General features: G+C 64.7%; 48 protein-coding genes, 2 pseudogenes, 1 CRISPR repeat array and 1 riboswitch (2 of these 52 cut by a window edge). Of the genes and pseudogenes, 33 read left to right on the top strand and 17 right to left on the bottom strand.

Going from position 1 to position 57,671, the window contains the following annotated elements:
• Window positions 1–875 carry the 3' portion of an EAL domain-containing protein gene (locus QM748_RS17505; RefSeq protein ID WP_415248276.1) on the top strand. It extends 7 nt beyond the left edge of the window, so 875 of the gene's 882 nt are visible here — the last part of the coding sequence; the start codon falls outside the window, past its left edge; the stop codon is at window positions 873–875.
• Window positions 876–1,026: 151 nt separating this feature from the next.
• On the opposite strand, the gene QM748_RS17500 is transcribed toward QM748_RS17505, so the two are convergent.
• From QM748_RS17500 to QM748_RS17485, 4 genes are all read right to left on the bottom strand, one after another.
• Entirely contained in the window at window positions 1,027–1,872 is an 846-nt protein-coding gene (locus QM748_RS17500; protein ID WP_415248275.1) for an EAL domain-containing protein, read from the bottom strand.
• A 235-nt stretch (window positions 1,873–2,107) separates the two neighbouring features.
• Window positions 2,108–2,686, bottom strand: coding sequence for a YceI family protein (locus tag QM748_RS17495; RefSeq protein ID WP_415248274.1), 579 nt, complete (start codon window positions 2,684–2,686; stop codon window positions 2,108–2,110).
• A gap of 43 nt (window positions 2,687–2,729) precedes the next feature.
• Window positions 2,730–3,287, bottom strand: a complete 558-nt coding sequence (locus QM748_RS17490) for a YceI family protein (RefSeq protein ID WP_415248273.1) — start codon at window positions 3,285–3,287, stop codon at window positions 2,730–2,732.
• 31 nt (window positions 3,288–3,318) lie between these two features.
• On the bottom strand, window positions 3,319–3,867 hold the full coding sequence (locus tag QM748_RS17485; RefSeq protein ID WP_415248272.1) for a cytochrome b: 549 nt from the start codon (window positions 3,865–3,867) through the stop codon (window positions 3,319–3,321).
• A 337-nt stretch (window positions 3,868–4,204) separates the two neighbouring features.
• On the opposite strand from QM748_RS17485, the gene QM748_RS17480 reads away from it, so the two are divergent.
• Genes QM748_RS17480 through QM748_RS17465 form a run of 4 tightly spaced genes read left to right on the top strand, consistent with a single transcriptional unit; the run spans window position 4,205 to window position 8,104 of the window.
• A complete protein-coding gene (locus QM748_RS17480) occupies window positions 4,205–5,161 on the top strand; it encodes a sulfonate ABC transporter substrate-binding protein (RefSeq protein WP_415248271.1) in 957 nt (318 codons plus the stop codon).
• A 28-nt stretch (window positions 5,162–5,189) separates the two neighbouring features.
• Window positions 5,190–6,365 (top strand): FMNH2-dependent alkanesulfonate monooxygenase, encoded by a 1,176-nt coding sequence (gene ssuD, locus QM748_RS17475; protein ID WP_415248270.1) that lies wholly within the window; start codon window positions 5,190–5,192, stop codon window positions 6,363–6,365.
• Between the two features lie 13 nt (window positions 6,366–6,378).
• Entirely contained in the window at window positions 6,379–7,170 is a 792-nt protein-coding gene (gene ssuC, locus QM748_RS17470; RefSeq protein ID WP_415248269.1) for an aliphatic sulfonate ABC transporter permease SsuC, read from the top strand.
• A gap of 37 nt (window positions 7,171–7,207) precedes the next feature.
• Entirely contained in the window at window positions 7,208–8,104 is an 897-nt protein-coding gene (locus tag QM748_RS17465) for an ATP-binding cassette domain-containing protein (RefSeq protein WP_415248268.1), read from the top strand.
• 142 nt (window positions 8,105–8,246) lie between these two features.
• Here the strand turns inward: QM748_RS17465 and QM748_RS17460 are convergent, their stop codons facing one another.
• Window positions 8,247–9,893 carry a fatty acid--CoA ligase gene (locus QM748_RS17460; protein ID WP_415248267.1) on the bottom strand — a complete coding sequence of 549 codons (1,647 nt, stop codon included), beginning with the start codon at window positions 9,891–9,893 and terminating at the stop codon, window positions 8,247–8,249.
• 193 nt (window positions 9,894–10,086) lie between these two features.
• Between QM748_RS17460 and QM748_RS17455 the strand changes: the two genes are divergently transcribed.
• On the top strand, window positions 10,087–11,106 hold the full coding sequence (locus tag QM748_RS17455; protein WP_415248266.1) for a sulfate ABC transporter substrate-binding protein: 1,020 nt from the start codon (window positions 10,087–10,089) through the stop codon (window positions 11,104–11,106).
• Window positions 11,107–11,214: 108 nt separating this feature from the next.
• Here QM748_RS17455 and QM748_RS17450 read toward each other — a convergent pair whose 3' ends face one another.
• The gene (locus QM748_RS17450; protein WP_415248265.1) at window positions 11,215–12,540 is read right to left on the bottom strand and encodes a tryptophan--tRNA ligase; all 1,326 of its coding nucleotides are present in this window, start codon (window positions 12,538–12,540) and stop codon (window positions 11,215–11,217) included.
• 173 nt (window positions 12,541–12,713) lie between these two features.
• On the opposite strand from QM748_RS17450, the gene QM748_RS17445 reads away from it, so the two are divergent.
• The 4 genes from QM748_RS17445 (at window position 12,714) to nudC (ending at window position 16,500) form a co-directional block, all read left to right on the top strand.
• Window positions 12,714–13,556, top strand: coding sequence for a mechanosensitive ion channel family protein (locus QM748_RS17445; RefSeq protein WP_415248264.1), 843 nt, complete (start codon window positions 12,714–12,716; stop codon window positions 13,554–13,556).
• Between the two features lie 100 nt (window positions 13,557–13,656).
• Window positions 13,657–14,289 (top strand): DOMON-like domain-containing protein, encoded by a 633-nt coding sequence (locus tag QM748_RS17440; protein ID WP_415248263.1) that lies wholly within the window; start codon window positions 13,657–13,659, stop codon window positions 14,287–14,289.
• The gene (locus QM748_RS17435) at window positions 14,289–15,512 is read left to right on the top strand and encodes an exo-beta-N-acetylmuramidase NamZ domain-containing protein (RefSeq protein ID WP_415248262.1); all 1,224 of its coding nucleotides are present in this window, start codon (window positions 14,289–14,291) and stop codon (window positions 15,510–15,512) included. Before QM748_RS17440 ends, QM748_RS17435 begins: the two co-directional genes overlap by 1 nt.
• Before the next feature lie 16 nt (window positions 15,513–15,528).
• A complete protein-coding gene (gene nudC, locus QM748_RS17430) occupies window positions 15,529–16,500 on the top strand; it encodes an NAD(+) diphosphatase (RefSeq protein WP_415248261.1) in 972 nt (323 codons plus the stop codon).
• Between the two features lie 11 nt (window positions 16,501–16,511).
• Here nudC and QM748_RS17425 read toward each other — a convergent pair whose 3' ends face one another.
• Both QM748_RS17425 and QM748_RS17420 read right to left on the bottom strand, forming a co-directional pair.
• Window positions 16,512–17,030, bottom strand: a complete 519-nt coding sequence (locus tag QM748_RS17425) for a C13 family peptidase (protein ID WP_415248686.1) — start codon at window positions 17,028–17,030, stop codon at window positions 16,512–16,514.
• 484 nt (window positions 17,031–17,514) lie between these two features.
• Window positions 17,515–18,072, bottom strand: a complete 558-nt coding sequence (locus QM748_RS17420) for an MORN repeat-containing protein (RefSeq protein WP_415248685.1) — start codon at window positions 18,070–18,072, stop codon at window positions 17,515–17,517.
• A 313-nt stretch (window positions 18,073–18,385) separates the two neighbouring features.
• Between QM748_RS17420 and QM748_RS17415 the strand changes: the two genes are divergently transcribed.
• From QM748_RS17415 to QM748_RS17400, 4 genes and pseudogenes are all read left to right on the top strand, one after another.
• Window positions 18,386–19,330: a ribose-phosphate diphosphokinase gene (locus QM748_RS17415; protein WP_415248260.1), complete on the top strand. Its 945-nt coding sequence runs from the start codon at window positions 18,386–18,388 to the stop codon at window positions 19,328–19,330.
• Window positions 19,331–19,471: 141 nt separating this feature from the next.
• Window positions 19,472–21,110: pseudogene (locus tag QM748_RS17410) on the top strand (methyl-accepting chemotaxis protein).
• Between the two features lie 215 nt (window positions 21,111–21,325).
• Window positions 21,326–23,383, top strand: coding sequence for a carbon starvation CstA family protein (locus QM748_RS17405; protein WP_415248259.1), 2,058 nt, complete (start codon window positions 21,326–21,328; stop codon window positions 23,381–23,383).
• Entirely contained in the window at window positions 23,376–23,771 is a 396-nt protein-coding gene (locus QM748_RS17400; RefSeq protein WP_415248258.1) for a CstA-like transporter-associated (seleno)protein, read from the top strand. Before QM748_RS17405 ends, QM748_RS17400 begins: the two co-directional genes overlap by 8 nt.
• Window positions 23,772–23,863: 92 nt before the next feature.
• Here the strand turns inward: QM748_RS17400 and trxA are convergent, their stop codons facing one another.
• The 5 genes and pseudogenes from trxA to QM748_RS17375 form a co-directional block, all read right to left on the bottom strand.
• Window positions 23,864–24,238 carry a thioredoxin gene (trxA, locus tag QM748_RS17395; RefSeq protein WP_415248257.1) on the bottom strand — a complete coding sequence of 125 codons (375 nt, stop codon included), beginning with the start codon at window positions 24,236–24,238 and terminating at the stop codon, window positions 23,864–23,866.
• Window positions 24,239–24,333: 95 nt separating this feature from the next.
• Complete coding sequence (locus QM748_RS17390) at window positions 24,334–26,151, bottom strand: ATP-binding protein (RefSeq protein WP_415248684.1); 1,818 nt, start codon at window positions 26,149–26,151, stop codon at window positions 24,334–24,336.
• A gap of 91 nt (window positions 26,152–26,242) precedes the next feature.
• Window positions 26,243–29,966: pseudogene (gene metH, locus QM748_RS17385) on the bottom strand (methionine synthase).
• 77 nt (window positions 29,967–30,043) lie between these two features.
• A riboswitch (S-adenosyl-L-homocysteine riboswitch) is annotated at window positions 30,044–30,120 on the bottom strand.
• A gap of 55 nt (window positions 30,121–30,175) precedes the next feature.
• On the bottom strand, window positions 30,176–30,790 hold the full coding sequence (locus QM748_RS17380) for a hypothetical protein (RefSeq protein WP_415248256.1): 615 nt from the start codon (window positions 30,788–30,790) through the stop codon (window positions 30,176–30,178).
• Between the two features lie 12 nt (window positions 30,791–30,802).
• Window positions 30,803–31,294 (bottom strand): hypothetical protein, encoded by a 492-nt coding sequence (locus QM748_RS17375; protein WP_415248255.1) that lies wholly within the window; start codon window positions 31,292–31,294, stop codon window positions 30,803–30,805.
• Window positions 31,295–31,424: 130 nt separating this feature from the next.
• Here QM748_RS17375 and QM748_RS17370 point away from each other — a divergent pair, with 130 nt between their 5' ends.
• The 14 genes from QM748_RS17370 to QM748_RS17305 all read left to right on the top strand — a co-directional run bounded on the left by QM748_RS17370 (window position 31,425) and on the right by QM748_RS17305 (window position 51,469).
• Window positions 31,425–32,537: a branched-chain amino acid ABC transporter substrate-binding protein gene (locus QM748_RS17370; protein WP_415248254.1), complete on the top strand. Its 1,113-nt coding sequence runs from the start codon at window positions 31,425–31,427 to the stop codon at window positions 32,535–32,537.
• Between the two features lie 190 nt (window positions 32,538–32,727).
• The gene (locus QM748_RS17365) at window positions 32,728–33,150 is read left to right on the top strand and encodes a cyclic nucleotide-binding/CBS domain-containing protein (RefSeq protein WP_415248253.1); all 423 of its coding nucleotides are present in this window, start codon (window positions 32,728–32,730) and stop codon (window positions 33,148–33,150) included.
• A gap of 168 nt (window positions 33,151–33,318) precedes the next feature.
• Entirely contained in the window at window positions 33,319–34,275 is a 957-nt protein-coding gene (cas1f, locus tag QM748_RS17360; protein WP_415248252.1) for a type I-F CRISPR-associated endonuclease Cas1f, read from the top strand.
• Entirely contained in the window at window positions 34,272–37,691 is a 3,420-nt protein-coding gene (gene cas3f / locus QM748_RS17355) for a type I-F CRISPR-associated helicase Cas3f (RefSeq protein ID WP_415248251.1), read from the top strand. Before cas1f ends, cas3f begins: the two co-directional genes overlap by 4 nt.
• Window positions 37,692–37,712: 21 nt before the next feature.
• Complete coding sequence (gene csy1 / locus QM748_RS17350) at window positions 37,713–39,080, top strand: type I-F CRISPR-associated protein Csy1 (RefSeq protein ID WP_415248250.1); 1,368 nt, start codon at window positions 37,713–37,715, stop codon at window positions 39,078–39,080.
• A complete protein-coding gene (gene csy2 / locus QM748_RS17345) occupies window positions 39,073–40,044 on the top strand; it encodes a type I-F CRISPR-associated protein Csy2 (protein ID WP_415248249.1) in 972 nt (323 codons plus the stop codon). Before csy1 ends, csy2 begins: the two co-directional genes overlap by 8 nt.
• 21 nt (window positions 40,045–40,065) lie before the next feature.
• Complete coding sequence (csy3, locus tag QM748_RS17340) at window positions 40,066–41,112, top strand: type I-F CRISPR-associated protein Csy3 (RefSeq protein ID WP_415248248.1); 1,047 nt, start codon at window positions 40,066–40,068, stop codon at window positions 41,110–41,112.
• A gap of 4 nt (window positions 41,113–41,116) precedes the next feature.
• Window positions 41,117–41,680: a type I-F CRISPR-associated endoribonuclease Cas6/Csy4 gene (gene cas6f, locus QM748_RS17335; RefSeq protein WP_415248247.1), complete on the top strand. Its 564-nt coding sequence runs from the start codon at window positions 41,117–41,119 to the stop codon at window positions 41,678–41,680.
• 129 nt (window positions 41,681–41,809) lie between these two features.
• Window positions 41,810–45,738: direct repeats of the CRISPR family, unit length 28 nt; unit sequence CTTCACTGCCGTATAGGCAGCTGAGAAA.
• 516 nt (window positions 45,739–46,254) lie between these two features.
• Entirely contained in the window at window positions 46,255–47,370 is a 1,116-nt protein-coding gene (locus QM748_RS17330; RefSeq protein ID WP_415248246.1) for a branched-chain amino acid ABC transporter substrate-binding protein, read from the top strand.
• Window positions 47,371–47,443: 73 nt separating this feature from the next.
• The gene (locus tag QM748_RS17325) at window positions 47,444–48,376 is read left to right on the top strand and encodes a branched-chain amino acid ABC transporter permease (RefSeq protein ID WP_415248245.1); all 933 of its coding nucleotides are present in this window, start codon (window positions 47,444–47,446) and stop codon (window positions 48,374–48,376) included.
• Between the two features lie 15 nt (window positions 48,377–48,391).
• Window positions 48,392–49,489 (top strand): ABC transporter permease subunit, encoded by a 1,098-nt coding sequence (locus QM748_RS17320; protein WP_415248244.1) that lies wholly within the window; start codon window positions 48,392–48,394, stop codon window positions 49,487–49,489.
• A complete protein-coding gene (locus QM748_RS17315) occupies window positions 49,486–50,259 on the top strand; it encodes an ABC transporter ATP-binding protein (RefSeq protein ID WP_415248243.1) in 774 nt (257 codons plus the stop codon). Before QM748_RS17320 ends, QM748_RS17315 begins: the two co-directional genes overlap by 4 nt.
• Complete coding sequence (locus tag QM748_RS17310; RefSeq protein WP_415248242.1) at window positions 50,249–50,983, top strand: ABC transporter ATP-binding protein; 735 nt, start codon at window positions 50,249–50,251, stop codon at window positions 50,981–50,983. The genes QM748_RS17315 and QM748_RS17310 overlap by 11 nt, the downstream gene beginning before the upstream one ends.
• A 93-nt stretch (window positions 50,984–51,076) precedes the next feature.
• The gene (locus QM748_RS17305) at window positions 51,077–51,469 is read left to right on the top strand and encodes a rhodanese-like domain-containing protein (RefSeq protein WP_415248241.1); all 393 of its coding nucleotides are present in this window, start codon (window positions 51,077–51,079) and stop codon (window positions 51,467–51,469) included.
• Between the two features lie 19 nt (window positions 51,470–51,488).
• On the opposite strand, the gene QM748_RS17300 is transcribed toward QM748_RS17305, so the two are convergent.
• Window positions 51,489–52,988, bottom strand: coding sequence for a YifB family Mg chelatase-like AAA ATPase (locus tag QM748_RS17300; protein WP_415248240.1), 1,500 nt, complete (start codon window positions 52,986–52,988; stop codon window positions 51,489–51,491).
• A gap of 101 nt (window positions 52,989–53,089) precedes the next feature.
• Window positions 53,090–53,347 carry an accessory factor UbiK family protein gene (locus QM748_RS17295; protein ID WP_415248239.1) on the bottom strand — a complete coding sequence of 86 codons (258 nt, stop codon included), beginning with the start codon at window positions 53,345–53,347 and terminating at the stop codon, window positions 53,090–53,092.
• 269 nt (window positions 53,348–53,616) lie between these two features.
• Here QM748_RS17295 and QM748_RS17290 point away from each other — a divergent pair, with 269 nt between their 5' ends.
• From QM748_RS17290 to QM748_RS17270, 5 genes are all read left to right on the top strand, one after another.
• Window positions 53,617–54,351 (top strand): TorF family putative porin, encoded by a 735-nt coding sequence (locus tag QM748_RS17290; RefSeq protein WP_415248238.1) that lies wholly within the window; start codon window positions 53,617–53,619, stop codon window positions 54,349–54,351.
• Between the two features lie 30 nt (window positions 54,352–54,381).
• Window positions 54,382–54,720 carry a P-II family nitrogen regulator gene (gene glnK, locus QM748_RS17285; RefSeq protein WP_415248237.1) on the top strand — a complete coding sequence of 113 codons (339 nt, stop codon included), beginning with the start codon at window positions 54,382–54,384 and terminating at the stop codon, window positions 54,718–54,720.
• A gap of 14 nt (window positions 54,721–54,734) precedes the next feature.
• The gene (locus QM748_RS17280; protein WP_415248236.1) at window positions 54,735–56,033 is read left to right on the top strand and encodes an ammonium transporter; all 1,299 of its coding nucleotides are present in this window, start codon (window positions 54,735–54,737) and stop codon (window positions 56,031–56,033) included.
• Between the two features lie 191 nt (window positions 56,034–56,224).
• Complete coding sequence (locus QM748_RS17275) at window positions 56,225–56,476, top strand: ribbon-helix-helix domain-containing protein (RefSeq protein ID WP_415248235.1); 252 nt, start codon at window positions 56,225–56,227, stop codon at window positions 56,474–56,476.
• Window positions 56,473–56,685 (top strand): hypothetical protein, encoded by a 213-nt coding sequence (locus tag QM748_RS17270; RefSeq protein WP_415248234.1) that lies wholly within the window; start codon window positions 56,473–56,475, stop codon window positions 56,683–56,685. Before QM748_RS17275 ends, QM748_RS17270 begins: the two co-directional genes overlap by 4 nt.
• A gap of 133 nt (window positions 56,686–56,818) precedes the next feature.
• On the opposite strand, the gene QM748_RS17265 is transcribed toward QM748_RS17270, so the two are convergent.
• A complete protein-coding gene (locus tag QM748_RS17265; protein ID WP_415248233.1) occupies window positions 56,819–57,022 on the bottom strand; it encodes a hypothetical protein in 204 nt (67 codons plus the stop codon).
• 75 nt (window positions 57,023–57,097) lie between these two features.
• Window positions 57,098–57,671, bottom strand: partial view of a formyltetrahydrofolate deformylase gene (gene purU / locus QM748_RS17260; protein WP_415248232.1) — the 3' portion only. Its footprint extends 302 nt past the window's final position; 574 of the gene's 876 nt are visible here — the last part of the coding sequence; its start codon lies beyond the right edge, outside the window; it ends in the stop codon at window positions 57,098–57,100.

Below are 57,671 nucleotides of genomic sequence, written 5' to 3'. Positions count from 1 at the left end.
TTACCGAACTGGTGCACTACTTCAACAAGCACAGCCCTTTCGCAATTGCCGACAGCAATGCCGACTGCCTCGAATTCGACGGCAAGCGTACCCGCGCCAATTTTGCCGGCTACCGCCTCGACAGCCTGTTCCAACCCTTGGTGGACAGCACCGGCAGCCGCGTGATCGGCCATGAAGCCCATCTGCGGATTTGCCCGGACAACGGGCCGGCAATCCCCGTGCAGGCAGCCTTCCTCGATGCGCGCACCGACGCGGACCTGGTGCGCCTCGACCGCCTGGCCCGCACCCTGCATGCGCTGAACTTCCTGCTGCAGCGCGACCAGGCGGGCGGCACGCTGTGGCTCAACGTCCATCCCCGCCTGATCCGCGCCGTGCCCGAACAGCATGGCCAGGTATTCGAGAGCGTACTGTCGCGCTGCGGTCTGACGCCCGACCGGGTCGTGCTCGAACTCACCGACGATGGCCTCACCGATCCGGCGCCGCTGGCCGCCGCCATCGCCGGATACAAGGCAAGAGGCTACCGCATCGCCATCGACAACTTCGGCCGCCATTCGAACGATCTCGACCGCCTGGCCGCACTCGGCCCCGACATCGTCAAGCTCGACCGCTGCCTGTCCGGCCGAGTCGAGTCTTCATCGCAAGTCGCACGCAGCACGGCACAGCTCATTGCCGAACTGCACCGCCACGGCATCCGGGTGGCCGCCCAGCACGTCGAAACCGCCGAGCACGCGCAGCAGGCGAAGGAGCTCGGCGTGGACTGGCTGCAGGGCTTCCTGTTCGGAGTGCAGGCACCGGATTGCAGGCCCATCGTCAGGCGAAAACAAGTGAACACGTCGAGCCACACGGAACCTGATCGCATTCCGGTCGCGGCATGACTGGCTTCGACCAAGACACCATAGCTGCCCTAACCAAGCATGCCGCAACTTGGTCTTACGGGACGGCAGAGTGTCAGCGGGACGTGACTTGCGGCGTTCAACCCGGCGCTCGAGCCGACGCGCTACGGCAGCCATTCACACAAGAGTCCTTTCAGCGCGCAAACCCTTCCAGCACGTAACGCTCGGCGTGCGTGATCGCAGCACGCCGCACCGGCAGCCCGTACGCATAGCCCTGCAGCAGCAGGCCATCGGGCAAATCACTTTCGAGCTTGCGTTCGAGCCGGGTAGCGATGATCGTGGCACCTTCACGCAGCCCTGCCACCCAGCCCAGGCGACTGCGCCAGTCGTCGGCAAACAGCAGCCTGTCACCGTCGATCTTGACGAACTGCGCCGGCACCCGGCTTACGAGCGACTGCCACTGCGCCGGCGAATCGACGTTGATCGCGACCTGGAAGCCGTTGTTGCGGTAGTTGCGCAGCACGAAACCCAGCAGTTCGGGCTGGCTGCTGGCTTCGAGCGGGGTTTCGATGACGACGCGCTCGGGCGGCAGGCCGAGGGCGTCGAGCACCTTGCGGAAGGCCGCGCCGTGATCGCCGGCGACCGCCGCCAGCAAGCGGCCATGGACGTTGAGGAACAGCAGGCTGTCGTCTTCGACCGAGGACAGGAAGTTCAGTGCATGGACGGTGCGCGCCAGGCGGTCGAGCGCGACCAGGCGGCCGTCATCGGCGTTGGCGGAGAACAGCGTCCATGGCGACAGCGCGCGCTCGCCGCTGCCCAGGATGCGCAGGAAGGCTTCGAAGCCGACGATGCCGCCGGGCTGCGGCGATACGATCGGCTGGAACACGCTGGACAGTTCGCAGCCGAACCAATCCCCCACCACGCCGCCTTCGGCCAGGCGGCGCAGCTGTTTGCCGCCCTCGCGTTCGAGCGGCAGGCGGTCGAGAAATGCGCGCGCCCGCTCGGCGAGCGGGCGCTGCGAGAGTGTCTGCCGGGACATGTGTCTTCCTCCGTTCTCTGCCGGTCCGGTCGAATGGAACCGAGTGTCGGATGCTCATGCATCCGGAGCAGAAAACGAACGAAGAAAAACTGCTTAGGAATCCATCGCCTGCGATTAGGGCGGGATGTGCGGACTGGAATCAGCCGGTCTTGCGCCATGGATGCCGGCATGGCCGACGGCCGTAGCGCCATCACGATACGGACGCCTCGTCGAAGAGGCGCCCGCGACACGGAACTCAGTTCTGGATGGCTTCGAGGGTGATGCTGATCGTCACTTCGTCGCCGACATTGGGAGCGTACTTGCCGGCGTTGAATTCGCTGCGCTTGACCACCGTGGTGGCGTTGGCGCCGATCGCGTCCTTCTTCATCATCGGATGCGGCATGTTGGCGAAGTGCGTCACTTTCAGCGTCACCGGCTTGGTCACGCCCTTGATCGTCAGGTCGCCTTCGATGCTCACCGGCTTGTCGCCTTCGAAGTTGACCTTGGTCGACTTGAAGGTGGCGGTCGGATGGTTGGCGGTATCGAAGAAATCCGTGTCCTGGATGTGCTCGTTGAAGGTCTCGTAGCCGGTATTCACCGACTTCATGTCAATGGTGATATCGACCGCGCCGGTCCTGGCTGCCTTGTCCAGCGTGACGGTGCCGGTGGTCTTGTCGAACTTCGAGAGCTGGGTCGACATGCCGAAGTGGCTGTACGAGAAGCTCGGGAACGTATGGGTGCTGTCGATGGTATAGGTCTGCGGTGCGGCCAGCACCGGGGTGGCGGCAGCGGCGGAAACGGCCAGGACGGCGGCGAGCTTGGCGATTTGCTTCATGGGTGGGTTCTCCTCGGTTGGAAAGTACAGGAACTCATGCAACTCATTGTGCGGCAGCAGCGATGCGGAAGTTGATGCTGACATCATTGGCAACGATATCGAAGGCTTTCCAGGCTCCCTCGCCCACCGAGAAGTCGCCGCGCTTGATCGTCAGCGTACCGTCGAACAAGCCGGTGCCGCCCTGCTCGGCGAAGGTCGCGGGGACGACGACGTCGCGGGTCGTGCCCTTGATCGTCAGCTTGCCCGCCACTTCGTAGCTGTTGCCGCCGAGCGCCTTGACGCCGGTGGATTCGAAGCGCGCCTTGGGGAAGGCCGCGGTATTGAACCAAGTCTTGGCTGCGACTTCCTCGTCGCCTTCGTCGCTGCCGGTGTCGATGCTGGCGAGCTCGACCTCGACGACGGCCGAGGCCGCTTCCGGCGCGGCGGGGTCGAAGCGGAGCTGGCCGTCGAACTGCTTGAAGCTGCCGTCCATCGACACGCCCATCTGCTGGTAGCCGAAGCCGATCCGGCTCTGCTCGGGCAGTACCTTGCCGTATTCGGCCGCATGGGCGGCGGCGGTGAAGGCGAGGGTCGAGAACAGCGCGACTGCGAAACGTTTCATGATGGACAATCCTCTGGAGTCGGGGTGGGAATCACGAACGACTGCGCGGCAGCATGCGCGTCAGCACGTCGTCCTTGTTGATGAAATGATGCTTCAGCGCGGCACCGATGTGGCCGAGCAGTACAGCGATCAGGATCAGGTTCAGGCTCAGATGCACGGTCTGCAGCAGGTCGCCCAGCGCCTTGTCCTTGTCCAGCAGGTCGGGCAGCGGCAGCACGCCGAACCATACCGTCTGGATGCCCTTGGCAGAACTCATCAGCCAGCCGGACAGCGGAATCGCGAGCATCAGCACGTACAGCAGATAGTGGCCTGCATGCGCGGCAAAACGTTCGAGCGTGCCCATGTGCTGCGGCAGCGCCGGCGGACGATGGCCGATACGCCAGGCCAGGCGGAACAGCACGAGCAGGAAAATGCTCACGCCTGCCCACTTGTGCCACGAATAGATCTGCAGCTTGTCCGGCGACAGCGGCAGCCCGGTCATGTAGAAGCCGAGACCGAGCATGCCGAAGATCAGTACGGCGATGCCCCAATGCAGGGCCTTGGCAGTGGCGGTGTAATGCGTGTTCGTCGGTGTGGTCATGACTCGATTCCTGTGGCGGCTTGCCCTGTCCCATAACCGGGCGGCAGCGGAAACCCGACTTTATTCATGTCTTCTCTGGTGAAAAAGGGGGTCATGAAAGACTCATCGTTGCTGAAAATGGAACAATCAGTCAGCGAGCACTCTTCAAGCAGCCCCAGTCCCCCGGCATCTCCAAAGCTCGAATTCCACTAAGCAATCCAGTTCCCGCCGAATAAACAGCGCGGATTTTCTTCGTTCTTGATCGGACGGCGATGTGGCCTCATTGCGCCATCAGCCGGCGGCGAATGCCGGCTTTTCTGTCCCCTCCCCTTCTGATTCCATTCCGAGGCATCCGACCATGATCGTCACTCGTCGTTCCGCACTGAAGGGCCTGCTCGCCGCAGCGGCCCTCCCCCTGTCCCTGTCGTCCCCGCTCGCCCACGCCGATTCGCCCGCGATCCGCATCGGCTGGCAGAAAGGCTCCACGCTGTCCATCGTGAAGGCGCGCGGCAATCTCGAAGCACGCCTGAAGGCCGAAGGCGTCAAGGTGACGTGGACCGAATTCCCGGCCGGGCCGCAGATGCTCGAAGGCCTGAACGTCGGCAGCATCGACATCGGCGTGGTCGGCGAGACGCCGCCGGTATTCGCGCAGGCGGCCGGTGCCGACCTGGTGTATTTCGGCAACGAGCCGCCGGCGCCGCGGGCCGAAAAGATCCTGGTGCCGAAGGATTCGCCGATCAGGACGCTGGCCGACCTTAAGGGCAAGCGCGTGGTGCTGAACCGCGGCTCCAACGTGCATTACCTCTTGGTCAGAGCATTGGAATCCGCCAACCTGAAATACGGTGATGTCGAAGTTGCCTACCTGCCGCCGGCCGACGCCCGCGCCGCCTTCGAGCGCGGCTCGCTCGACGCCTGGGCGATCTGGGACCCGTTCGGCGCCGCGGCCGAGGCGCAGATCGGCGCGCGCATCCTGGCCGACGGCACCGGCATCGCCAACAACTACAACTTCTACATCGCTTCGCGGCCCTTCGCGCAGAAGTATCCGCAGGTGCTCGCTTCGGCGCTCGAAGCCATCAACGAGACCGGCGAATGGGTCGGCCGGAACCAGAAGGAAGCCGCCGCCATCGTCGCGCCGCAGATCGGCCTGCCGGTCGAGATCGCCGAAGTCTCGGTGTCGCGCTACGGCTACGGCGTGAAGCCGCTCAGCGACGAAGTGATCCGCCACCAGCAGCAGATGGCCGACACGCTGGCCGAACTGAAGCTGATCCCGAAGAAGCTCGACGTGGCTTCGGTCGTATGGCGCCCGGCGCACTGAACGCGGCACGACATCGGAAAAGCCCATCATGAGCACACGTAAACCGCTCGACATCTTCTGGTTCCTCCCCACCCACGGCGACGGGCGCTATCTCGGCTCCTCGCTGGGTGCGCGCGCGGTGGATCACGACTACCTGAAGCAGATCGCGCAGGCCGCCGACAGCCTCGGCTACGGCGGCGTGCTGATTCCCACCGGCCGCGCCTGCGAGGACGCCTGGGTGGTGGCGTCCAGCCTGATTCCCGTCACCCGCAAGCTGAAGTTCCTCGTCGCCCTGCGCCCGGCGACGACCTCGCCGACGGTCGCTGCGCGCCAGACCGCGACCTTCGACCGCCTGTCGGACGGCCGCCTGCTGATCAACCTGGTGGCCGGCGGCGACACCTCTGACCTCGAAGCCGACGGCATCTTCCTCGGCCATGACGAGCGCTACGAGCACGCCGACGAGTTTCTCGAAGTCTGGAAGCGGCTGCTGGCCGGCGAGCAAGTCGATTACGAAGGCGAGCACGTCAAGGTCAAGGACGCGCGCCTGCTCTTCCCGGCGGTGCAGCAGCCGTATCCACCGCTGTACTTCGGCGGTTCGTCGAACCGCGCGCACGACACCGCGGCCAGACACGTCGAGCTTTACCTGTCCTGGGGCGAGCCGCCGTCGGAAGTGGCGCGCAAGTTCGCCGACGTGCGCCGGCGCGCCGAGAAGGAGGGCCGCCAGGTGCGCTTCGGCATGCGCCTGCACGTGATCCCGCGCGAAACCGAGGCCGCGGCCTGGCAGGCGGCGGACGAACTGATCAGCCAGCTCGACGACGAAACCATCGCCAGCGCGCAGCAGTCGCTCGGCAAGATGGATTCGGAAGGCCAGCGCCGCATGCGCGAACTGCACGGCGGCGACCGCAGCAAGCTCGAAGTCGCACCCAACCTGTGGGCCGGCGTCGGCCTGGTACGCGGCGGCGCCGGCACCGCGCTGGTGGGCGACGGCAAGATCATCGCCGAGCGCATCGAGGAATACGCCGCGCTGGGCGCCGACACCTTCGTGCTGTCGGGCTATCCGCATCTGGAAGAGGCGTACCGCTTCGCCGAACTGGTGTTCCCGCACCTGAACGTGGCCGGCCGCGACGCCCCCGCCAACGACGCGCACCAGGCGACCCGCCGCCGCGTCGCGCCGATCGGCGAGATCATCGGCTACGCCCAGGCCCCCAAGGCAGCGCAGAGCTGAAGGGGGCGCATCCATGGCACATTCGAACGACACCCCGCGCACCGGCTGGCCGGGCCGCATCGGCCCCTGGCTGGTGCCGGCCGCGATCCTCGCCGGTTGGCAGATCGCCGCCCAGACCGGCTGGCTGTCGACACGCATCCTGCCGGCCCCTTCCGCAGTGCTGGCCGCGCTGTGGGCGCTGGCGGGCTCGGGCGAACTGCTGACCCATCTGCAGGCCAGCTTCGCCCGCGCCGCGATCGGCTTCGCCATCGGCGGCGGCATCGGCTTCTTCTTCGGCCTGATCAACGGCTGCTGGCGGGTGGCGGAAAACCTGTTCGACACCACGCTGCAGATGGTGCGCAACGTGCCGCACCTGGCGCTGATCCCGCTGGTGATCCTGTGGTTCGGCATCGACGAAGGCGGCAAGCTCTTCCTCGTCGCGCTCGGCGTGTTCTTCCCGGTGTATCTGAACACCTTCCACGGCATCCGCTCGGTCGATGCCGCGCTGGTGGAGATGGGCCGCTCCTACGGCCTGTCGGGCTGGGCGCTGTTCCGCCACGTGATCCTGCCCGGCGCGCTGCCCAACATCCTGGTCGGCGTGCGCTATTCGCTGGGCTTCATGTGGCTGACGCTGATCGTCGCCGAGACCATCGCCGCCAGTTCGGGCATCGGCTACATGGCGATGAACGCGCGCGAATTCCTGCAGACCGACGTCGTCGTGCTGGCGATCCTGCTATACGCGGTGCTCGGCAAGCTGGCCGACGTCGCTGCCCGGCTGCTCGAACGCCGCCTGCTGCGCTGGAACAACGCCTATGCCGGCGCCTAGGCAGCGCTTCACATCCTCACGATCCGGAGAACAGCCGATGGGCTTCATCAATCTGAAGGAACTTGCCGAGCTCGACGAACGCGTCGCACTCGCGCCCGCTACGTCGGTACGGCCAGTACCGAAATCGAACCACTCGCCTGGCAAGGGCGTACCCATCACGCTGCGCGGACTGGGCAAGCAATATGGCGAACGCACGGTGCTGTCGTCGATCGACCTGGACGTCGCCGCCGGTGAATTCGTCGCCATCGTCGGCCGCAGCGGCTGCGGCAAGAGCACGCTGCTGCGCCTGCTGGCCGGGCTGGAGGCGCCGAGCGAAGGCAGCATCGCACTGGACGGCCAGGCGCTGCGCGAGACCCACGGCGAACTGCGCCTGATGTTCCAGGACGCACGCCTGCTGCCGTGGAAGAGCGTGGCTGACAACGTCGCCCTCGGCCTGCCCGGCTCGGCGCGGGAGCGGCGCGAAGCGGCACTGGCCGCGCTGGCCGACGTCGGCCTCGCCGACCGCGCCGACGAATGGCCGGCACGCCTGTCCGGCGGCCAGCGCCAGCGCGTCGCCCTGGCCCGCGCACTGGTGCACAAGCCCCGCCTGCTGCTGCTCGACGAGCCGCTGGGCGCGCTCGACGCCCTGACCCGCATCGAGATGCATGCGCTGATCGAACGCCTGTGGCGCGAACAGGGCTTCACCGCATTGCTGGTCACGCACGACGTCTCGGAGGCCATCGCGCTGGCCGACCGCGTACTGCTGATCGAGGACGGCTGCACCGCGCTCGACCTGCGGATCGCGCTCGAACGCCCGCGCGACCGGACCAGCGCCGGCTTCACCGCACTGGAAGACCGGCTGCTGCGGCGGGTATTGCAGCATCCGCCGCTGGAAGAGGTGCCGCCGGCAGCCCCTGCCACTGTCCCCTTCCCCCAATGGCGCTGGGCGGCCTGAGCCGGCCCCGGCTCACCGGCGCCATACCGGAAAGCACCGGGGTCGATCGGCGGCCGCACGCGTCTGCAAGCCGTCACCGGGCAAGGCGGCTTGCGTCACGTGCAGCCCGTTGGCGCGATGGGCTCCCGGTTTGCGGCAGTCCTCAGGAAGCCAGCTTCTGGCGAATGGCTTTCTTGTTGATCTCGCCGACGCTGGTGCGGTCCAGCGCATCGACGAAACGGATCTGGTCGGGCACGGCGTAGCGCGAAATGTGGCCGGCGTCGGCGACCTTCATGACGGTCGCCTTGATGTCTTCGGCGCCGGCCGTCTGGCCCGGCTTGAGAACGACCATCGCCAGCGGCCGTTCGCCCCACTTGTCGTCCGGCACCCCGACCACGGCGACTTCGGCGACCGCCGGATGCTGGGAGATGATGTTCTCGAGTTCGAGCGAGGACACCCACTCGCCGCCGGTCTTGATCACGTCCTTCAGCCGGTCGGTGACCTGCAGGCAGCCCCGCGGGTCGATGACGCCGATGTCTCCGGTGTGGAGATAGCCGCCGGCCCACAGCTCGGCCGAGGCGGACGGGTTGTGCAGGTAGCCCATGGTCAGCCACGGCGCGCGGGCGACGATCTCGCCGGAGCTCTTGCCGTCGCGGGGCACGTCGAGCATGTCGCCGTCGACGGTGCGGAGGTCCACCAGCGGCACCGGATAGCCGGTGCGGATGCGCTGGCCGGCCTGGCCATCGACATCGTCGGCCGCGATGTCGCCGGGCCCCTGACCGAAGGTCAGGATCGGGCAGGTCTCCGACATGCCGTAGCCGGTGAAGACGTCGATGCCGCGCGCCAGCGCCGCGGCGGCGAGCGCCTTGGTCATCGCCGCGCCGCCGATGATCACCTTCCAGCCCTTGAGATCGACGGAGCCGGCCTCCTCGTTGCTCAGCAGCATCTGCAGGATGGTCGGCACGCAGTGCGAGAAGGTCACCTTCTCGTCGCGGATGAGGTGGGCCAGGGTCTCAGGCACATAGCGGCCGGGATAGACCTGCTTCACGCCGAGCAGGGTCGCGATGTAGGGCAGGCCCCAGGCATGGACGTGGAACATCGGCGTGATCGGCATGTACACATCGCCGCGGTGCAGCCGGCTGTGCTCCGGCGCGGTGGCGAGATGCAGGGCAACTGCCAGCGTGTGCAGCACCAGTTGCCTGTGGCTGAAATAGACCCCCTTCGGCAGGCCTGTCGTACCGGTGGTGTAGAAGGTCGTCGCCCGCGTGTTCTCGTCGAGATCGGGGAAGTCATACTCGCTGGATGCCTGCGCCAGCAGCGCCTCGTACTCGCCGGTGAACTCGATCCCGTGGGAATCCACGTCGCTGCCGGCGTCGGAGATCAGCACGAACTTCTTCGCCGAAACCAGATGCTCCCTGATCGACGCCAGCACCGGCAGGAACTCGGCGTTCACCAGCACGATGTCGGCATTGGCGTGGTTCAGCGTGTACAGGATCTGGTCCGGCGAGAGGCGGACATTCACCGTCTGCAGCACCGCACCCATCATCGGCACGGCGAAGAAACATTCGAGATAGCGATGGCTGTCCCAATCCATCACCGCGACGGTGTTGCCACCGCTGATGCCGGCGGCCTGCAGCGCATTGGCCAGGCGGCCGATGCGGGCGGCGAGATCACGATAGGTCTGGCGATGGAGCTCGCGGTAGACGATTTCCTGATCGGCGGCGGTCGCCAGCGGCGTATGCAGCAACTGCTTGATCAGCAGCGGATAGGCATAGGCCGACGGCGTGAGCTTGATGGATTCGGCGGGCATCGGCGAGGTCTCCGGAAAGTCGTTTTTGTATGTATTGCGCGGATGATTCTATGGACGATGTCTCCCGCTGCCAATCGCCGCTTTCGCCGGCCGATAGCAGAAAAACGAATAAGCAACGCTGGTTTCATTATTTCCGCTGCAAGTGCGCCATCCCTAGACTCGCCGGCATCCCATCAGCCTACCGGAGCCCGCAGTGAGCACTTCTTCCCGCCAACCGAAAGCCGTCCGCCGCCTCCTGGCGACCCTCGCCCTGTCGCTGTCGGCATCCGCCGTACTCGCCGACATCACGCTGCTGAACGTTTCCTACGACGTCTCGCGCGAGCTGTACAAGGACATCAATCCTGCGTTTTCCGCGCATTGGAAGACCCGGGGCGGCGAGCCCGTCACAGTCAACCAGTCGCACGGCGGTTCGAGCAAGCAGGCGCTGTCGGTGGCGGCCGGCCTCGATGCCGACGTGGTGACGATGAACCAGTCGCCGGACATCGACATCCTGGTCGAACGCGGCGGCCTGGTCGCGGCGGACTGGCGCCAGCGCTTTCCGCACGAAGCCACGCCCTACACCACCACGTCGGTCTTCCTGGTGCGCAAGGGCAATCCGAAGAACATCAAGGACTGGGACGACCTCGCCCGCGCCGGCCTGCAGGTGATCGTGCCCAACCCCAAGACCTCGGGCAACGGCCGCTACACCTACCTGGCGGCCTGGGGCTACGCGCTCGACAAGAGCGGCAGCGACGCCGGCGCGCGCGAGTTCGTCGGCAAGCTGTTCGCCAACGTGCCGGTGCTGGACGGCGGCGGCCGCGGCGCCACCACCACCTTCACCCAGCGCGACGTCGGCGACGTGCTGGTGACCTTCGAGAACGAGGCCATCCTGATCGCCCGCGAGCTCGGCGACAGCAAGTTCGACGTGGTCTATCCCTCGCTGTCGATCGACGCCTCGGCGCCAGTGGCGGTGGTGAAGTCGGTGACGGAGAAGCGCGGCACGGTGAAGGCGGCCGAGGCCTACCTCGAGTTCCTGTTCTCGCCCGAAGGCCAGGCGATCATCGCCAGACACAATTTCCGCCCGCGCGACGCCGCGGTGCTGGCGCAGAACGCCGACAAGTTCCCGCCGATCCGCACCTTCACCGTCGATGAGAAGCTCGGCGGCTGGCCGGCGGTGCAGAAGACGCACTTCGCCGACGGCGGTGTCTACGATCAGATCATCGAGAAGCGCTGAACGCTGCGGCAGCAACAATGCCGGGCCAAGGCCCGGCCGCCGCGCCGACGGCCTCTTGGTTGTTTGCCTTACCCCGATCGATACATGGCATCGACGGGGGGCGAGGCATCACTCTCCAAACGCATCCAGCGCCGCGCGTAGCGCAGCCTCATCCACGCCTTCAGCCAATACGGCGACCTTCGCGCCGTCCAGCCACAGCACATCGCCCTTCAGTTCGAAGGCGGCCCCCTGCTTCAGCGCCGACACCACCGTGCCGGCGTCGCGCGGCGAGGCGAAGCCTTCGCCCTGCAGCAGCAGGTCGCCGCCGGCATCGACCAGCTTGAAGTGGAAGCGGCCGTCGGCCTCGCGGTATTGCTTGAACTGCGGCAGCGCGGCCTTGGCCTTTTCCGCCGCAGCCGCCGGGCGGGCGATGTCGGACAGGTTGCGCAGGCCGACGGCGTGGCGCAGTTCGGTGATGAAGGGCGTGGCGATCGCGCGCGCCTTGGCCGCGCCTTCGAGCAGCAGCTTCTCGATCTGCGACGGGTCGGCGACCAGGGCCTCGTATTTCTCGCGCATCGGCGCCACGCTGGCCTCGATCTTTTCGAACAAGGCCTGCTTGGCTTCGCCCCAGGCGATGCCTTCCTCGAACGCGGTGCGCATCGCGCGCGTTTCCTCGGCGCTGGAGAAGGCCTGGTAGAGCTCGAACAGCGCGGAACCGTCGGCGTCCTTGGGCTCGCCGGGGGCCTTCGAGTCAGTGACGATGGCGTAGATCACCTTCTTCAGTTCCGCCGGGCTGCAGAACAGCGGAATCGTATTGTCGTAGCTCTTGCTCATCTTGCGCCCGTCCAGCCCCGGCAGCGTGGCGACCGAGGCGTCGATGGCCGCCTCGGGCAGCACGAAGTGCTCGCCGTACAGGTGGTTGAAGCTGCCGGCCATGTCGCGCGCCATCTCGATGTGCTGGATCTGGTCGCGCCCGACCGGCACCATGTGCGCCTTGAACATCAGGATGTCGGCGGCCATCAGCACCGGGTACATGTACAGGCCCATGTTCACGCCGGCGTCCGGATCGACGCCTTCGGCGGTGTTCTTGTCCACCGCCGCCTTGTAGGCGTGGGCGCGGTTCAACAGGCCCTTGCCGGCGACGCAGCTCAGCAGCCAGGTCAGCTCGGGAATCTCGGGGATGTCGGACTGGCGGTAGAACCAGACGTGCTTGGTGTCCAGGCCGGCGGCCAGCCAGGTGGCGGCGATCTCCAGCGTCGAGCGCTGCACGCGCAGCGGGTCGGTGGTGCTGATCAGCGCATGGTAGTCGGCCAGGAAGTAGAAGCTCTCCACCCCCGCCTGGCGGCTGGCGGCGATGGCCGGGCGGATGGCGCCGGCGTAGTTGCCGAGGTGGGGCGTGCCCGAGGGCTTGATGCCGGTGAGGACGCGCTGGACGGAAGGCTTGCTGGCGGACATGGATCGCTCCGGCGGAAACGGGACAAAGACCGCGAGTTTAACGGCTTCTGCACACCGCTTGTAACGTGCGCCCGACGCAGGCCTGCGATAAGGTAAGGCCCCTGCGGCAAGGCTGCCGCCCCCGAGGACAGAGGCAAGCGACCTCTCCGGACAACAAAAAGGACTCGACGCCCATGCTCGACAGACTGGCCCATCTCGACTGGATCCAGACCTACGCCCTGCCCTGGAGCATCAACCTGCTGCTGGCCGTCGGCACCTTCGTCATCGGCCGCTGGATCGCCGGCGGCATCGTCGCGGTGGCGCGCAGGCTGCTGACGCGCGCGCGTCTCGACGCCATCCTCATCAACTTCATCCTGTCGATCCTGCAGGGCGTACTGCTGCTGGTCGTCGTCGTCGCCGCGCTGAACCGCCTCGGCATCGATACCACTTCGCTGGTGGCGCTGATCGGTGCCGCCGGCCTGGCGGTCGGCCTGGCGCTGCAGGATTCGCTGAAGAACTTTGCCGCCGGCGTGATGCTGATCGTGTTCCGCCCCTTCAGGGCCGGCGACTTCGTCGAGGCCGGCGGCACCTCGGGCGTGGTCGAGAAGATCAACATCTTCAGTTCCACTTTCCGCACCGCCGACAACCGCGAGATCATCGTCCCCAACGGCGCGATCTATGCCGGCGTGATCACCAACTACTCGGCCCGCCCGACCCGCCGCATCGACCTGCAGCTGCGCATCAGCTACGACGACGACATCCGGCAGGTGAAGGCGATCATCGCCCAGGTGCTGAAGGACGACCCGCGGGTGCTTGCCGATCCCGCACCTTTCGTCGGCGTCGCCGAACTCGGTGAGCACAGCGTGGACCTGCACGTGCGCCCCTGGGTGGCCACCGCCGACCACTTCGCGACGATGTCCGACCTGAAGGAAAAACTGAAGATCGCCTTCGACGAAAACGGCATCACCATCCCCTACCCGCAGATGGACATGCACCAGCGCCTCGTGCAAGTGCCCGACCCGCAGAAGAGCGCCTGAGCGGCCCGCCAGCCACACGGCGAACCGGCTACCATTGCACCTGCACAAAACGGGGGCGCCGCCCCCGGTCGTTTCTCTTTCCACATCCACCGACCCCATCGTGAGCCTGCCCACACCCGAACGCCCCCGCGTGCCGACCATCACCATCGGCCTGCGCCCCCACTCCTCGACGGCTCCGGCCACCTCCGTAGACCACACCCCACCGGTCGGCATGCTGCTCGCCACGATGTACGCCCCGCCCGAAGGCGGCGCGGTGTTCGAGTTCAAGCTCGAAGACAGCCGCCTCGGCGCCCTGCGCATCCCGCCCGCAACCGCGCCCGGCGCCGCGGACGAGTTGTGGAAACACACCTGCTTCGAAGCCTTCGTCGGCGTGCAGGGCGAACCGGGATACCGCGAATTCAATTTCTCGCCATCCGGCCAGTGGGCAATCTACGACTTCAGCGCTCCGCGCGAGCGCGACACCGGCTGGCATACCGAAGCCGAGCCGCAGCTCCGCTTCGAACAGGACGGCGACGCTGCCTGGCTGGAAGCGCGCGTGCCTGCCGCCGCACTGCCGGCGGTGCCGCCCGGCACGGATCTCGAGATCGGCCTGGCCGCGGTCATCGAACGCAGCGACGGCGAACTCGAATACTGGGCGGTGAGCCATCCTGCGCCGCAGCCCGATTTCCACGCCCGCAACGGCTTCGTGCTGACCCTGAAGACCTGGGCTGCCGACGTGGATGGGAAGCGCTGATGGGCACGGCGGTTCGTTTCGGCCTCGACCGCCTGCTGGCCGATGCCGCGCTGCGCCGCCCGCTGGCCGGCCGGCGCGTCGGCCTGCTCGCCCACCCCGCCTCGGTGACGCGCGGGCTGGAGCATTCGCTCGACGCCCTCGCCAAGCTGCCCGACCTCCGCCTGTCCGCCGCCTTCGGCCCGCAGCACGGCCTGCGCGGCGACAAGCAGGACAACATGGCCGAGTCGCCCGACTACACCGATCCGCTGCACGGCATCCCGGTGTTCAGCCTGTACGGCGAAGTGCGCCGCCCCACCGCGGCGATGATGGACAGCTTCGACGTGCTGCTGGTCAACCTGCAGGACCTCGGCTGCCGCATCTACACCTTCATCACCACGCTGCGCTACGTGCTCGAGGAAGCCGCACGCCACGGCAAGTCGGTATGGGTGCTCGACCGCCCCAACCCCGCCGGCCGGCCGGTGGAAGGCACGCTGCTGCGCGAAGGCTGGGAGAGCTTCGTCGGCGCCGGCCCGCTGCCGATGCGCCACGGCCTGACGATGGGCGAACTGGCGCGCTGGTTCGTGACCACGCTGAAGCTCGACGTCGATTGCCAGGTGATCGAAATGGAAGGCTGGCAGCCCGACGCCACGCCCGGCTACGGCTGGCCGCTGGGCGAGCGCAGCTGGATCAACCCCAGCCCCAACGCCCCCAACCTGTCGATGGCGCGCGCCTATGCCGGCACCGTGATGCTGGAAGGCACGACGCTGTCCGAAGGCCGCGGCACCACCCGCCCGCTGGAGCTGTTCGGCGCCCCCGACCTCGACGCCCGCGCCATCATCGCCGAGATGCGCGCGCTCGCGCCCGACTGGCTGCGCGGCTGCGTGCTGCGCGACTGCTGGTTCGAGCCGACCTTCCACAAGCACGCCGGCAAGCTGTGCAACGGCGTGCAGATCCACGTCGAAGACCCTGCACACTACGACCATGCCGCCTTCCGTCCGTGGCGCTTGCAGGCGCTGGCCTTCAAGGCCATCCGCCGGCTGTGGCCGGACTACCCGCTGTGGCGCGACTTCGGCTACGAATATGAATTCGAGCGCCTGGCGATCGATCTCATCAACGGCTCGCCGCTGCTGCGCGAATGGGTGGATGATCCCGCCGCCGCGGCGGCCGATCTCGACGGCCCGGCGCGCGCCGACGAAGCCGGCTGGATCGAGGCCCGCCAGCCTTTCCTACTCTATCCCGCCTGAACGCTCCGTTATTCCCATGCACGCATACGACCGCTCCGCCGCCATCGGTTTCGGCTTCAACCCGCTGGACCGCCAGTCCGACAAGCGCCAGGACGAGGACTACGTACGCCGGGCGCGGCAGGCGGCGGATACGCGCTTCGTCATCCATGGCGGCGACGAACCCTTGCTGATGCAGCGGGACATGGCCTGCGACGCCGTGTTCTCCGTGCCGCAACTGGCGGCGCTGCAGGCGGCGCTGCCGCCGGGGCAGCATGAGCCGGTCTGCGAAGTCTTCCTCGGCCGCCTGCCCGACGGCGCGGCTCTGTTCGCGCTGGATTTCGGCGCCGGGCTGGCCGAGGCCGTCGCCGGCCTGCCGGGGCTGGCACTGCGCAGCCTGCGCACGGTGGCGATGCGGGGCGAACTCGGCCACGCGCTGCTGGGCGAGCTCGGCGGCGCCAAGGCAGTGCTGGACTGGCACCGCCGTCACCGCTTCTGCGCCCAGTGCGGTTCGCCCAGCCGCATGGTATCGGGCGGCTGGCGGCGCGACTGCGATGACTGTGGCGCACAGCATTTCCCGCGCGTCGATCCGGTGGTGATCATGCTGGCGATCGACGGCGAACGCTGCCTGCTCGGCCGCCAGCCGCGCTTTGCGACCGGCATGTATTCGACGCTGGCCGGCTTCGTCGAACCGGGCGAGACGATCGAGGACGCGGTGCGCCGCGAAATCCTCGAAGAAGCCGGCGTGCCCTGTTCGGCGGTGCGCTACTTCGCCTCGCAGCCCTGGCCCTTCCCGTCGTCACTGATGATCGGCTGCTTCGCCCAGGCGCAGGGCACGGCCATCACCATCGACACCACCGAACTGGACGACGCCCGCTGGTTCAGCCGCGCCGAAGTGGCCGACATGCTGGCCGGCACCCATGCCCAGGGCCTGTCGGCGCCGCTGCCGTATGCGATTGCGCATCACCTGATGCGGGCCTTCGTGGATGAAGGCGAAGCCTTGCTGCGGTAGTGCAGCTGGCTCTACCGCGCCGGCTGCGCCTTCCAGCGCCGCAGTTGCTCGCGGATCGGCGCCGGCGCGACGATCACCGGGCGGGAATGCTCTTCTTCCGCCAGTTGCCCACCCTTGCCGCCTTCGCCCTGGATGCCGGCGACGTCCTCGCGCTCCCAGGTCTCCACCAGCCCGCTCGCCTTGTCGAAGGCGTCGATGAAGGACACCCCGGGCACGAGCGATTCCTTGAAGTAGGCTCGGCCGAAATAGGTGAAGTCGTTGTCGTCGGCGCAGCCGAATGAAGTGCGGTCGTGGCGCGCGGAGGTGATGACCAGCGTGCCCTGGTCGCCGATCGCATCGGCGAAGCCGCCCGAATAGCAGGCCGACACCACCACCACTTTCCAGCGGATGCCGCTCTCGCGCAGCATCTCGCCCAGCGCCGCCGCCGGCAGGTCGGGCATGTCGATGCCGGCGAGCTTGAAGGTCAATTCATGCGTTTCGGAACCGTGGCTGGTCAGAAACAGGAACAGGATGTCCTGCTCCACGTCCATCCGGCCCGCCACTGCGCGCAACGCCTGGCGCAGGCTGGTCCGGGTCGCCAGCGGCACGGCATCGACGCTGCTGCGGCTGTTGACCAGGGCCAGCGAGCGGCCGGCCGTGCCGAAGTCACGGTCGAACTGGCCGCGCACGAACTCCACCTCGCGACGGAACACTTCTTCCCTGCCGTCGCCCGCCACCGCCAGCAGATAAAGGTCGATGCGCGCCGGGTCCTGCGGCTGCAGGGATTGCAGATGGCGCTCCAGCAGGGCCGGCTGCGAATACAGCGCGGTTTCGACGTTGCGCAGGCGCAGCGCCTCCGCCGCGGGGTCGTACAGCTTGCCGCGCCGCCAGGTGCCGCTGTCGCGCGTGCGCCCGTCCGGCTTCGGCCTGGCATATGTCATCGTGCCTTCGCCGTCGTACAGCCCCCAGGCAAAGCCACCGCGGTATTCGTCGCCATCGGCATTGCGGAAGACGCCCTGGCCATGGAAGCGCCAGTTATCGAAGTCGCCTTCGTAGCGGGCACCGTTCTTCATGCTCGCCTTGCCCTTGCCGGTGAGCGCGCCGGCAACGAACGTGCCTTCGAAGACATTGCCCTGGGCGTCGGTGAAGCGCCCCTCGCCCTCCGGCTCCCAGTCGGCGAGCCCGCCTTCGTAGCGGCGGTCGTCGTGGATGACCAGCATGCTGCCGACCGGTTCGTCGTCCTCGAAGCGGCCGATGTAGAACGCGGCCGTCGGCCAGTTCCAGGCGGCCTTCGCCATGGAAGCGGCCCTTCCTGAAGCCGCCCTCATAGACCTCTCCATTGGCACGGACGTACCGCCCCTTGCCGTCGAACTCGTCGGCCCGGAATTCACCCTCGTATTCCGAACCGTCGGCGAAGCGCATGCGCCCCTTGCCCTGCATCAGGCCGTTGTCGAAACCACCTTCGTAGCGCCAGCCCGATGCGCCGGCCGCCACGCCCTTGCCGTGCGACAGTCCTTCGACGAAAGCGCCTTCGCGATAGGCGCCGTTGCGCCATTCGATGCGCCCCTGTCCATGCAGCCTGCCGTCGCGCATGCCACCGCGATAGACGCCGCCATCCGGCGTCACCGCATCGTCCGCTCTCACCGGCATGACAGCGGACAGCAAGGCGGCCAGGAGCAGGCCGGACAATACCGAACGGCGAAAAGGCGCCGGCCGGGCCGGAGGCGAGGCAAGCGGAACGGCTGCGGCAAACGAAACGGACATCGGCAAGACCTGGCTGGAAAATCGGCTCAGCCGGCATCCTACGCCGCCGCCCCCCTTCCCCCAAGACCCGAGTCGGAGTAAAAAAGGCGCGCCGGCGCATGCCCTGCGCCTTCCCCAGCCACTCACATAAGCGAGAAATCCCGTGATCAACCACGGCCTCCAGATCTTTGCCGGCAATGCCAGCCGGGAACTTGCCGGCGAAATCTGCCAGCGGCTCGGCATCCGCCCCGGCCAGCTCGACATCTCACGCTTCTCCAACGACAACCTGCGTGTGCAGATCGAGGAAAACGTGCGCGAGCGCGACGTGTACGTGGTGCAGTCCTTCACCGAACCGGTGAGCGAGCACATCATGGAACTGATGATCACGCTCGACGCCATGCGCAGCGCGTCGGCCCGCCGCATCACCGCGGTGATTCCCTACTACTCCTATGCCCGCTCGGACAAGAAGGACGCACCGCGGATCTCGATCACCGGCCGCCTGATCGCCGACATGCTGAAGACCGCCGGCGCCGACCGCGTGCTGACGATGGACCTGCATGCCGACCAGGTGCATGGCTTCTTCAGCGTGCCGGTCGACCACCTGACCGCGGTGCCGACCATCGCCGAGCATTTCCGCCGCCACCACGACCTGTCGAACATGGTCGCGGTGGCGACCGACGCCGGCGGCGCCAAGCGCGTCGGCCGCTTCTCGGAGCGGCTGGGCATTCCGATGGCGATCATCGACAAGCGCCGCGTCAGCGACACCGACGTCAAGCATGGCGAAGTGGTGGGCGACGTGAAAGGACGCGACGTGGTGATCTTCGAGGACGAGATCTCGACCGGCGGCACGCTGGTGTCCTCGGCCGGGACGCTGCGCGCCGCCGGCGCACGCAGCGTGCATGCCGGCGCGACGCATGGCGTGCTGTGCGGCCCGGCCATCGAACGCCTGCGCGACGCGCCGATCGACTCGGTGGTGGTCAGCAACACCGTCGCCCTGACGCAGGACAAGCGCCTGCCTAAGATCACCTCGCTGAGCGTGGCGCCGCTGTTCGCCGCGGCGATCGAGCGCATCCATGGCGGCCAGAGCGTGGGGGCGCTGTTCGAATGAGCTGACGCGGTTCTCCGAGGCCGGATCACATGGGGCTCGCTGTTCGGGACGAATTTTCCGGACAGGCCTTCAGTATCCGGCGGGGCGTGCCGATAAGTCCCGGTACGTACCCTCGCCCCTCCCCCGACCTCAGAGAACATCATGAACTGGTTCGACAGCCTCAGCCTGCGGACGAAGCTGATCTTCAACTTCGTCATCTCCAGTGGCCTCCTCATCGCGGCGATCGTCATCAGCTATGTGCAGATCGAACGCATGGACAGGCTCGCGGACGAAATGTCCAATCACACCCTGCCGTCACTGACGCAGACTGCCGGCATGAGCGAGGCCCGGATGCGCTACCGCATCCGCAGCCTGGAATTCATGCTCGCCGGAACAGCCGCCGAGCGGGACAAAACCGAACAGTCGCTGGTGGATATCGATGACAAGCTGAGCCGCGCCATCGAGGAATACCGCAAGCTCGCCACGGACCCTCAGGCCCGCGGCTTGCTCGACAACTTCGCCAAGGCCGAAGTTGGCTATCGCGACACGGTGATGAAAGCGGTGGCACTGGTCAAGAGTGGCCAGGAACACGAAGCCATGCAGCTGCAGCGCACCGAGTGGTTCGCCGCCGGCACGCAGGTCGCCTCGGCCACCACCGCCTTGCTGAAACATGCCAACGACCAGGCCGATGCGCAGCGCCAGGCAATCGCCCAGGCCGCCAGCCATGCGAAGCGGATGGCAATCGGCGCGCTGGTGCTCGGTACCCTCGTCGCCGGTCTGGTTTCCATCCTGCTGGCGCGGCGGATCACCGCCCGCCTGCAGCATGCCGTCGCCGTCGCCAACGGAATCGCCGCTGGCCGCCTGGGAAAAACCGCTGGCGACCACGCCGCGGCCAGCACGGATGAAATCGGTACGCTGATGGGCGCCATCGATGCCATGCGCGAATCACTGCGTGTGACCATCGGCGAGACACGTGATGCTTCGTCCCAGCTATCCGCCTCCGCCGAAGAGCTCAGCAAGGGCGTGAAACGAACTCGAAGCCAGCGTCAACGCCCAGAGCTCGGAAGCATCGAACATTGCCGCGAGCGTCGAGGAAGTCACGGTATCGATCAGCGAAGTGGCGAGCCGCACCAACGAAGCCAGCGCCGCAGCGCGCGACTCCGACACCAAGGCGCGCGAAGGCCGTGAAGTGCTGCGCAAGCTGGAGCAGGACATCGACCAGGTTTCGGCTGTCGTCAGGACGGCATCGGACGGCATCGGCAGCCTTGCCGAGGAGTCGAAGAAGATCTCGGCCATCGTCAATGTCATCAAGGACATCGCCGACCAGACCAATCTGCTCGCGCTCAATGCCGCGATCGAGGCGGCGCGTGCAGGCGAGCAAGGCCGCGGCTTCGCGGTCGTGGCCGACGAGGTGCGCAAGCTGGCGGAACGGACGACCCAATCGACCGGCGAGATCACCACCATGGTCGACACCATCCAGCAATCCACCCGCCAAGTGGTCACGCGCATCGATGAAGGCGTGGCGGCCGTCGAGCGCAGCGTGACGCATGCCCGCGATGCAGGCAGCAGCATCGAGTCGCTGCTCTCGATCGCACGCCGGGTTTCCGAACTGATCGGCGACATCGACCTCGCCCTGCGCGAACAGTCGGAGGCCTCGACCGTGGTCGCCCGCAGCGTGGAACAGATCGCCAGCAACGCCGAGCAGATCCACAGCGTCACCACGGCAAGCTCGCACTCGGCCGAAAGCCTGCGCGCCATGGCACGCCAGATGCAAGGCAATGTCAGCCGCTTCAGCCTCTGAAGCGGCACCGCCAACCCCTCCAGATACAACCAGGCCAAGGCAGCAGACAAAGGCATCCGCGGGGCATAGAATAAGCCGGCCCGGCGACGCCCGGGCGCACAAAACAACACCACCCACCCCCAGTGGAGCACCGTGGTTCGCCTCTGCCCTTCGTTTGTTTGCGCACGCAAGTGCACCCGCAAACCCGGTGCCGCCGCAGCATCTGGAGAATCCTCATGATTTCCAAACTGGTCTGGCTACTTGTCGCCCTTGTCGGCGCGGCGGGGTTCGCCATGCTCGCCCTGAGCCGGGGAGAGCATGTGAACGCCGCATGGCTGATCCTGGCAGCAGTCTCGTGCTATTCCATCGCCTATCGCTTCTACAGCAAGTTCATCGCCGAGAAGGTGTTCGAACTGGACGACCGGCGCATGACGCCGGCCGTGCGACGCAACGACGGCCTGGACTACGTGCCGACCAACAAGTGGGTGCTGTTCGGCCACCACTTCGCCGCCATCGCCGGCGCCGGCCCGCTGGTCGGCCCGATCCTGGCGGCACAGATGGGCTACCTGCCCGGCACCATCTGGATCCTGGTCGGCGTGATGCTGGCCGGCGCGGTGCAGGATTTCCTCGTGCTGTTCATTTCGGCCCGCCGCGACGGCCGTTCGCTGGGAGAAATGGCCAAGCAGGAGCTCGGCTCCTTCGCCGGCGTGGTCGTCATGCTGGGCACGCTGGGGGTGATGATCATCATCCTGTCGGCGCTGGCGCTGGTGGTGGTCAAGGCACTGGCCGAAAGCCCGTGGGGCACCTTCACCATCGCGGCGACGATCCCGATCGCGATCTTCATGGGTGTCTACATGCGCTTCATCCGCCCGGGGCACATCGCCGAGATTTCGGTGATCGGCTTCGTGCTGATGATGGCCGCGATCATCTTCGGCGAGGACATTGCCCACCATGAATACTGGGGTCCGTTCTTCACCATGACCGGCCCGCAGCTGACGCTGGCACTGGTGATCTACGGCTTCGTCGCCTCGGTGCTGCCGGTATGGCTGCTGCTGGCGCCGCGCGACTACCTGTCAACCTTCCTGAAGCTGGGCGTGATCATCGGCCTGGCGATCGGCATCCTGATCTCGCTGCCCGACCTGAAGATGCCGGCCATGACCCAGTTCATCGACGGCACCGGCCCGGTGTTCTCCGGCAGCCTGTTCCCCTTCCTGTTCATCACCATCGCCTGCGGCGCGATCTCCGGCTTCCACGCGCTGGTGTCCTCGGGCACCACGCCCAAGCTGGTCGAGCGTGAATCGCACATGCGCGTGATCGGCTACGGCGCGATGATCGGCGAGTCGCTGGTCGCCATCATGGCGATGATCTGCGCGACGATCCTCGACCCGGGCATCTACTTCGCGCTGAACTCGCCGGCCGCCGTCATCGGCACCACGGTCGAATCCGCGGCCCAGGTGATCAACGGCTGGGGCTTCACGGTGACGCCGGAAATCCTCGCCCAGATGGCCAAGGACGTCGGCGAACACAGCATCCTGTCGCGCGCCGGCGGCGCCCCCACCTTCGCCGTGGGCATGGCGGTGATCATCACCGACCTGTTCAACAGCAAGGCGATGATGGCGTTCTGGTATCACTTCGCGATCCTGTTCGAGGCGCTGTTCATCCTCACCGCGGTCGATGCCGGCACGCGTGCCTGCCGCTTCATGGTGCAGGATCTGGCCGGTACCTTCATCCCCGGCATGAGCCAGACCCGCAGCCTGGCCGGCAACCTGCTGGGCACGGCGGTGGCGGTGTCGGGCTGGGGCTATTTCGTCTATCAGGGCACGGTCGATCCGCTGGGCGGCATCAACACGCTGTGGCCGCTGTTCGGCATCGGCAACCAGATGCTGGCCGCGATGGCGCTGCTGCTGGGCACCGCCGTGCTGTTCAAGATGAAGAAGGAGCGCTACGCCTGGGTGACGGTGGTGCCGACCACGTTCCTGCTCATCACCACGATGACCGCCGGCTGGCTGAAGATCTTCAGCCCGGACCCGAAGGTCGGTTTCCTCGCGCTGGCCAACCGCTTCAACGAAGCCGCGGCCCAGGGCACCATCCTGGCGCCGGCCAAGAGCATCGAGGAGATGGGGCGCGTCGCCTTCAACAACCAGATCAACGCGGCGCTGTGCGGCTTCTTCATGATCGTGGCGGTGGTGATGCTGGTGGCGGTGGTCATCAACATCCGCAAGGCGCTCGCCAGTTCCAAGCCGACGGCGAACGAAGTGGCGCCGGCCTATCACTCCGAGCCCGCCCGTGCTTGATCTTTCCTACCTCACCGGCCGCAAGTCGGCCGGCGCCGCCGAGGCGCCGGCCGCGGCCGACGGGGCCGCCGCGGAACTGGACGACGCCTATGCGCGCTACGTCGCCGAGATGCGCGCGCAGCAGGCTGATGCCGTGCCGATGTCCGAAGCCGAGTTCGAGCGCTACAGCCTGGGCTCGAACTGGCTTTCGGGCCTGCGCGACGCAGCGCGGAAAGTGGTGCAGACCTGCCGTCTCGTGATCGGCATCCACGACTACGAGTACTACCTGGACCACATGCGCTCGCGCCACCCGGAAGCGACGCCCTTCACCCGCGAGGAGTTCTACCGCTACTGCCTCGAGGCGCGCTTCCCCAGCGCCGAACGCAGCGGCAGCCGCTGCCCCTGCTGAAGACAGCGCAACGGCGACACAAAAACGGCGGCCCCGGATGACCGGGCCGCCGTTTTTTTACGCCCGGGCATCATGCAGCCCAAGCGCAGGCTTCAGGCCTGCTGCTGTTTCTGGTGCTCGGCGATTTCCGCCCGCACCTGGTCCATGTCGAGGCCGCGCACGCCGTCGATGACCTGCTTGAGCGCACTGGCCGGCAGGGCGCCCGATTCGCGGAACACCATGACGCCTTCGCGGATCACCGCGATGGTCGGAATCGAGCGGATCTGAAAGGTGGCGGCCAGTTCCTGCTGGGCTTCGGTGTCGATCTTGCCGAAGACGATGTCGGGATTCTCTTCGGACGCGGCCTCGTAGGTCGGCGCGAAGCTGCGGCAAGGACCACACCAGGCCGCCCAGAAGTCGATGAAGACGATCGGATTCTGCTCCAGCACGTCGTTGAAGTTTTCGGCGGTGAGTTCGAGGGTGGCCATGTCGGCGGACTCCGTGGTATCGAGGCTGCCGATGCTACCGGAGTGTGGCGCCCCGCCCAAGCACAAAACACATGGCGCGCGGCCCGCTGCGACGCTCAGCCCGCCACCCGGCCACCGCTCTTGAGCACAGTCTCGACCCGCTCGTACAGCATGCCGATGTTGAGCGGCTTGGTCAGGAAATCGTCCATTCCCGCGGCGAGGCAGATCTGGCGATCTTCCTCGCGCGCGCTCGCCGTCATCGCCACGATCGGCACTCTCGGCCGCCCGGTTTCGCGCTCGTGGGCACGAATCCGCCGTGTCGCCTCCAGCCCGTCCATCACCGGCATCTGCAGATCCATCAGCACCAGGTCGAATTTGCCGTCGATCACTTTCTCCAGCCCCTGCCGGCCATCCTCCGCGACCGTCAGCTCGTAACCGCGCCGCGTCAACAACGCCACCGCCAGCTTCTGGTTGATCGGATTGTCCTCGACCACGAGGATGGCGGCGCCCCTGCCCGGCACCGGCCTGGGCGGAGCATCGGCGACGCGCGGAGCCGTGGCCTCTTCGGCATCCGGCGCCGCGCATTCGAAACGCAGCGTGAAGAAGAAGCGGCTGCCCCGGCCCGGCTTGCTATCCACGCCCAGCATGCCGCCCATCAGCTCGACCAGGCGGTAGGAGATCGACAAGCCCAGGCCCGTGCCGCCGAACCTGCGCGAGGTCGAGGTATCGGCCTGGGCAAAGGCGTCGAACACCATCGCCTGCACCTGCGGATCGATACCGATTCCAGTGTCCTTGACCGAGAAGACGACGTCGGCCATGCCGCCCCCGCTGCCGCTCACTGAGGCCGACACCACCACCTCGCCCTGCTGGGTGAACTTGATCGCATTGCCGATCAGGTTGGTCAGCACCTGCTTGAGCCGCAGCGCATCCCCAAGCACCCGGCGCGGCAGCTCGGCCGGCAGTTCCAGCCGCAGCTCCAGCCCCTTGGACTTGGCCGGCGCGGACAGCACGCGGGTGGCGAGATTCAGCGTCTCGTGCAGGTCGAAAGGCTCGTGCTCGATATCGACCTTGCCGGCCTCGATCTTGGAGAAATCGAGGATGTCGTTGAGGATGCGCAGCAGCGAATCGGCCGAGGCCTGGATCATGCGCAGGTGCTCCGGCACCTCGGGGTCGTTCGGGTCCATCAGCGCGAGTTCGGTGAGGCCGATGATGCCGTTCATCGGCGTGCGGATCTCGTGGCTCATGTTGGCCAGGAACTGGCTCTTGGTGCGGTTGGCGATTTCCGCCTGGTCGCGCGAGGCTTCGAGCTCGGCGATCATCCGGCTGCGTTCGCGGCCGAGCTGGATCGACTCGACCAGCATCGAACTCAGGTTGTTCGAACTGTTGATGATGGTGATGCTGAAGACCGGAATCAGCACGATCAGGATCAGGTCCGGCGTGCCCTGGTAGTCGAACGCGGCGATCAGCGCGACCGGCAGCACCGACAGGATGGTGTAGGTTGCCAGCGCAGTGCGGGAAGGCGCGAGCGTCGGCACGGCGCCGGCGATGGTGGCGGCGATGATGCCGGCAGTGAAGAAGCGCGCGTCATAACCGGCGCCGATCATGAACAACGCCGCCCCGGCCGCCCAGCCCGTCGAGGCCAGCAGCGCGCCGAGCATGTAGCGCCTGAACCAGGTGCCGACCTCATCGACCGACGGCGCCTGGGAAAAGAAACGCCGCACCGCCAGCACGCGGATGAAGGCGAGCAGCGCCATCGCCCCTGCCCAGCCGAGCGCCGGCGTCATCGCTGCACCGAAGACGATGTTGCCGACCGCGAGCATGACGGCTACCGTCACCAGCGAAAGCTGGGCCGGAATGGAATTCCGGTACAACAGATAGACCGCCTGATGCCAGGAGGCAGGATCAACCCGATCGTCGGTCAGGCGGGGGAACATCACGGCACGTATATCCGCAGGGCATCAAAACGTGGCGAGATTAGCATGGCCGCATTTGCCGGAGCGTGACCCATTCCGCTCCGGCGCGCGTTTATAACAAGGGAGCCAGCCAGCGCGCGGCCTCATCCACCTCCATGCCGGTACGGCGCGCCCAGTCTTCCAGCTGGTCGCGGCCGATCTTGGGAATGGCGAAATAATGGCTCTCGGGATGGGAGAAATAGAAACCGCTGACCGCCGCCGCCGGCATCATCGCGTAGCTTTCGGTCAGCTCCATGCCGGCGCGCTCGCGGGCACCGAGCAGTTCGAACAGCGGCCCCTTCACGGTGTGGTCCGGGCAGGCGGGATAACCCGGCGCCGGACGGATGCCAAGATAACGTTCGGCGATCAGTGCATCGTTATCCAGTGCCTCGTCGGCGGCATAGCCCCAGCATTCCTTGCGCACGCGCTCGTGCAGCCATTCGGCGCAGGCTTCCGCCAGGCGGTCAGCGAGGCTCTTGAGCATGATTGCGTGGTAGTCGTCGTGCTCCGCCTCGAATTCCGCAAGCTTGCCCTCGATGCCGAGGCCGGCGGTCACGGCGAAAGCGCCGATCCAGTCCGGCACGCCCGATTCCTTGCTCGCGATGAAATCGGACAGGCACCAGTGCGGCTTGCCCGCCGGGCGCTCGTGCTGCTGGCGCAGGCCGTGCCAGACCATCGCCAGTTCGCGGCGGTTCTCGTCGGTATAGATCTCGACGTCGTCCACCACCGAGTTGGCCGGGAACAGGCCGAACACCGCCCTGGCCTGCAGCCATTTCTCGGCCACGATCCGGGCCAGCATCGCCTGGCCGTCCTTGAACACGTTGCGCGCGGTCTCGCCGACGATCTCGTCGTCGAGGATGGCCGGGAAGCGGCCTGCCAGGTCCCAGGTTCTGGAAGAACGGCCCCCAGTCGATGTAATCGACCAGGTCGGCCAGGTCCACGTCGATCGCCTGCACACCGCGGGTGTTCGGCACCGGCGGGCGATAGTCGGGCGCGATGCGGAAGGCGTTGGCGCGGGCGGCTTCGACGCCGACAAGTTGCACGCCCTTCTTGTTGGCGTGCAGCGCGCGGATTTTTTCGTAGTCGGCGGCGACTTCGGCCTTGAAGGCGTCGCTCTGCCCTTCGGACAGCAGCGCGGTGACCACGCCCACCGCGCGCGAGGCGTCCGGCACATAGACCACCGGCTGGTCGTAATGCGGCGCGATCTTGATCGCGGTGTGGTTGCGGCTGGTGGTGGCGCCGCCGATCAGCAGCGGCACCTCGAAACCCTGGCGCTTCATCTCGGCGGCGACGTGGGCCATTTCTTCCAGCGAGGGTGTGATCAGGCCGGACAGGCCGATCGCCTGCGCGCCGTGCTCCTTGGCCGCTTCGAGGATCTTCGCCGCCGGCACCATGACGCCGAGGTCGATGATCTCGTAGCCGTTGCAGCCCAGCACCACGCCGACGATGTTCTTGCCGATGTCGTGTACGTCGCCCTTGACCGTGGCGATGACGATGCGGCCCTTGCTGGCGGCGCCGGTGCGCAGCTTCTCGGCTTCGATGTAGGGAATCAGGTGGGCGACGGCCTGCTTCATCACCCGCGCCGACTTCACCACCTGGGGCAGGAACATCTTGCCGGCGCCGAACAGGTCGCCGACCACGTTCATGCCCGCCATCAGCGGACCTTCGATGACCGACAGCGGCGGCCGGCCTTCGGCCTCCAGCTTGGCCCGCACCTCCTCGGTGTCGGCGACGACGAACTCGGTGATGCCCTTGACCAGCGCGTGCGACAGGCGCTCTTCCACCGGCCAGGCGCGCCAGGCGAGGTCGGGGCCGCTCTCCTTGGCCTGCCCCTTCACCGACTGCGCCATCTCGACCAGCACCTCGCCCGGATTCTGGCCGGACGCGGGCTTGCGGTTCAGCACCACGTCCTCGACCTTCTCGCGCAGCACCGGGTCGAGCTGGTCGTACACGCCGAGCTGGCCGGCGTTGACGATGCCCATCGACAGCCCGGCCTTGATCGCGTGGTAGAGGAAGACGGTGTGGATCGCCTCGCGCACCGGGTCGTTGCCGCGGAAGCTGAAGGACACGTTCGAGACCCCGCCCGAAGTCTTGGCCCAGGGCAGCTTGTGCTTGATCCAGGCCACCGCCTCGATGAAGTCGACCGCGTAGTTGTCGTGCTCCTCGATGCCGGTGGCGATGGCGAAGATGTTGGCGTCGAAGATGATGTCCTCGGGCGGGAAGCCCGCGCCGCCTTCGGCCACCGGCTTGGTCAGCAGGTGGTAGGCGCGCGCGCAGATCTCGGTCTTGCGCGCGAAGGTGTCGGCCTGGCCGGCCTCGTCGAAGGCCATCACGATCACCGCCGCGCCGTAGCGGCGCGCCAGCCGCGCCTGGCGCAGGAACTCGGCCTCACCTTCCTTCATCGAGATCGAGTTGACCACGCCCTTGCCCTGGATGCACTTCAGGCCGGTCTCGATCACCGACCACTTCGACGAGTCGAGCATGATCGGCACGCGCGAGATGTCCGGCTCGGAGGCGATGAGTTTGCAGAAGCGCTCCATCGCCGCGACCGAATCCAGCATCGCCTCGTCCATGTTGATGTCGATGACCTGGGCGCCGTTTTCGACCTGCTGGCGCGCCACCGCCAGCGCATCGTCGAAGCGGCCTTCGAGGATCATGCGGGCGAAGGCCTTGGAGCCGGTGACGTTGGTGCGCTCGCCGACATTGACGAACAGGCTGTCGGGGCCGACGTTGAAGGGCTCCAGGCCGGACAGGCGCAGCTTCTTCTCGACCTCGGGCACCTTGCGCGGCGGGAATGCTGCCACCACCCTGGCGATCTCGGCGATGTGCGCCGGCGTGGTACCGCAACAGCCGCCGACGATGTTCAGCAGCCCGGCCTCGGCCCACTGGCGGATTTCGCCGGCGAGATGCTCGGGCGTCTCGTCGTAGCCGGTCGGCGACAGCGGATTGGGCAGGCCGGCATTGGGGTGGGCCGACACATGGGTGTCGCAGACGTTGGACAGGTCCTCGACGTACTGGCGCAGCTGGTCGGCGCCGAGCGCGCAGTTCAGGCCGAAGCTGATCGGCTGTGCGTGATTCAGCGAGTTCCAGAAGGCTTCGGCGGTCTGGCCCGACAGCGTGCGGCCGGAGGCGTCGGTGATGGTGCCCGAGATCATCACCGGCTTGCGCTGGCCGCCGCTTTTTTCAATCTCGTCGAACAGCTTTTCGACCGCGAACACCGCCGCCTTGGCGTTGAGCGTATCGAACACCGTCTCGATCAGCAGGATGTCGGCGCCGCCTTCCAGCAGGGCCTTGGCCGACTCGTAGTAGTCGTCGGCGAGCGCATCGAAGCTGATGTTGCGGAAGCCCGGATCATTGACGTCGGGCGAAATCGACAGCGTGCGCGAGGTCGGCCCGATCACGCCGGCGCAGAAGCGCGGCTTGTTCGGATTCTGCGCGGTGTATTCGTCGCACAGTTGGCGCACCACGCGCGCGCCTTCGACGTTGAGCTCCCAGGCGAGCGCTTCGAGGCCGTATTCGGCCTGCGACACGCGGGTGGCGTTGAAGGTGTTGGTCTCGATGATGTCGGCGCCAGCATCGAGATAGGCGCGGTGGATGCCGCCGACCACGTCCGGCCGCGTCAGCACCAGCAGGTCGTTGTCGCCCTTGAGGTCGCGCGGGTGGTCGAGGAAGCGCTGGCCGCGGTAGTCCGCCTCGCCCAGCGTGTGCTGCTGGATCATCGTGCCCATGGCGCCATCCAGGATCAGGATGCGCTCGGCGAGCAGTTGGCGGAGTTCGGTGGTGCGGTCGGCTTGCATCGGGTCTTACCTCGGTCGTTCGACGATCGCCGGGTGACGCCTGATACAAAAGCAGACGGCGCCACAAACCGGCAGAGGGTTTGTGAGCGCCGTTGATCGGTTGCCGAGCCTGGCCCTCGCAGATTCAGGTGGGGTCGCAGCGCTCCTCGGCAGGAGCGGGATTGTATCGGCTCACGGCCGGGCTTGCCAATAGCGGCCCGGCGATGCCGCTACCACCAGAACGGATAGGGTGCGAAGAAGGGATGGCGGTAATACGGGTAGCCGTAATACCCGTACCCACGGCCATACCCCACACCAAAGCCCCAGCCAAAGGCGCCGTCACGCGGATAGACGTAGGTCTGGCTGGTACGCACCACCTTGCCGTCGATGAAATGCACGTTGAAGTGCGTGGCGACACCCGGGCCATCGTTGCGGATGTTCCAGTCCCACACCTCCTCGCCCGACAGCTTGAAGGTCTGCACCGAGCGATGCTGGCCAAGCAGGCGCTCGACCTCCTCCGGTGTCATGCCCTTCTGCACCCGCACCAGGTTTTCGCTTTCGAGCGCATCCCACTGCCGCAGCACCATGCCACCCTGATCGACCTGCACCATCAGGCAGGTATTGCCATAGGGCTGGGTGGAATATTCGAGCGTGGTCGTGCCGTCTTCGTTCTGCCAGCGCCGGCTCGGCTCGCCCTTTGCCGCCAGCGCCTCGGCCTCGGTGGTGAAGGGCGGCGGCGGCTGGAAGGTCGCGCAGCCCGCAAGCTGCAAGGCCCCTGCGACCAGCAGCAGCAATCCGATTGCGTGCAGCCAGCGCATCGGAGACAAGGTGTTGGCATGGCCCATGACAGCCTCCATTCAGGGTCGATATTGCGTGTTGCGGCCCGTACCGATCACCCTGCCATCGGTATTGAAGGACACCGTGAAGAACACAGGATCGTTCGTGCCGTCAGGGCCGTTGGAAATCTTCCATTCCCACACGGTTTCGCGCTTGAGGCGAAGGAACTGGCTGCGTGCCGGCTTGCCCAGCACGCGGCGTACTTCGTCGCCACTCATGCCGTTGACCACACGGGCAAAATTCTGTTCGTTGAGCACCTGCTCGACGCTGCGCAGCACCTCGTCCGGGCCGAGCGTGATCATGAAACACTCGGTGCCTTCGGGCTGGCGGGTGAATTCCCAGGTCACCGAACCATCTTCGTTGCGCCACTCCATCTGCGGCGGGCCGAAACGTTCCCGAACATCCGCCGACGTCGATTCCCCAGGCTTGAGTTCGCGCAGGTTGAAATAATCGCAGGCCGTGATTCCCACCGCCGAGAGCACGGCGCACAGCCAGGCAAGCAATCGTTTCATGTCATCGATTCCTCAAGGGTTTGCCCAACCTGCCGACGACAGGCCACTAAGTTAGAATCTGCCATCCACCACGGATTTGCAACGCCCCTGCAACGACTCTTTGCAAACTATGCATCTTTCGGAGACGCACATGAAGAAGACCCTGCTCGCACTTGCCCTGGTCAGCGCCGGCTTTGCCGCCCACGCACAGACCGTCGTCAAGATCGGCCATGCCGGCCCGCTGACCGGTCCGATCGCCCACTTCGGCAAGGACGGCGAAAGCGGCGTCCGCCTCGCGCTCGAAGACGCCAATGCCAAGGGCCTGGTCATCGGCGGCCAGACCGTGAAGTTCGAACTGCTCAGCGAAGACGACCAGGGCGATCCGCGCACCGCCACCACCGCAGCGCAGCGCCTGACCGACTCCGGCGTCAAGGGCGTGGTCGGCCACACCACCTCGGGCCCTTCGATCCCCGCCTCGCGCGTGTATGAACAGGCCGGCGTGCCGATGGTCACCCCGTCCGCCACCAGCCCCAAGCTCACCCAGCAGAACTACAAGGTCACCTACCGCGTCATCGCCAACGACCTGCAGCAGGGCGAAGCCATGGCCAAATACGCGGTCGAGACCTTGAAGGCGAAGAAGGTCGCCGTCATCGACGACCGCACCGCCTACGGCCAGGGCCTGGCCGACTCCTTCGCCGACAACATCAAGAAGCTGGGCGGCGAAGTCGTCGGCCGCGAGTTCACCAACGACAAGGCCACCGACTTCACCGCCATCCTCACCAAGATCAAGGCCCGCTCGCCCGCAGCCATCTTCTACGGCGGCATGGACTCGCAAGGTGCGCCGATGCTGCGCCAATTGCGCCAGCTCGGCATCAGCGCCACCTTCCTCGGCGGCGACGGCAACTGCACCAGCGAAATGCTCAAGCTCGCCGGCGAGGCGATGAATGAAAAGGTCTTCTGCACCCAGGCCGGCATCCCGCTGACGCAGATGCCCAGCGGCGGCGAATTCCAGTCCCGCTACAGGCAGCGCTTCAACGCCGACGTGCTGGTCTACGCCCCCTACGCCTACGACGCCGCCACCGCGCTGATCGAAGCCATGAAGATCGCCGACTCGACCGACCCGGCGAAATACCTGCCCGCGATGCAGAAGGTCGACTTCCAGGGCGTCACCGGCCACATCGCCTTCGACGCCAAGGGCGACATCAAGGTCGGCGGCGTCAGCCTGTACAACTACGCCAATGGCAAATGGGTGCCGGTGAAGTAAAAAAAGACTTCATCTGAACCGACCCGCAATCGACGGGGGCGTGAATCCACGCCCCCGTCGCTGTTTACAGCTCCACGAACACCCCGGGCCGAACATCTGCGCAGCGCTTGCCAAATGTCAAGATTGTCAAACGGCTTCCAGACTAGAGTGTGATCAGGTTCTCATCACAACATCAATATGGGAGCGAGACATGACAAACCGCGACATCTCCTTCATCGTCCAGAACCAGAAGCCTCTGATGCTACGCCCGACCGACACCGTGCAGACGGCCTGCCGACGCATGTGTGAGCGCAATGTCGGCGCCGTACTCGTCACCGACGCACGTGCCCACCTGAAAGGCATCTTCACCGGCCGCGACGCAGTGCAGACGATTTCACGCGGCAGCAATCCAGCCGAAGTGGCGCTGTCCGAAGTCATGACCGCCAATCCGGACAGCATCGCCCCGGATCTCAAGGCGATCGACGCACTGCGCATGATGTGCGACGGCGGTTACCGCCACCTGCCGGTCGTTGCAGACGGCATTGTCGTCGGCATCGTGTCGCGCAGCGACTTCAAGGGACTGGAGTTGGATCAGTTCGAGGATCAGCAGAGTTTGTGGGAGTGCATCTGCTGAGTGGGACGAATGGGTGAATCCCCGGGGGCGCCGATGGCGCCCCTTTTCATTGCCATCGCATCCGCATGAGCCACTGCTAGACTCGCTCCTTCACCTGCATGCCCACCAAGCCGGCTCGAGTTGCATCCGCCCTCGGGCCGGCCGCAGCACTGGCCCACCGAGACCGGAATGAACGAGATATCGCCGTCTGACCTCAAGACCATCCTGCACTCCAAGCGCGCCAATCTCTACTACCTGGAGCACTGCCGGGTACTGGTGAACGGCGGCCGCGTCGAATACGTTACCGACGAAGGCAAGCGTTCGCTGTACTGGAACATTCCGATCGCCAACACCACGACCTTGCTGCTCGGTACCGGCACCTCCATCACCCAGGCCGCCATGCGCGAGCTTGCCAAGGCCGGCGTACTGGTCGGCTTCTGCGGCGGTGGTGGCACGCCGCTCTTTGCCGCCAGCGAAGTCGAATGGCTCTCGCCGCAAAGCGAGTATCGCCCCACCGAATACCTGCAACGCTGGGTGAAGTTCTGGTTCGACGACGGCAAGCGCCTGGACGCGGCCAAGGCCTTCCAGTCGGCCCGCCTGCAACGCATCCGCGAGTCCTGGCTGGACAGCCGCAGCCTGCGTGACGCCGGATTCGAGGTAGATGCCAGCGCCCTGACGCGAGCACTCGATGCTTCCTACGAGGCGATTCAAACCTCCCCCGACAACACCTTCCTGCTCACCGAGGAAGCACGCCTGAGCAAACACCTGTTTGCCTTCGCCGCGCGCGCGGTGAACTACGGTGATTTCACCCGTGCCAAGAACGGCTCCGGCAGCGATCCGGCCAACCGCCTCCTCGATCACGGCAACTACCTGGCCTATGGCCTGGGCGCCAGTGCCGCCTGGGTACTCGGCATTCCCCACGGCCTGGCCGTGCTGCACGGCAAGACCCGGCGCGGCGGGCTGGTGTTCGATATCGCCGACCTGGTCAAGGATGCGACCATCCTGCCCCAGGCTTTCATCAGCGCAGTCCGCGGTGACGAAGAACAGGAATTCCGCCAGGCCTGCATCGAAAACCTGACTCGCAGCGAATCCCTCGATTTCATGATCGACACCCTCAAGTCGGTGGCCGAGCGGGTCGGCGCATGAATGTCCTGCTCATCAGCCAGTGCGACAAGCGCGCCCTGACCGAAAGCCGGCGCATCCTCGACCAGTTCGCCGAACGCCGCGGCGACCGTACCTGGCAGACGCCGATCACCCAGGCCGGCCTGGACACCCTGCGCAAACTGTTGCGCAAGACCGCGCGCAAGAACACCGCCGTCGCCTGCCACTGGATTCGCGGCAAGGATCACAGCGAACTGCTGTGGATCGTCGGCGACGCCAGTCGCTTCAACACGCAGGGTGCGGTACCCACCAACAGCACCCGTCGCAATGTGCTGCGCGTGGGTGATGAAAACGACTGGCACAGTGGTGAGGACATCAAGCTGCTGGCGCAGATGGCCGGTCTTCTGCACGATTTGGGCAAGGCCAGCGTGGCATTCCAGCAGCGCTTGCGTCGGCAGACTCTGGAAAAGAATCTCTACCGCCACGAATGGGTCTCCCTGCGCCTGTTCCTCGCTTTCGTCGGCAAGGACGACGATGCCACCTGGCTGAAGCGCCTGACCGAACCCGATGCCGACGATGACGCGAGCTGGTTGGCCCCCGACCGCTACCACCGGGACGGGCTGGATGACTCCGCTTCACCGCCTTTCAAGAATCTCCCGCCACTGGCTGCCGCAATTGCCTGGCTGGTACTGACCCATCACCGCCTGCCGGTGATCCCGGTGCAGGACATCAAGACCGGCCTTCAGGACTGGCTGGGCAGGAGATCCCCGTCTTTCAATCCCACACAGCTGCCGACCCTGCTCGACGGCATTGGCCACGACTGGAACGAAATACGGCAAAACGCCAGTGCAGCCGATATCGTCCCCTACTGGCAATTCGACCACGACCTGCCCGTCCTGCTGCCCAAATGGCGGGCACAGGCGGCAAAACTGGCCATCCGTCTGCTCGCACTACACAGCAAGGCCGACAAGAGCGACTGGCTGGACAACCCTTACGTCATGCATCTCGCGCGCCTGAGCCTGATGCTGGCCGACCACCATTACTCCAGCCTAGCAAGGGATTCCAACGAACGTGTGCGCGGCGACGGACCCGGGCCGCTGTATGCGAATACCGATAAGGCCGGGCAACTGAAGCAGCCGCTGGACGAGCATCTGCTGGGTGTAGCTCGGTTGGCGGGCACAATCAGCCACGGGCTACCTGGCTTCGAACGACACCTGCCACGGCTTGCCCGGCACCGGGGGCTGAAGAAGCGCAGCGCCAGCGAACGCTTCCGCTGGCAGGACAAGGCTGCCGATGCTGCTGGCGGCCTGCGCGGGCAAACTGCCGGGCATGGCGCCTTCATCGTCAACATGGCCTCCACCGGCTGCGGCAAGACCCTGGCCAATGCCCGAATCTTCCATGCTCTGGCCGACCCGCAACACGGGATGCGCGCCACCTTCGCCCTGGGGCTGCGCACGCTGACCTTGCAGACCGGGCGCAGTTATCGCGAAGACCTGCATCTGGACGAAGATGAACTGGCCATTCGCGTCGGCGGCAGCGCCAGCCGGGCGCTCTTCGAGTATTACCAGGCCCAGGCCGAGAACTGCGGCTCGGCTTCGATCCAACAATTGCTCGAAGAAGACAGCCATGTTCTCTACGAAGGCCAACCGGCAGAACATCCCCTGCTGATCAGGGCGATGCATGACGAAACCGTGCGCTCCCTGCTCGCGGCCCCGATGCTGGTCTGTACCATCGACCACCTGATGCCCGCCACCGAAGCTCAACGTGCCGGACGCCAGATCGCGCCGATGCTGCGCTTGATGAGCAGCGATCTGGTGATCGACGAATTGGACGATTTCGATCTCGCCGACCTGCCGGCATTGACCCGTCTGGTCTATTGGGCTGGCCTTCTCGGCAGCCGGGTGCTGCTATCGTCCGCAACCCTGCCCCCATCGCTGATCGACGGCCTGTTCCAGGCTTACCGCGCCGGACGCATCCACTATCGGTGCAACCGCGGCCCGGACGGAGAATCGACGCGCGCTCCAGACATTGCCTGCCTATGGACGGATGAGTTCGGCGTGCAGACAGCCTCTTGCGGTGACGCACAGACCCATGCACTCGCGCACCAAGATTTCGTACAGCGCCGTGTAGCGGCGCTCGAGCGCGCCATCGAGCGGGATGGCCCGAGGCGCTGCGGCGAGCTGTTGCCGCTGCGTATCGAGGCAAAGCAGGAACATACCGTACGCCGCGCCTTCGCCAAGGAACTGCAGGCCGCCATCCTCGTGGCGCACGACCGCCATGCTGAAATCTGCCCGCACAGTGGCAAACGCGTCAGCTTCGGACTGGTTCGCATGGCCAACATCGAGCCTTTGTTCGACGTTGCACAGGAACTGCTGCGCCTGGGCGCAACAGAGGATTACCGCATCCATCTGTGCGTCTATCACGCGCGCTTTCCGATGCTGCAACGTTCGGCAATCGAACATCGGCTTGACGCCTGTTTCGACCGCCGCGACCCTGCCGCGGTCTATCAGCAGGAAGACGTCCGCAAAGCCATCGAAAGCTTCCCCGAGCCCAACCATCTCTTCGTCGTTCTCGCTTCGCCCGTCTGCGAAGTCGGCCGCGATTGGGATGCGGACTGGGCCGTGGCCGAGCCCTCGTCAATGCGAGCTCTCATCCAGCTTGCCGGCCGCGTCCAACGCCATCGAAACCAACCCTGCCGGACGCCCAACATCCTGATCTTCGACACCAATCTGCGTCACTTTTCCGCAGATCGAGGCAGTGATGGCTACCCGCGCACAGCCTTCATACGCCCCGGCTTCGAGGACGAACGTGGCCTGGCCGACACACCGTTCCGCCTCTCCAGCCATCGCCTCGGCACCCTGCTACGCGAAGACGAATACCGGACGATCACGGCCCGCCCACGCATCCAGCCACGGCCCCAGCGGGATTGGCAGCCCAAGCACAGCCTGGTCGACCTGGAACATGCCCGGCTCTTCACACAAATGCAGCCCAAGCCACGAGCGTCACAAGACCGGCCTGCGCAGCGCGGCATCAAGCCACAGGAATTCGATCTCGATGCAGCCTGCGCCTGGCAATTTCCCCGTGCCGCGCTGACCTGGGTGCTACCGCAGCAGCAACCGTTCCGCGACGACCCGGGCCGCGACTGCGAATTGCTGTTCCTGCCCGACGAGGATGAAGAGCACCTGGAACTCCACCTCATTCACGAGGAAGCGCGCCACGGCAAACCGGCGATTTACACCAGCGCCGAAAGCCGCATCGAGCACCTGCAACTCGACTTCGGCCCGCGCATCGGCGCCTGGGGAGGAGACGACCTGATGGCGCTGCTGCGCGAACAGGCTGAAGCACAAGGCATGTCATTGCGACGCTGTGCGGAGCGCTTTACTTCAGTAACCGTGCCAGATAGCACACAAGGGTGGCGATATCACCCAATGCTGGGATTTGGATTTGATAGAAAGCGTTAGTTGAATCAGCAGGAGTCTGGCATGCAGGAACTCAAGGAACGGAAACGTCGCTTTCAACAAACCATCACCACCTTCATCAATGAACGCCGCGACGCCAAGCTAAAAGGCCAAGACGACGAAGCTGCTGCAAAAACCGCTACCAAATACGACTATCACGAATGGCTCGGCGATGCTGCGCGGCGAGTAACCCAAATCCAGGCAGTCACCCATGTACTCAAGGCTACTCACCCCGATGCCCGCGGCACCAGCCTGCACATCCCCCCTGACAGCCTGCCCCAGCATGAAGAAATCGGCACGCATCTATTGGGTAATGACTATGCCGAAGACATCGTCGGCAACGCCGCTGCACTGGACGTCTACAAATTCCTCAAGCTGAACGTCGATGGCCGCCGCCTGCTCGACTGGCTTCAGGCTGACGATGCAGATCTGCTGCACGCTCTGCACGAAGACAAGGCTATCGCCCGGCAATGGGCGAGCGCTTTCAAAGGACTGATCCGCCCACCTACTGCTCCCGTATCGCATGGCCTGGCCAAGCAGATATATTGGTGCGCCTCCGGCGAACCAGCCGACAACAACGGCTTCCACCTGCTTCAACCATTGTTTTCCAGCAGCCTCGCCCATGCCGTGCATCAGGAAATCAACGACGCACGCTTCGGCGAAGCCAACAAGGCCGCCCGCCAGGCCCGGCGCGAAAAGAAGGCGCACGATGCCCCCTATCGCGACTACCGCAATCTGGCCACCCGCAAACTTGGCGGTACGAAGCCTCAAAATATCAGTCAGTTGAATAGCGAACGCGGCGGGCTCAATTACCTGCTGGCCTCGCTGCCGCCTCGCTGGAATCAGGATCGGCCCCGACAATTCCTGTTCAACGACTCGGCGCTGGCGCGCTTCCGCCGCTTTGACGGCGTCAATGAGTTGCTGGATGCCCTGCTGGCGCTGCTGAAAGACAATCCTGCACCAACCATGCACACCCGTATCAAGCGCGAACGCATCGAACGCGCACTGGGCCAATCGCTGGCAGCCTTCGGCCTGGCCAGCCGGCAACTGTTCCAGCCCGGCTGGACGCGCGATGCCGACTGCCGCCTGCCGCTGTGCGAGCAGCTCTGGCTTGATCCCGAACGCGCCGAATTGCCGCTCCGCGAAGAAGCCAAGCACAAGACAGAAGATGAGGAGTTCAACGCAGCGCTGGAATGGAAGGACTGGCCGGACGAAGTCGCACACCGCTTCGGCAACTGGCTCAACGCCATCCTGCTGCAACACGATCTGCCCGTAGGGGACGCCGAGCACGCCCATTGGGCGCGGCAGGCGCTCATCGACGCGGAATGGCCTGCCCCGATGCAACGTCGCGCGATAACCCGCAACTCGAATCAGGAGACGGCTCATGGCTGAATGCCCTCACTTCGAGCATCTGCTGGTGTTGCCGCGCCTGCGGGTGCAGAACGCCAACGCCATCTCCAGCCCGCTTACCCACGGCTTCCCGTCCATCACTGCATTTCTCGGGTTGATGTGGGCCCTGGAACGCAAGACCCAGGCAGCCGGCCTGGATTTGCAGTTCAACGCCGTCGGCGTAGTCGCCCACTCGCACCAGGAGCAGGTAACGGATAGCGGTTTCGTGCACAGCTTCCGCCTGACCCGCAATCCACTCGACAAGGACGGCAGTAGCGCCGCCATCGTCGAAGAAGGCCGTATCCATCTCGATATCAGCCTAGTCTTCGCCGTACAGAGCCAGGCATTGCTCGACACGCAGGCAGCATCCGGCATCGCTGCTCGGGTGCGCGATCTGCTGGCGGCGATGCGCATCGCCGGCGGCAGCGTGATCCAGTCGCATGCAACTCTCAGCCGGCAGCGCCCCTATGTAGTGTCCATGACCGGAGATGCCGAGGGCAGAGAAAAGCTATTCAACCAGCTCAAACTGCGTCTGCTGCCCGGTTTCGCGCTGGTGGAACGCAGCGATCTGCTGGAACAGCGCCACCAGGATTTGCAGGCGCAGCAGCCGGACACCACACGCCTGGACACCTGGCTCTCCCTGTCACGCATCAATTGGCGCTGGCAGGAAAACAACGGCCAATGGCAACACGACCGCAAGGGGCTCGGTTGGATCGTTCCAATCCCGCTCGGCTACGGCGCTCTAGGCGAATTGCAGCCCGCTGGCAGCGTGGCCAACGCCCGCGACCGCGATACCCCTTTCCGCTTCGTCGAAAGCCTTTACGGCATCGGCCAGTGGATCAGTCCTCACCGCCTGCACAACACGCGACAACTGCTCTGGTATGCCGACAGTCAGCCCGATGACGGGTTGTACCGCTGCCGCAACGACTACCGGCCAACGCCGGTTCACGAATTCGACTTCGATTGATCGTTCACAAGGAATTGCATCATGGCCAACACGCCCCTCAAGACCGCCTCTGTCCTCGCTTTCGAACGCAAGCTCGATCCGTCCGATGCCCTGTTCTTTGCCGGCAATTGGGCTACCCGCGATGCATCGGATAAATGGCAACCCGTAAAGATCCGCGAAAAATCGGTACGCGGCACCATCTCCAACCGCCTCAAGACCAAGGATCAAGACCCCGCCAAACTCGACGCCGCAATCGAAAGCCCCAACTTGCAAACGGTCAACGTCGCTGCGCTGCCGCTGGACGCCGATACATTGAAAGTCCAATTCACCCTGCGCGTGCTCGGTGGCACCGGCGAGCCTTCCGCCTGCAACGACACCGACTATCGTAACAAGCTCATCGCTACGGTGCAGGGCTACGTCCAGCAGTACGGTTTCGGGGAACTGGCTCGCCGTTACGTCGCCAACCTCGCCAACGGCCGCTTCCTGTGGCGTAACCGCATCGGCGCCGAACAGGTGGAAATACGTATCTCACATCTTCAGGACGGCCAAGTCGCAACGGAATGGAAATTTCAGGCACTCGACCACGCAATGCGCACCCTCACCGCACCATCGGCCGAAGCCGATGGTCTCGCTGCACTGGCCGGGCTGATCGAATCCGGTCTCGCCGGAACGACCCATGTGCTACTACAAGTTACTGCCTTCGTTCGCATCGGCGCTGGTCAGGAAATCTTCCCTTCACAGGAATTGATCCTCGAGCGTGGCCGCGGCGACAAGAGCAAGACCCTGTACGCCGTCGGTGAAAAGGGCAAGGAAATCGCGGCCATCCATTCGCAGAAAATCGGCAATGCACTGCGCACCATTGACACCTGGTATCCGGGTGCAGACGAGAACGGCCCCATCGCCGTCGAGCCCTACGGTTCAGTCACCACGCAAGGCAAAGCCTATCGACAGCCGAAAGAGAAACAGGACTTTTACAGCCTGTTCGACAGCTGGGTTGTCAGAGACAAAGCCCCGACAACGGAACAACAGCACTTCGTCATTGCGACACTGATTCGCGGCGGAGTGTTCGGTGACGCCGACAAGGGGTGAGGCCATGGATCACTACCTCGACCTCACCCTGTTGCCTGACCCGGAATTCCCTGCCCCCCAACTGATGAGCGCCCTGTTCGCCAAGCTACATCGCGGCCTCCACGATCTGCGCCGCAACGATGTGGGCATCAGCTTTCCGGACGTCGAGAAAACCAGAAGTGGCCTCGGCGCCCGACTGCGTCTGCACGGCACCGCCGAGGCTCTGAAGCAGCTGATGGCTCTGAACTGGCTGACCGGAATGCGCGATCATCTCAAGGTCGGTGCGACGACCCCCATACCACCTCAGGCCAGGCATCGCTGCGTCAGTCGAGTGCAGGTCAACAGCAACCCCGAACGACTGCGCCGCCGGTTGATAAAGCGCCATAACCTCGATGCGGTGGCAGCTCAGGCACAGATTCCGGACAACGCAGTTCGGCACAGCCCGCTGCCTTTCATCAACCTCCGAAGCAACAGCAGCGGCGAGCACTTCCGCCTGTTCATCCGCCACGGCCCTCTGCAAGACGCAGCCCAGCCAGGTACCTTCAGTGCCTATGGGCTGAGCGCTACCGCAACCGTACCTTGGTTCTAACCTTTTTTTATCCCGTCTGATCAAACATTGAAAAATCAATGGCTTGTACAGTCGAGCCAGAAAAGGGGGACAACAACCCAGCCCGATCTTTCTCTTTAAAAAATAGTAGTTTATCGGGAAAATAATCTACTTCACTGCCGTATAGGCAGCTGAGAAACAGTTCCTGGCAGGCGGAGGCGTCCGGGTACACTTCACTGCCGTATAGGCAGCTGAGAAATTCGTAGTTGATGTTGTAGTTCGTGGTGGTGTCTTCACTGCCGTATAGGCAGCTGAGAAACAGGACCGCGAACGCGCCACCGTGCGCCGCTACTTCACTGCCGTATAGGCAGCTGAGAAAGATGTGGAGAAGCGTGGGCCGCCCGATGAACTCTTCACTGCCGTATAGGCAGCTGAGAAACTTCGCGCTGAAGCAGAGGCCGAGAAAGCTGCCTTCACTGCCGTATAGGCAGCTGAGAAATGTCGGACGAAGATGCGGCGACGTACATCCCCCTTCACTGCCGTATAGGCAGCTGAGAAAATGCTCGGATAGGGCGCCTGCAGGGACAGGGACTTCACTGCCGTATAGGCAGCTGAGAAATCGACGGAGGCACGGCGAATGACTCGCGCCACCTTCACTGCCGTATAGGCAGCTGAGAAAGAAAGGTCAATGCGAACGACTGCAGGGGCGCGCTTCACTGCCGTATAGGCAGCTGAGAAAAGGTCGCGCATCTTGGCCTCGTAGCCGGATTTCTTCACTGCCGTATAGGCAGCTGAGAAAAAGCCGTAGTCCAGCCGATCTGCCGCGCTTTGCTTCACTGCCGTATAGGCAGCTGAGAAAATCGTCGAGATCGCGCACCCCAAGGCCCCAGCCTTCACTGCCGTATAGGCAGCTGAGAAAAGACGTGACGATGTGTCTATTCTGCTGACTGACTTCACTGCCGTATAGGCAGCTGAGAAAGATGTGGAGAAGCGTGGGCCGCCCGATGAACTCTTCACTGCCGTATAGGCAGCTGAGAAAACGATCCCAGCGGTGCCCGAATGCCCGGCAGCCTTCACTGCCGTATAGGCAGCTGAGAAATGCCCGCGCGTGCTCATGCTGTAGTTCGGCGCCTTCACTGCCGTATAGGCAGCTGAGAAATCGTCGAGGGTGAATTCCGGGAGCCTGACCTGCCTTCACTGCCGTATAGGCAGCTGAGAAAAGAATTTCAAGCAAGAAGGATCTAGACTCGATCTTCACTGCCGTATAGGCAGCTGAGAAAGGCGCAACATCACACGCCTCGCTGCATTGCAGCTTCACTGCCGTATAGGCAGCTGAGAAAAGGCTGCTGGCGTTGATGCACACCAGCGCGCCCTTCACTGCCGTATAGGCAGCTGAGAAAGAATCAGCTGCGCGATTTCATGTGCCCTGATCCTTCACTGCCGTATAGGCAGCTGAGAAAACCCTGCAGCGTAAGCTGCGCATCTGCCATCACTTCACTGCCGTATAGGCAGCTGAGAAAGATCCCAATCGCTCGCGGCCGATTTGGCGAAACTTCACTGCCGTATAGGCAGCTGAGAAAGCTTGTTTTTGGCGCGTCTGGAATGTACGCAACTTCACTGCCGTATAGGCAGCTGAGAAAGTCTCGATGCTGCTCGCGGGGCTCTTCCTCCTCTTCACTGCCGTATAGGCAGCTGAGAAAGCCTTCAACTCTGGCCCGATGTCTTTCCACACCTTCACTGCCGTATAGGCAGCTGAGAAAAGCCGACTCGTCTGCTCGAGCTCGGCCTGTTCCTTCACTGCCGTATAGGCAGCTGAGAAAAATGGCTGTGCTCCGGGGCACAGTAGCATCTGCTTCACTGCCGTATAGGCAGCTGAGAAAATCCGGCCGCGTGATCGTGGTGTTCTTCGTTTCTTCACTGCCGTATAGGCAGCTGAGAAAGAGCATGTCAACGAAACCGGCCAAGGCCATGACTTCACTGCCGTATAGGCAGCTGAGAAAGTACCAGGAGACGGCGGGGCAGCCGGAGCCTGCTTCACTGCCGTATAGGCAGCTGAGAAAAGGGACATCCGGCTCACCGCGAAAGTTGATCACTTCACTGCCGTATAGGCAGCTGAGAAAAGCAGCCCGGTGCAGGTCGTTCAGGCAGTACCCTTCACTGCCGTATAGGCAGCTGAGAAAATGGAACCAGTCTGAGAAGCCGTTGATATCGCCTTCACTGCCGTATAGGCAGCTGAGAAAATTCGGGCGGTGCCGGGCGCGTCTCCGGGTAACTTCACTGCCGTATAGGCAGCTGAGAAATACGACGCCACCTACGACGCCACCTATGACGCCTTCACTGCCGTATAGGCAGCTGAGAAAATGGAACCAGTCTGAGAAGCCGTTGATATCGCCTTCACTGCCGTATAGGCAGCTGAGAAAATTCGGGCGGTGCCGGGCGCGTCTCCGGGTAACTTCACTGCCGTATAGGCAGCTGAGAAACACGAGCCAGGGCCGTTGATCAACTCCCACAACTTCACTGCCGTATAGGCAGCTGAGAAATTCCGCGTGCATCCGGGTGGTCAGTTCCGAGACTTCACTGCCGTATAGGCAGCTGAGAAAAGGTGCTTCGTTTGATGGATTTGACATGACCTCTTCACTGCCGTATAGGCAGCTGAGAAAATCCCGTTTGCAGTGTTGTGCCGGCAGCCGCCCTTCACTGCCGTATAGGCAGCTGAGAAATGCCCGCGCGTGCTCATGCTGTAGTTCGGCGCCTTCACTGCCGTATAGGCAGCTGAGAAATGTCCGAAGGTTACGAGAAGACGACATGCCCCCTTCACTGCCGTATAGGCAGCTGAGAAAGCCGCCGCATGATTTTTGCGGCAGCCACCTGACTTCACTGCCGTATAGGCAGCTGAGAAAAGCCCAACTAGGTAGGGGATTCGCTTGTTGTCCTTCACTGCCGTATAGGCAGCTGAGAAATTCGAAAACCGCCGGCCGTCGTGGCCGCGGTCCTTCACTGCCGTATAGGCAGCTGAGAAATTGAGGGCAATCGATCATGTGCCCCGCGATGACTTCACTGCCGTATAGGCAGCTGAGAAAAGGTCGGCAGCGGTGGCGCCTGATTTGTGCACCTTCACTGCCGTATAGGCAGCTGAGAAATGGATGATCCACTCCGACTGAGGGCGCATCGTCTTCACTGCCGTATAGGCAGCTGAGAAACAGTGCGGGTCCTGGCGTCACTGTCGCCGCTGCTTCACTGCCGTATAGGCAGCTGAGAAATGGCGAAGCAGCGCAGCATGACAATCGAGCAGCTTCACTGCCGTATAGGCAGCTGAGAAAAGATTGCCCGGACGAGCATGCCGAGGGTACGCCTTCACTGCCGTATAGGCAGCTGAGAAATGCTCGACCAGGCGCGGGGTGATGGGCTTATCCTTCACTACCGTATAGGCAGCTGAGAAAGATGCGCGGATCTCGCCCTCGAAGCCGACTAGCTTCACTGCCGTATAGGCAGCTGAGAAAACTCATGACAAGCCCTCTGTGGAGTTATCCACCTTCACTGCCGTATAGGCAGCTGAGAAAGTGCCGCCATGCGCGAATTCCACGCCTACCTGCTTCACTGCCGTATAGGCAGCTGAGAAAGCCGAAGAGCAAACCCCGTTCTGCGAGTTGTACTTCACTGCCGTATAGGCAGCTGAGAAAATAGCGCAGATTGATCACTTTGAACGACCAACCTTCACTGCCGTATAGGCAGCTGAGAAACTCCCTTTCAAAAAACTCATGAATCTCGAATTCTTCACTGCCGTATAGGCAGCTGAGAAAATATCCGGATTGACAAACACCAAGATGCCGTCCTTCACTGCCGTATAGGCAGCTGAGAAAATGATCGCGGCGGCATGCCTGGTCTTCGCCCCCTTCACTGCCGTATAGGCAGCTGAGAAATCGGGGAGGGGCGGCATGTTCTTGAGCTTGCGCTTCACTGCCGTATAGGCAGCTGAGAAAGCCTGGGGCACCGAGCAGCAGGAGAAGTACGACTTCACTGCCGTATAGGCAGCTGAGAAATGGAATACGACCTGATCGCCGCGGTGGAATACCTTCACTGCCGTATAGGCAGCTGAGACATGATGATCGATCCGGCCCAGATACTCCGACTTCTTCACTGTCGCGCAGACAGATACAGCCTTGCTGGATAGCAAACCCCGTTCTTACGCAGGCACCACGAACAAAATCTGCAGCCAACGTCCCATGAAACGTAAATTCACCGTTTCAAGGCTCACCCTCCACTCCCCGCACACACTCAACCAGAGAAATCCACCACCTGGCACGACTTGTGCATCGCACCACCCTCATCCGATGCAGAAAAAGGCTTTCGAGTCTCGAACTTTGCTTCCCTCTATACAAGGCACTGGCATCTGCCGCTGCGTCGCAGCACCAAAAGATGGCGCTGAGCTTCACGACAGTGCGTATCTGTGCCCCGTTTTTGTGCAGAATACGCAAACTTTTGCCACATGGCGGACATGCGCAGCAGTGGCAAGGGAAAGGGGCCGGCAGGGCTTGGTCCCGACGAGGGGAGACAAGGCCTCGCGGATGCATCGGACAACACCATCAGTCATCACTTGGGCTCGCAGGAGATCAAACATGAAGCAAACCATCGTCGCACTCGCAGTCATGACCATTGGCCTGGGCGCCGCCCATGCGCAGCAGGTCGTCAAGCTCGGCAATGCCGCACCGCTGACCGGCACCATTTCGCATTTGGGCAAGGATCTGGAGAACGGCACCCGGATGGCGATCGAGACGGTCAATGCCCAGGGCGGCGCCGACGTCGGCGGGCAGAAGGTCAAGTTCGAGCTGATCGGCGAGGATGACCAGGCCGACCCGCGTGCCGGCACCACGGTGGCGCAGCGCCTGGTGGATGCGGGCGTGAAGGGGGTGGTTGGCCATCTGAACTCCGGCACCTCGATTCCGGCCTCGCGCATCTACGACCAGGGCGGCATCCCGCAGGTGTCGCCGGCGTCAACCAACCCGAAGCTGACGCTGCAGAACTACAAGGGCGTGTTCCGCACCATCGCCAACGACGTGCAGCAGGGCGGCGCGCTGGGCCAGTTCGCGGTGAAGACACTGGGTGCGGCCAAGGTGGCGATCATCGACGACCGCACCGCCTACGGCCAGGGCCTCGCGGACGAGACCGACAAGGCGGTGAAGGCGGCCGGCGCCCAGGTGGTGGCCCGCGAGTTCACCACCGACAAGACGACCGAGTTCAACGCCATCCTGACCAAGATCCGCGCCGCCAACCCGGATGTGATCTTCTTCGGCGGCATGGATGCCCAGGCCGGCCCGATGCTGCGCCAGATCAAGCAGCTCGGCATCAACGCCAAGTTCATGACCGGCGACGGCGGCTGCAGCCCCGAGATGATCAAGCTGGCGGGCGACGGCATCGGTTCGAACGCCTATTGCTCGATGGCCGGCCTGCCGATCGAGAAGATGCCGGGCGGCGCCAAGTTCCGCGAGGACTACAAGAAGCGCTTCGGCGGCGACGTGCAGGTCTATGCACCCTACGCCTACGATGCGGCGATGGCGATCATCAAGGCGATGGAGCGCGCAGGTTCGGTCGAACCTGCCAAGTACCTGCCCGAACTGAGGGCCACCAACTTCGACGGCGTGACCGGCAATGTTTCCTTCGACCAGAACGGCGACCTGAAGGAAGGCGCGGTCACCGTGTACCAGTACAAGGACGGCGCCTGGGTCGCGCTCTGAGCGTCCGCCTGCCCCCGCATGCAGCCGTGCGGGGGCGGTGTCATTCAATCCTTCAAAGCGCTACCAGTCGATAATGGAAACCCTCATTCAGCAACTGATCAACGGCCTGGTGATCGGCAGCGTCTACGCGCTGATCGCCCTGGGCTACACGATGGTCTATGGCATCCTCGGCCTCATCAACTTCGCCCACGGCGACGTGCTGATGGTCGGCGCAATGACCGCACTGCAGACCATGATGTTCCTGATGGGCGTCGCACCCGGCATGTCGCCGATCTACATGCTGACAATCGCGCTGATGGTGGCGATACCGGTCTGTATGACCCTGGGTTTCCTGATGGAGCGGCTCGCCTACCGGCGCCTGCGCAACGCGCCGCGGCTGGCGCCGCTGATCACCGCGATCGGCATGTCCTTCCTGCTGCAGACGCTGGCGATGATCTTCTGGGGCCGCAACTACCACACCTTCCCGCAGCTGATCTCGACCGCACCGCTGCAGCCGATCGAAGGGGTGTTCATCACCCCGGTGCAGATCATCATCGTCGTCGCTTCGGCCGCGATCATGATCGGGCTGTCGCTGCTGGTGACCCGCACCCGCATCGGCCGCGCGATGCGCGCCACCGCCGAGAACCACCGCGTCGCCAGCCTGATGGGCGTCAACACCAACGCCATCATTGCCTTCACCTTCGTCGTCGGCGCCGCGCTGGCCGCCGTGGCCGGGGTGATGTACGCCAGCAACTACGGCATCGCCCACTACGGCATGGGCTTCATGCCCGGCCTCAAGGCCTTCACCGCCGCGGTGCTGGGCGGCATCGGCAACCTGGGCGGCGCGATGCTCGGCGGCATCATGCTGGGCCTGGTCGAATCCTTCGGCGCGGGCTACATCGAACACCTCACCTTCGGTTTCCTGAACTCGTCCTACCAGGACATCTTCGCCTTCATCATCCTGGGCCTGGTGCTGATCTTCAAGCCCACCGGCCTGCTCGGCGAACGCGTGTCGGACCGTGCATAAGGGAAGCCCACGACCATGAACGAACTCGTTTCCGCCGTACCCTGGCTGGGCAAGCGCAACCCGATGGCGGCGCGCTGGCTCATCATCATCCTCGCCCTGGCAGCGCCGATCATCGCCTGGCAGTTCGGCCGCAGCTGGGTGCGCATCCTCGACTTCGCCCTGCTGTACATGATGCTGGCGCTGGGCCTGAACCTGGTGGTGGGCTTCGCCGGCCTGCTCGACCTGGGCTACATCGCCTTCTACGCGGTGGGCGCCTACACCTTCGCCTTCCTCGCCTCGCCGCACTTCGACATACACATGCCGTTCTGGCTGGTACTGCCGCTGGGGGCGGCCTTCGCCGCGCTGGCGGGGATCATGCTGGGCTTCCCGGTACTCCGATTACGAGGAGACTATTTAGCGATCGTGACCCTGGGCTTCGGCGAGATCATCCGCATCTTCATGCTCAACCTGAACTACCCGGTCAACATCACCAACGGGCCGCAGGGCATCAACATGCTCGACCCGATCAACCTGTTCGGCTGGGATCTGTCGCGCAACCTGCAGGTCACCGAGACCTTCTCGATCAATTCGCTGTTCCTGTACTACTACTTCTTCCTGATCTGCGTAGCCGGCTCGATCATCTTCATCCAGCGCCTGCAGATCTCGCGCGTCGGCCGCGCCTGGGCGGCGATGCGCGACGACGAGCTGGCAGCCAAGGCGATCGGCATCAACACCCGCAACATGAAGCTGCTGGCCTTCTCGCTCGGCGCTACCTTCGGCGGCGTCGCGGGCGCGCTGTTCGGTGCCTTCCAGGGCTTCGTCAGCCCCGAGAGCTTCAGCCTGATGGAGTCCATCGCGGTGCTGACGATGGTGGTGTTCGGCGGCATGGGCAACATCGCCGGTGCCGTGGTCGGCGCCTTCGTGCTGGCGATGCTGCCCGAGATCCTGCGCGACGTCGCCATTCCGCTGCAGCAGACGCTGTTCGGCACCGTGATCCTCGATCCCGAAGTGCTGCGCATGCTGCTGCTGTCGCTGGCGATGATCCTGATGATGCTGCTGCGTCCGTCGGGCATGATCCCGGCCCGCGCACGCTACGCCCACGCCGAGAACATGAAGCAGGAGGGGGCGCTGTGATCACCCTGCTCGAAGCCCGCAACATCGGCAAGCGCTTCGGTGGCCTGCAGGCGCTGACCGACGTCTCGCTGACGATCAACAAGGGCGAGGTCTATGGCCTGATCGGCCCCAACGGCGCCGGCAAGACCACCTTCTTCAACGTGCTGACCGGCGCCTACACGCCGGACGGCGGCGAGTTCGTCTTCAACGGCAGCGAGCTGCCCAGCGGCAAGCCGCACAAGATCGTCGGCCGCGGCATCGCCCGCACCTTCCAGAACATCCGCCTGTTCCGCGACCTGACCGCGCTCGAGAACGTCATGGCCGGCCATCACATCCGCACCAAGGCGGGCGTGTGGGGCATCCTGACGCAGAACCGCTTCACCCGCGAGGAAGAGCGCCTGACCACGCATCGCGCCTACGAGCTGCTCGACTACGTCGGCATCGGCCGCTTCGCCAACGTGGTGTCGAAGAACCTGTCCTACGGCGACCAGCGCCGGCTCGAGATCGCCCGCGCGCTGGCGACCGAGCCGCAATTGCTGGCGCTGGACGAGCCCGCCGCCGGCATGAACGCCACCGAGACGGCCCAGCTCAAGCTGCTGATCGAGCAGATCCGCCACGACGGCGTCACCGTGATGCTGATCGAGCACGACGTGAAGCTGGTGATGGGCCTGTGCGACCGTGTCGCGGTGCTGGACTTCGGCAAGAAGATCGCCGAGGACGTGCCCGCCGTGGTGCAGAAGAACGAAGCGGTCATCGCCGCCTACCTGGGCGGAGGCAAGCATGCACACTAATCCCAGTTCTCCGCTGCTGCAGTTGCAGAACCTGCAGATCGCCTACGGCGGTATCCAGGCAGTCAAAGGCATCGACCTCGATCTGTGGGCCGGCGAGCTCGTCTGCCTGATCGGCGCCAACGGCGCCGGCAAGACCACCACGCTCAACGCCATCGCCGGCGTGCTGCCGATCGCCGGCGGCGGCATCCTGTACCAGGGCGACAAGATCAACGCGGTGCCGGCGCACAAGCGCCTGCGCCGCGGTATCGCACTGGTGCCGGAAGGCCGCGGCATCTTCACCCGCCTGACGGTGGAAGAGAACCTGCGCATGGGTGCCTACACGCGCAGCGACAAGGCCGGCATCGAGGCCGACCTGGAGCGCGTCTACACCATGCTGCCGCGGGTCAAGGAGCGCCTGCACCAGGTCGCCGGCACGCTGTCGGGCGGCGAGCAGCAGATGGTCGCGATCGGCCGCGCACTGCTGTCCCGCCCCAAGCTGCTGCTGCTCGACGAACCATCGATGGGCCTGGCGCCGCTGGTGGTGGAGAAGATCTTCGAGGTCGTGCAGTCGGTGGCGCGCGACGGCGTCACCATCCTGCTGGTCGAGCAGAACGCCAATCTGGCGCTCGAATTCGCCCAGCGCGGCTACGTGATGGAATCGGGCAAGATCACGCTGACCGGCTCCGGCAGCGAACTGCTCGCCAACCCGAAGGTGCGCGAAGCCTATCTGGGCGAGACCGCCTGACACCAGCCGGGGCTGCTGCCCGCATCCAGCGGGCTCCCCGGCGCGCTTCATTCGTTGTTCAGAATATAATCCTGCGCTTCAGGAGGACGACGCATGAAGCAAATCACCCCCAAGGAAGCGCATGCCTTCCTGCAGACAAATCCGGAAGCGCTGCTGATCGACGTCCGCAGCGAAATCGAATACCTGTTCGTCGGGCATCCGGTCGGCGCGATCCATGTGTCATGGAACGATGGCCCGGACTGGGAGGTGAACCCGCACTTCGTCGGCGAAGTGCGCAAGCTGGCCGGCAATGGCGGCCAGCGTCCCATCCTGCTGATCTGCCGCTCGGGCAACCGCTCGGAGGTGGCAGCCCAGGCCTTGCTCGACGCAGGCTTTGCCGATGTCTACAACGTGCAGTACGGCTTCGAGGGCGAGCTGGACGAAAACCACCACCGCAATTCGGTGAGCGGCTGGCGCTTCGACGGCCTGCCGTGGGAGCAGTGCTGAGGGGCACGCCAACCCGCGCTCAACGCCCATCCAGGCTGCGGCGATACTGGATCGCCTCGGCCACCTGCGCCGCGCCGGGCTGCATAGCTCCCGCCATATCGGCCAGCGTGCGCGCCACGCGCAGGATGCGGTGATAGGCTCGCGCGGAAAGATCCAGCCGGTTCATCGCCTGCTTCAGCAAGGCGGCACCACCCTGGTCCGGCATGCAGAAACGCTCCACGCCGCGGCTGTCCAGGCGGGCATTGACCACCCCCTGGCGCTCGAGCTGCACCGCCCTCGCCTGCTCGACCCGCGCCCGCACTTCCGTCGACGATGGCCCGAGTGCTGCTGAAGCAAGTTCCTCGTGCTCCAGCACCGGCACCTCCACCACCAGGTCGATGCGGTCGAGCAGCGGCCCCGACAGACGCCCCCGGTAGCGCGCAATCTGCTCCGGCGTGCACCGGCAGGCTTTGCGCGGATGGCCCAGAAAACCGCAGGGGCAGGGGTTCATCGCTGCCACCAACTGGAAGCGCGCAGGAAACTCCGCCCGCCGCCGCGCCCGCGACACGCTGATGCTGCCGGTCTCCAGCGGCTCGCGCAGGGATTCGAGCACGCGGCGGTCGAACTCGGGCAGTTCGTCGAGATAGAGCACGCCGTTGTGGGCGAGGGAAATCTCACCCGGACGCGGTGTTGCTCCCCCGCCGACCAGCGCCGCCGCCGAAGCCGAGTGATGCGGTGCCCTCATTGGCCGCTGCGCCCAGCGTGTCGCGTCGAAGCGGCCTTCCAGCGAGCTGACCGCCGCCGTCTCCAGCGCCTCGGCTTCGGACATCGGCGGCAGCAGGCCGGGCAGGCGCTGCGCCAGCATCGACTTGCCGGTGCCCGGAGGCCCGAACAGCAGCAGCGAATGCCCGCCGGCCGCAGCCACTTCCAGCGCGCGGCGCGCCTGCAGCTGGCCGCGCACGTCGGCCAGATCCGGCCCGCTGGCCGGCTGCAGTTGCGGGCTGCAGCATGGCTGAGGCTCCAGCGCAGTGTGATTGTTGAGATGAGCCGCCACGGCGCACAGGCTGCCCGCCGGCAGCACCGTCGTCTCGCGCGCCAGCGCCGCTTCCGCCGCATTGGCCGATGCCACCACCAGCGCACGCCCGCCGCGCCCGGCCGCCAGCGCCACCGCCAGCACGCCGCGCACCGCACGCAGTTCGCCGTTCAACGACAGCTCGCCGCAGAACTCCAGGCCGCCGAGCAACTTGCCGGACACCTGGCCCGAGGCGACGAGGATGCCGACCGCAATCGCCAGGTCGAAGCGGCCGCCTTCCTTGGGCAGATCGGCCGGGGCCAGGTTGACCGTGATTCTTCGTTGCGGGAATTCAAACTGCGAGGTCTGCAGCGCTGCGCGCACGCGGTCGCGCGCCTCGCGCACTTCGGTATCGGGCAGGCCGACGAGATTGAAGGCCGGCAGGCCGTTGGCCAGATGCACCTCAACCGTGACCTCGGGCGCATCGAGGCCGTCGAGTGCGCGGCTGCGCACGAGCGCGAGAGACATGCGGTTCTCCGGACTGGGCGAAGCGCCAGTCTAGCGGGAACGCATGAAATGACAAAAGCTTAATCGGTCATCATTCGCGGAATGATGGCCGGGCACCGCATTCAGGCCGGCTTGTCGCCCTCGCCAGCGCGCGCGCCTTCCAGTTCGGCAACACGGGCCTCGAGTTCGGCGAGCTTCTGCCGCGCATGCGCCAGCACCTCGCGCTGGACTTCGAATTCCTCCCGCGTGACCAGATCGAGCTTGCCGAAGGCGCTGCCGAGCATGGCCTTGACGTTCTTTTCGATGTCGCGGGCAGGGCTGTTGGCTGCCAGTTCGGAGAGCTTGGCGCCGATTTCGTCGAGGAAGCGCGGAGTAGACATGAGCGTGTATCGATGAGCGGAAATGGGTGGCGAAAGTCTAGCACGCCCGCCCAATGCTCCGCCGACGCACCGCGCTGGTTCACATGCACGACTTTGGTGCATCACGCACCAAGTTGCGCCCGATTCCTTTGCGCGACGCAACAAAAACACCCTGAAACACTGCTCTCGTGACGCTGAAACCCGCATGAAACCTGGTGTTTCAGAGACTGGCACGCGGCCTGCTAAAGACTCCTCGTCGGAAATCCAACTTCCTCTGCCAGGAGAACACCATGCACAAGACGCTCGCCGCCACAGCCTTGATTGCCGCGCTTCCATTCGCCGGCATCGCCCATGCCGGAGACAGCACCGAGGAGAGCCCCTTCTCGGCCAACGTAGGCATCGTCTCGGACTACGCCTATCGCGGCATCAGCCAGACCGACGAACGTCCGGCGCTGCAGGGCGGCTTCGACTACACGCATTCGAGCGGCTTCTACGCAGGCGTATGGGCCACCAACGTGTCCTGGATCAACGATGCGGAAGTCAGCAAGTCGTCCGGCAACAGCCTGGAAATCGACGTCTATGCCGGCTACGCGGGCGAAGCCGGCCCCATCGGCTACGACGTCGGCCTGCTGCAGTACTACTACCCCGGCAGCTACGGCTCGGTGTGGAAAGCGGAAACCGGCATGACCAAGCCGAACACGCTGGAAGGCTACGTCGGCCTGTCGTGGGAATTCCTGTCCTTCAAGTATTCCTACGCCTTCACCGATCTGTTCGGCCTGCGCGATTCCGACGGCAGCCAGTACTACGACCTCGGCGCCGAATTCGAGCTGGGCGCCGGCTTCAAGCTCGACCTGCACTACGGTTACAACGACCTCAAGGGCGGCGACGACTACGAGGACTGGAAACTCGGTGTCACCAAGGAATTCGGCGGCTTCGACTTCGGCCTGCACTACGTCGATTCCGACATCAAGCACTCCGACCTCGCCGACGAGCGCTTCATCCTGTCGGTCAGCAAGTCCTTCTGACCGGCCAGCCCGCAGAACTGGAGAAAACCCATGAAATTCATCGCAGCCATCATCAAGCCCTTCAAGCTCGACGAAGTGCGCGAAGCCCTGTCCGCGATCGGCGTGCAAGGCATCACCGTCACCGAGGTCAAGGGCTTCGGCCGCCAGAAGGGCCACACCGAACTCTATCGCGGCGCCGAATACGTCGTCGATTTCCTGCCCAAGGTGAAGATCGAAGCCGCCGTGGCCGACGACATCCTCGACCAGGCCATCGAGGCCATCGAGAAGTCCGCCGCCACCGGCAAGATCGGCGACGGCAAGATCTTCGTCTTCGATCTGGAACAGGCCATCCGCATCCGTACCGGCGAGACCGGCCCGGAAGCGCTGTAAGGGAGCACATCAAAATGAAAAAGCTGTTCGCACTCCTGCCGGCCCTGTTCGCCGCCGGCAGCGCCTTCGCCCAGGAAGCCGCCGAAGCGGCCCCGGCACTCAATGCCGGTGACACCGCCTGGATGCTGACCTCGACGATGCTCGTCATCCTGATGGTCATCCCCGGCCTCGCGCTGTTCTACGGCGGCCTCGGCCGCGCCAAGAACATGCTGTCAGTGCTGATGCAGGTGTTCGTGATCTTCTCGGTCATCACCATCCTGTGGGCGGTCTATGGCTACAGCCTCGCCTTCGGCGGCGAAGGCACCTTCTACGGCGACTTCAGCAAACTGTTCCTGAGCGGCATCACGCCGGACACCATGTCCTCGGCGCTGAACACCATCCCGGAATATGTCTTCATCTCCTTCCAATCCACCTTCGCCGCCATCACCTGCGCGCTGATCGTCGGTGCCTTTGCCGAACGCATCAAGTTCTCGGCGGTGATGATCTTCATGGTGCTGTGGTTCACCTTCAGCTACATCCCGGTGGCACACATGGTGTGGGGCGGCGGCCTGCTGGCCCAGGACGGCGCGCTCGACTTCGCCGGCGGCACCGTGGTGCACATCAACGCCGCCGTGGCCGGCCTGGTGGGCGCCTACATGGTGGGCAAGCGCATCGGCTTCGGCCGCGAATCGATGGCGCCGCACAGCCTGACCCTGACCATGGTCGGCGCCTCGCTGCTGTGGGTGGGCTGGTTCGGCTTCAACGCCGGCTCGGCCGGTGCCGCCAACGGCATCGCCGGTCTCGCCTTCATCAACACCATCCTTGCCACCGGCGCCGCCACCGTGTCATGGATCGCCGCCGAGGCCGTGCTGAAGGGCAAGCCCTCGATGCTGGGCGCCGCCTCGGGCGCAGTCGCCGGCCTGGTCGCCGTGACCCCGGCTGCCGGCTTCATCGGCCCGATGGGCTCGATCGTGCTCGGCCTCATCGCCGGCGTGGCCTGCCTGTGGGGCGTGGGCGGCCTGAAGCGTCTGCTGCGTGTGGATGATGCCTTCGACGTCTTCGGCGTCCATGGCATCGGCGGCATCGTCGGCGCCATCCTCACCGGCGTGCTGGCGGCTCCCGGCCTGGGCGGCACCGGCGACGCGGATTTCTCGATCGCCTCGCAACTGTGGATCCAGACCTATGGCGTGATCATCACCATCGTCTGGAGCGGTGTCGTCTCGGTGATTGCCTACAAGCTCATCGACGTGATGATCGGCCTGCGCGTGTCGGAAGAGGAAGAACGCGAAGGCCTGGACATCAGCGCACACGGCGAGTCCGCCTACCGCATGTAACACCACCGATGTCACCTGCGAAGCCGGCCCCTCCCCCGGCTTCGAATTTCCGCCGGCGCCCTGCAAAGGGCGCCGTTTTTTTGGCCCCTCCCGCAGGCAGTCACCCGGGCGCAGGGTAGATATGGTTGCCTCTCGTCAACATGGCAAAGGCAAATCCTGCCAATTTTTGCCAAGAACACCACGCTGGCAGAATGAGCACGATGAACATTTCTCTCCCCGACACCCTTAAATCACTTGTCGATGAGCAGGTCAGCCAGCGCGGCTGCGGCGCCAGCAGTGAATACGTTCGTGGGCTGATCCGCAGGGATCAGGATCGCCAGCAACTGCGCAAGCTGCTGTTGACCGGCGCCGCCCCGGCTCCAGCAGCACCAGCCGATGCCAGCTATTTCGACGGCTTGCGCGGCCGCGTGGGAAAGGCTGCGAAACCCGCCACCCAAGCATGAAGCGCAAGTCTGCCGTCCCACGCGAACGGGCCAACCCGGATGTGGACGACGCAGTTGCGTACTACCTTAGCGAAGCCGCCGAAACCGTAGCGCTCGGCTTCGTCGATGCGCTGGAGCATGCCTATACGCACATCAGCCGCCACCCGGCCGCCGGCTCTCCGCGCTACGCCCATGACTCGACCTGCCCGGCCTGCGCGCCTGGCCGCTGAGCCTCTATCCACACGTCGTGCTCTACATCGAGCACCCCGATTACATCGACGTCTGGCGCGTGCTGCATGAGAAGCAGCACATTCCGGCGTGGATGCAGGAGTCCAACAGCATGTGACGGCCAGTGTGCCGCGACTACATCGGTACTTCCGCTGACGGCGGCATCAACGCCCAAGGCCCAAAAAAATACCCGCTTTCGCGGGTGTAATTTTTGACTTCCTGCCTGGCTCGCCGATCTCGTTCTTCGCGGCGCTTGTTCTTGTGAACCGCGTGTCCGCATTCGTTGAACAGGATCGGAATCAGTGCGTTGCGGGGTTTCAGGCGCTTCTGCTTCTTCATTTCTCCATGCTCCAGGGAAGGTGGCCGGCTCATGCCTTGGTCACCAGGACTCCATGCGAGTTCGCGGCGCGATGTTCAGCGGAACACGATCGTCTTGTTCCCATGCACCAGCACCCGGTCTTCCAGGTGGTAGCGCAGACCGCGCGCCAGCACGGTCTTTTCGATGTCCTTGCCGTAGCGGACCATGTCCTCGACCGCATCGGAGTGGTCGATGCGGATCACGTCCTGCTCGATGATCGGGCCCTGATCGAGGTCGGCAGTGACGTAGTGGCAGGTGGCGCCGATCAGCTTGACGCCCTTTTCATAGGCCTGGTGGTAGGGCTTGGCGCCGACGAAGCTGGGCAGGAAGCTGTGGTGGATGTTGATGATGCGGCCTGGGTAGGCGGTGCACAGGTCCGGCGACAGGATCTGCATGTAGCGCGCCAGCACCATGGTGTCGCCGTGCACTTCCTCGAAGATGCGCTGCACTTCGGCGTAGGCGGCGGCCTTGTTGTCGGGCGTGACCGGCACGTGGTGGAAGGGGATGCCGTGCCATTCGACCACGCCGCGGAAGGTATCGTGGTTGGAGATCACGCAGGGAATCTCGATGTCCAGCTCCTTCGACTGCCAGCGCGCCAGCAGGTCGTACAGGCAGTGCTCCTGCTTCGAC

The organism is Thauera sp., from assembly GCF_047601425.1.
In the GTDB taxonomy this organism is placed as follows: Bacteria; Pseudomonadota; Gammaproteobacteria; order Burkholderiales; family Rhodocyclaceae; genus Thauera.
This window is presented reverse-complemented; position numbering and strand designations above follow the sequence as displayed.

Excerpts from the sequence above, each read along its gene's own strand:
- cas3f (WP_415248251.1), top strand. The coding sequence starts at position 34,272 with ATGAATGTCCTGCTCATCAGCCAGTGCGACAAGCGCGCCCTGACCGAA.
- cas6f (WP_415248247.1), top strand. The coding sequence starts at position 41,117 with ATGGATCACTACCTCGACCTCACCCTGTTGCCTGACCCGGAATTCCCT.
- QM748_RS17370 (WP_415248254.1), top strand. The coding sequence starts at position 31,425 with ATGAAGAAGACCCTGCTCGCACTTGCCCTGGTCAGCGCCGGCTTTGCC.
- csy3 (WP_415248248.1), top strand. The coding sequence starts at position 40,066 with ATGGCCAACACGCCCCTCAAGACCGCCTCTGTCCTCGCTTTCGAACGC.
- QM748_RS17265 (WP_415248233.1), bottom strand. The coding sequence starts at position 57,022 with ATGAAGAAGCAGAAGCGCCTGAAACCCCGCAACGCACTGATTCCGATC.
- QM748_RS17495 (WP_415248274.1), bottom strand. The coding sequence starts at position 2,686 with ATGAAGCAAATCGCCAAGCTCGCCGCCGTCCTGGCCGTTTCCGCCGCT.
- QM748_RS17465 (WP_415248268.1), top strand. The coding sequence starts at position 7,208 with ATGGGCTTCATCAATCTGAAGGAACTTGCCGAGCTCGACGAACGCGTC.
- csy1 (WP_415248250.1), top strand. The coding sequence starts at position 37,713 with ATGCAGGAACTCAAGGAACGGAAACGTCGCTTTCAACAAACCATCACC.
- QM748_RS17310 (WP_415248242.1), top strand. The coding sequence starts at position 50,249 with ATGCACACTAATCCCAGTTCTCCGCTGCTGCAGTTGCAGAACCTGCAG.
- QM748_RS17280 (WP_415248236.1), top strand. The coding sequence starts at position 54,735 with ATGAAAAAGCTGTTCGCACTCCTGCCGGCCCTGTTCGCCGCCGGCAGC.
- QM748_RS17490 (WP_415248273.1), bottom strand. The coding sequence starts at position 3,287 with ATGAAACGTTTCGCAGTCGCGCTGTTCTCGACCCTCGCCTTCACCGCC.
- QM748_RS17390 (WP_415248684.1), bottom strand. The coding sequence starts at position 26,151 with ATGTTCCCCCGCCTGACCGACGATCGGGTTGATCCTGCCTCCTGGCAT.
- QM748_RS17450 (WP_415248265.1), bottom strand. The coding sequence starts at position 12,540 with ATGTCCGCCAGCAAGCCTTCCGTCCAGCGCGTCCTCACCGGCATCAAG.
- QM748_RS17485 (WP_415248272.1), bottom strand. The coding sequence starts at position 3,867 with ATGACCACACCGACGAACACGCATTACACCGCCACTGCCAAGGCCCTG.
- QM748_RS17290 (WP_415248238.1), top strand. The coding sequence starts at position 53,617 with ATGCACAAGACGCTCGCCGCCACAGCCTTGATTGCCGCGCTTCCATTC.
- QM748_RS17300 (WP_415248240.1), bottom strand. The coding sequence starts at position 52,988 with ATGTCTCTCGCGCTCGTGCGCAGCCGCGCACTCGACGGCCTCGATGCG.
- ssuD (WP_415248270.1), top strand. The coding sequence starts at position 5,190 with ATGAGCACACGTAAACCGCTCGACATCTTCTGGTTCCTCCCCACCCAC.
- QM748_RS17305 (WP_415248241.1), top strand. The coding sequence starts at position 51,077 with ATGAAGCAAATCACCCCCAAGGAAGCGCATGCCTTCCTGCAGACAAAT.
- QM748_RS17445 (WP_415248264.1), top strand. The coding sequence starts at position 12,714 with ATGCTCGACAGACTGGCCCATCTCGACTGGATCCAGACCTACGCCCTG.
- QM748_RS17500 (WP_415248275.1), bottom strand. The coding sequence starts at position 1,872 with ATGTCCCGGCAGACACTCTCGCAGCGCCCGCTCGCCGAGCGGGCGCGC.
- QM748_RS17380 (WP_415248256.1), bottom strand. The coding sequence starts at position 30,790 with ATGGGCCATGCCAACACCTTGTCTCCGATGCGCTGGCTGCACGCAATC.
- QM748_RS17435 (WP_415248262.1), top strand. The coding sequence starts at position 14,289 with ATGGGCACGGCGGTTCGTTTCGGCCTCGACCGCCTGCTGGCCGATGCC.
- trxA (WP_415248257.1), bottom strand. The coding sequence starts at position 24,238 with ATGGCCACCCTCGAACTCACCGCCGAAAACTTCAACGACGTGCTGGAG.
- QM748_RS17330 (WP_415248246.1), top strand. The coding sequence starts at position 46,255 with ATGAAGCAAACCATCGTCGCACTCGCAGTCATGACCATTGGCCTGGGC.
- csy2 (WP_415248249.1), top strand. The coding sequence starts at position 39,073 with ATGGCTGAATGCCCTCACTTCGAGCATCTGCTGGTGTTGCCGCGCCTG.
- ssuC (WP_415248269.1), top strand. The coding sequence starts at position 6,379 with ATGGCACATTCGAACGACACCCCGCGCACCGGCTGGCCGGGCCGCATC.
- cas1f (WP_415248252.1), top strand. The coding sequence starts at position 33,319 with ATGAACGAGATATCGCCGTCTGACCTCAAGACCATCCTGCACTCCAAG.
- QM748_RS17295 (WP_415248239.1), bottom strand. The coding sequence starts at position 53,347 with ATGTCTACTCCGCGCTTCCTCGACGAAATCGGCGCCAAGCTCTCCGAA.
- QM748_RS17460 (WP_415248267.1), bottom strand. The coding sequence starts at position 9,893 with ATGCCCGCCGAATCCATCAAGCTCACGCCGTCGGCCTATGCCTATCCG.
- QM748_RS17270 (WP_415248234.1), top strand. The coding sequence starts at position 56,473 with ATGAAGCGCAAGTCTGCCGTCCCACGCGAACGGGCCAACCCGGATGTG.
- QM748_RS17375 (WP_415248255.1), bottom strand. The coding sequence starts at position 31,294 with ATGAAACGATTGCTTGCCTGGCTGTGCGCCGTGCTCTCGGCGGTGGGA.
- QM748_RS17480 (WP_415248271.1), top strand. The coding sequence starts at position 4,205 with ATGATCGTCACTCGTCGTTCCGCACTGAAGGGCCTGCTCGCCGCAGCG.
- QM748_RS17320 (WP_415248244.1), top strand. The coding sequence starts at position 48,392 with ATGAACGAACTCGTTTCCGCCGTACCCTGGCTGGGCAAGCGCAACCCG.
- QM748_RS17275 (WP_415248235.1), top strand. The coding sequence starts at position 56,225 with ATGAGCACGATGAACATTTCTCTCCCCGACACCCTTAAATCACTTGTC.
- QM748_RS17425 (WP_415248686.1), bottom strand. The coding sequence starts at position 17,030 with ATGGACGTGGAGCAGGACATCCTGTTCCTGTTTCTGACCAGCCACGGT.
- QM748_RS17365 (WP_415248253.1), top strand. The coding sequence starts at position 32,728 with ATGACAAACCGCGACATCTCCTTCATCGTCCAGAACCAGAAGCCTCTG.
- QM748_RS17405 (WP_415248259.1), top strand. The coding sequence starts at position 21,326 with ATGATTTCCAAACTGGTCTGGCTACTTGTCGCCCTTGTCGGCGCGGCG.
- QM748_RS17420 (WP_415248685.1), bottom strand. The coding sequence starts at position 18,072 with ATGCGCGACGGCAGGCTGCATGGACAGGGGCGCATCGAATGGCGCAAC.
- nudC (WP_415248261.1), top strand. The coding sequence starts at position 15,529 with ATGCACGCATACGACCGCTCCGCCGCCATCGGTTTCGGCTTCAACCCG.
- glnK (WP_415248237.1), top strand. The coding sequence starts at position 54,382 with ATGAAATTCATCGCAGCCATCATCAAGCCCTTCAAGCTCGACGAAGTG.
- QM748_RS17325 (WP_415248245.1), top strand. The coding sequence starts at position 47,444 with ATGGAAACCCTCATTCAGCAACTGATCAACGGCCTGGTGATCGGCAGC.